This window comes from Clostridium sp. FP1 (genome assembly GCF_011065975.2).
GTDB lineage: Bacteria > Bacillota > Clostridia > Clostridiales > Clostridiaceae > Clostridium_AD > Clostridium_AD tagluense.
Genome location: NZ_JAAMNJ020000001.1, coordinates 4,002,844 through 4,060,514 on the forward strand (window position 1 = coordinate 4,002,844; position 57,671 = coordinate 4,060,514).

A 57,671-nucleotide genomic window follows, 5' to 3' on the forward strand; every position below is an offset into this window, starting at 1 on the left:
CGCATCTCTTAAACCATCGCCAAGCAATGTAAATGATAACATAGTTAAACTAATAAATAGTGATGGAAAGAATAACTGATAAGGATAAAACATTAAGCTCGGTTGTGCTGCAGATGCTAACGCTCCCCAACTTGTATGCGGTGATTGAATTCCTTGACCTAAATAACTTAAGAAGGCTTCTCCAAATATAAAGGCTGGAATATCGAAAGTAATAGCTACAATCATTATTCCTAGCGTATTTGGAAGTAAGTGTTTTGCAATAATTCTTGAAGGATTAGCACCTAACGCCGCAGCCGCTAGTACATATTCCTGTTCTTTTATTTGTAATAACTGTCCACGTACAAGTCTTGCCATTTGAACCCATCCTGTTATAGTCATGGCAATAATAATAGCCCAAATACCTTTATGCAATATTAGTGAAACTAATATAACAATTACTAGATAAGGAATACTTGCAAGTATCTCAACTATTCTCATCATAATGTCATCAATAAATCCACCATAAAATCCAGATATCCCACCATAAATACCACCTACTACAGTATCTATGAACGCTCCTACAAGTCCTATAATTATAGAAACTCTACCTCCAGCCCAGACTCTTGAAAACACATCACGTCCAAGATTGTCTGTTCCAAACCAATGTGTTAAATTAGGCGGAATATTCACTAAATTATCATTTTTAACTTCAAAATTAAATCCATTAATATATTGTCCAAACATAGTCATTAATGATATTAAAATCAGTATTATTAATGAGGCTGTAGCCACCTTATTTTGTTTTAATCTTCTCCATGCATCTTGCCAATAGGTCATACTAGGTCTTAATATTTCCTCAGCATTAGCATTTTCACATCCAATTATTTTAAATTTCTCTTTCGATAACTGTGCCATACTTCTCCCCCTATCTCTTTTCTCCAGTTAATCTTATTCTTGGGTCAATCAATCCATATAATATGTCTACTAAAACATATGCTATTATTACTAAGGTACATAAGAAAACTGTTTGTCCCATAATCATAGTGAAATCTCTATCCGTTATTGAAGTTACAAAATTATAACCAAATCCTGGAATCGAAAATATACTTTCTATAACAAAGGCTCCTACAAATATATTCGCCAGTTGTGGTCCGAGTATTGTGATGGCTGGAAGTATAGCATTTCTAATAACATGTTTCCATACTAAGCTAAGTTTTGTAATACCTTTAGATTTTGCTGTTAATATATAATCTTGTCCTATTATATCAAGAGTATTAGCTCTCATGTATCTGGCATAAGTAGCTATAGAACTAAAACTTAAGGCTATACTTGGTAATATAGTGTATTCAAAACCTCCCCATCCCGTGGTTGGAAGCCACATGTTTTTAACTGTAAAGAAGTATTGAAGTAGGGCTGCCATAACAAAACTCGGTATAGAAATACCTAATATTGCTATAAACATAACCAGGTAATCTGGCCACCTCCCTCTATTAAAGGCTGCTATTATTCCAAGACTTACCCCTATGAAAAATCCCATTGCTATAGCTTGTATACCCAGTCTTGCAGATACCGGCGCATGTAATTTTATAACATCAGTAACTTTTCTTCCCGGGTAAGCAAGCGATTCGCCTAAATCTCCGTGAAACACAATATTTTTCATAAATCTGCCGTATTGCACTACAACTGGTTGATCCAGACCATACTTTGACATGAAATTTGCTCTTATTTGTTCTGGCAATTTTCTTGCCATGCCTGCTAATGGGTCTCCTGGAATAGCGTGTATCAACATAAAGGTGATAGTAGCTACTATCCAAAGAGTCACAAACATATACCCTAATCTCTTAAGTATAAATTTAAACATTTTTTAAAATCCCCCCATCATTAATTTTTAAAAAGTCCATTTTATTTTTGTTCATTACCATGTAATGGTGTAAATCAAAGTAGTTTTTTTCATTTCTATAATATTATTTAAAATAATAAAATAACATGTACACATTTTTTATTATAAAAAATAAAATTATATAATGAATTACATTTAGAAAATTGCAAAAGTATTTACATTGTAAATATTCCAACAATTCCGTGTTTAAACTGTACTTTAATTTTGAACTGCTAACTATTTAGTTATAGTTAGTTTAAATGATCATTTTAAATTTTTCTAAAAACTACTTTCGTTTCAGTTTATGATTCATCATATAGCATTTTAAAATGGAAATCAAGATAATTTCCGTTTTGATAACGGTATTTTTGTGAATTTATAAGGTTTTTACAATTTTAATGATTTCCTATAACACCATTAAACTTAAGTTAAGATTTTCACTTTTATACGACTTTTTCTGTTGTTTTTCTACATTGAAATGATTTACTTCATTAAACTAACTTTTCAATACCTCCTTTTACTTGTCACTAAAATTCCCCCTTAGATTTTTCAATACGTTTATATAGCAATAAGTAAAATACTTATTAAGCCCAAATAAAGATTTTTCAAAATAAAATACTTTTAATTTAAAAGTCCCGTGTTAAGACTGTTTTTTTAAGTCAATTTGAATTATATAAGAATGAGAACTTTCACAAATTTTAATAAATAAAAAATATTCTGTCAATTTTTGTTGTAAATGAAATCATTTTAATATAATTAAGACTTAAGAAAATACTTTACCTATAATTTAATTTATAAAACATTTTGCAATTAGCTGTAGTTTTATAGCTCCAAATACATTTAACAATGTCATTTTGAAACATTTTACAGGTTTATTATTATTTTCTTTTTTTTATATTATCACGGTTTTTGTAAGTTGTCAAACTTATTTGTCGTTATTGATTATGATGATTAGAGTAATATGGCGCTAACTAAAATTTTCATATTATTATTTCATAATTATAATATTATGAATACTTTCTTGCAAGCTTTATATTTAAGATTTTCATTTTTTTTTTGAAAAGTATATATATTTCCACATAGGGGCTATATAATATAGTAAAGAAAGACATTTTAGTGATAATGCATGTGTCATTTTAATTTATAAATTAAAATAAAAAAATGCTTCACTAAACATAATTTAAATTAATAAATATATAGTAATAGAAATAAGATAGTATATGGAGAATAATAATTGTTATTCTCCATATAACTACGAGGAGGTAATTACATGAGTATTTTTAAAGGTTCTGGTGTTGCAATAGTCACCCCATTTAATGAAAGAGGAGTAGACTTTAAAAAATTGGAAGAATTGATAGAATGGCAGATTAACAGCAAGACAGATGCTATTATAGTATGTGGTACTACTGGCGAAGCCTCTACTATGACAGAGCAAGAAAGAAAAGAAACCATAAAATTTGTGGTGGATGTAGTTAATAAGAGAATTCCAGTAATTGCAGGTACAGGAAGTAACAATACTGCTGCTGCCGTAAGCATGAGTAAATGGGCAGAAAAAATAGGAGTAGATGGATTGCTTGTAATTACACCTTACTACAATAAAACTACTCAGAAAGGTTTAGTTGAGCATTTTACTTCAATTGCAAATAGTGTCACTTCACCAATAATAATATATAACGTTCCTTCGAGAACAGCTCTTAATATTACTCCAAGCACACTTCTAAAATTATGCGAAGTGCAAAATATTGTAGCAATTAAAGAAGCAAGCGGAGATATAAGTCAAATAGCACAGATTAAATCTCTATGTGGAGATAGATTAGATATCTATTCAGGTAACGACGACCAAACTATACCTATACTTTCCCTAGGTGCTATTGGTGTTATATCTGTTCTTGCAAATATAATTCCTACAGTGATTCATAACATGTGTGAATTGTATTTAAAGGGTGAGCATGCAAAGGCTCTAAAAATCCAACTGGAATTTCTTGCTCTAAACAGCGCTATGTTTATAGAAACTAATCCTATCCCTGTAAAAACAGCTATGAATCTTATGGGACTTAAAGTAGGTCCATTAAGACTACCACTATGTGAAATGGAAGAAACTACGCTAGGAATTCTAAAAAAAGAATTAAATGCATATAACATACCTTTAAAGGAGGAAATTTAATGATTAGAATGCTTCTAAATGGGTGCAATGGTAAAATGGGAAAAGTTATTTCCGAAATGGCTAAAGCATCAACTAATATTTCAATTGTTGCTGGTATTGACAAAAATTCATCTGGTTTAACCTATCCATGCTATAACCATATAAATGAATGTGAGGATGAAATAGATGTAATTTTAGATTTTTCAAGACCAGATGCTCTAGATGCACTTTGCCAGTATTCCAAAGCGAAAAATATCCCTATTGTCTTTTGCACCACTGGTTATACCCAGGAACAGCTTTCTAAAATTCATTCACTTAGCGAAGACATTGCAGTATTTCACTCTGCAAATATGTCTATAGGTATAAATATTATTAATAATATGCTAAGGAGTATAAGCAACATGCTTTATAAGGATTTTGACATTGAGATAATTGAAAAGCATCACAATCAAAAAGTCGATGCTCCTAGTGGTACTGCTTTGCTTCTTGCAAATACAATTAAGGATTCTATTCAAGAAGAAACAGTCTTCACAAATGGAAGAAATGGCTTAGCTAAAAGAGAACGCAAGGAAATAGGCATTCATGCTATAAGAGGTGGAAATATTATAGGTGATCATGAAATTATATTTGCAGGAGAGGGAGAATGTATTGAGATTAAGCACACTGCAATCTCAAGAGAAGTTTTTGCAATAGGTGCATTAAAGGCCTGTGAATATATGTACGGAAAAGAGAAAGGTCTATACAGTATGGACGATGTAGTTAATATATCTCTTTAGTTTTTAACAAGTATTATAGCCTTGGAACAGAGAATCAATTTGTTCCAAGGCTTTTTCTAAATCATTCAGTTATATTTAACATTTCAAGCCATTTTTCCATTCTATCCAAACCCTCCTTTAACACTTCTAAACTATAAGAATAGGAAATCCTGATGAACCCTTCTCCACCTTTTCCAAAAGCTGATCCAGGCACAATAGCAACTTTACCTTCATATAGTAGTCTATTGCAAAATTCCTCGCTATTCATTGAGAATTTTGCAATAGATGGAAATATGTAAAAGGCCCCCTTAGGAAGCGTTACTTCCATTCCCATTCCAATTAATCTTTTATATACGTATTCTTTTCTCTTCCCAAACTCCACTTTCATATTATTCACGTCATTCATACAAGAAAGCAATCCCGCGTAGGCTCCCCATTGAGCTATAGAGGTTGCACAAGAAACATTATACTGATGTACTTTCAATATATTATCCATAATATACTTACTAGCACAAACATAACCTACTCTAAGCCCTGTCATGGAAAACATTTTAGAAAATCCACTCACCAAAATTACTCTATCTCTTAATTCATCAATTTGAGCTAGTGAATAGTATTTTTCATAGCATAATGAGCTATAAATCTCATCACTTATTATGTAAATATTTTTTTCTTTTAGAATTTTAAAAAGTTTATCTCTTTCCTCTAATGATAATGCTGCTCCAGTAGGGTTAGAGGGATAGGAAACCACTAAAAGCTTAGGATTTTCCTCACTTATAAGTTTACTTAAGGTTTCAAAATTAATAGTAAAATCACTATTAAGATTATAATTAACCACTTCTGCTCCAAAAAGCTTTACACAACTCTCGTAGGCCGGATAAGCTGGCGACGGTATAAGAACTTTATCTCCCGGGTTTAAAAATGCAGCAAATGTGCATAGTAGTGCCTCACTTCCACCAACAGTAACAACTACCTCTTCTGGTAAATAGTTAATATCCATATTACCTAAGAAATTAGAAATTTCATGTCGTAGCTCCGGAATGCCAGCATTAGCTGTGTATTCTGTTTTGTTTTCATTGATAGCGGAAGTCATTGCCTTTTTAATATTTGTAGGTACTGGAAAATCTGGTTGCCCTAGGGTAAGGGAAATCGCTCCTTGAACCTTTGATACCTTATTAAAAAACTTTCTAATCCCAGATATTTCTACGTTATTTACATTATTTGAAAATATATTATTCATAAAATCATCCTTTACATGTGTTTGAGTTATTGTCATTTTACTATATAAAAGAATAAAAATCAGTAGTTTTATAATTTTTTTAAGATAATAATGATATTTACCTTTAAATAAAGTTCATTTTACTATATGATTTATAAGGTATATAGTTTTATTTTAGAATTTTAATTTTATCTATGTTTTTATGAAAAATGGTAAATTCAAGTTTTATGGATATAAAACCCTATGCATAAAAACAACAATTTGGCTTAATACTTATAATACGAAAGGAGAATGAACATGAACTATGATTTAACAGACCCTTATGAAATTGCAAGATACATAAAAGAAGCTAAAAAGGCTACTCCCATTAAACTCTATATTGATGGAGATTTATCACAATGCCAGTTTGGAAATATAGAAAATTTTGGTAGTGGTAATTTTTATATACTTTTTGGTGAAAGTAATGAGGTATCAGATTTCCTAATAATGTATAAAGATAAAATCAAAAAATTTAAACTTGAACAAGACAGACGAAATTCAGCTATTCCTCTAATGGACATAAAAAATATTGACGCAAGAATTGAACCAGGCGCAATTATACGAGATAAGGTTACCATAGGTAAGAATGCCGTTATAATGATGGGCGCTGTAATTAATATAGGTGCTGAGATTGGCGATGAAACTATGATAGATATGAATGCCGTGGTGGGCGCTAGAGGAAAACTAGGCAAACGAGTTCACCTAGGTGCTGGTGCTATAGTAGCTGGGGTTTTAGAACCACCAAGCAAAAGCCCTTGTGAAATTGGCGACAATGTATTAATTGGAGCAAATGCTGTAATACTCGAAGGAGTAAAGATAGGTAAAAACTCTGTAGTAGCTGCAGGATCAGTAGTTGTAAATGATGTTCCTGAAAATGTTGTAGTTGCTGGAACACCCGCAAAAATAATAAAAAATGTGGATGATGGCACTAAAGAAAAAACTAAACTACTTGATGATTTAAGAAAATAAAATGGAAAGAGCATATATTACTACAAGTGCTTCTCACTACGCTAAGTAATTCTAAACTAATTTTATTGAAAGATACTAAAAAGTACAAACTCGCTGACGCTCAAACATGTACTTTTCTTAACGTATCTCCCAATAAAATTAGTTTGAATTACTAAAGCTTGTTCGAATGCATTTTACGTAATATATGCTCTTTTATACAGTTTAAAAGAAGGTACATTCAACTAGTTAAAACTGAATGTTGAATCTAAAACTTTTTTAAATTGATTTTCCATAATTTATAATGTTTTCAAGGACTAAAGTTGAAAACGTATACTATATATACTAGATAACGTCTAAAGCATCAAAATCTTGCTCTTCATCAATCATCATATTTGATTCTACTATGTTCTCACCATCTTTATTAACCTTTTCCATCTTTGATATAGACACTTCATATGCTACTTTTCTTATAACTTCTTCATCCGATAATTTCTTTTGATATTCTCTACTCTGGAGTCTTCCCCAGATTCTTATATTATCCCCTACTTCAAGACTTTTGCAAAATCTAGAATTTCGTCCCCAAGCAATTGTAGGTATATAATCAGATTTGTTATATAATCTGTTAACTGCCAGTAGCATGTCTGCAATCTCTCTTCCAAAAGGTGTTGTCCTATATATGGGACTTTTACAAATATATCCATCTAAAAATATTTGATTTGGATTCTTACTGCGTTCTTCACAAATTTTAATATCTCTAGCAAATACCGTTAAGATTAACCTATTAGATCCATCAACAAATTTATTGTAAGATCTAAGTTGACCTTCAACTATAAATTCATTTCCTATATTGATACTCATCCCTGCGATTAATCTTTCGGAAATTGTTATAGTTAAAATGTCTGTTGTTTCACTCAGTCTCCAAACCTCAAAATCAAACACATAAAACCCTTCACCATACATTTCATGACTAAATTTTAACTCAGATACTACCTTTCCTTCTAAATAAATCTTGTTATTTAACATAACATTATCCATTATAACCCCTCTTTCCCTTAGTTTTTTTAATAAGCTTTCCTTAGAATATAAGTATTCAGTTCTTTAATGTAATATACCTAATATTTATATAATTTTGCTAATATTTCTCAAATAAACAATTTATTATTTATTTTAATATTCCCCATATATATTTTGGCAAAATTATAACTATTTGGTGTTTCCATTATAATACAAATACTTACTAAATTTCAAGGTATTTAATTTTTATTTTTTTATTTGTTTTCCTTGTACATTTATATAATAATTATTTTTATATATTAAGTCTGATATTTTGACAAATGTATACCCCTCCCCTTTTAAATATTCTAGAATTCTAGGCAAATTCTCAGGAGTATATTTCGCATCATTGTGAAATAAAAGAATTGACCCAGGCTTAGTCTTTTTTATTATTCTATTAAATTCGATATCTAGCCCTTGTTCTTTCCAATCAATACTGTCTACATCCCATTGAATGCAATAATGGTTTGTAGCTTCTACAGTTTCAATTACTAAATTATTGTACTCTCCGGATGGACATCTAAAAAGAGTTGTTCCCTGTCCCGTTACAGACATTATTTTAGCATCCGTAGCAGCTATTTCTTCAATCATATTTTCTTTAGAGATTGTAGTCATAATAGGATGCTTATTAGAATGATTTCCTATTTCGTGCCCTTTTTCATACATGGTCTTTAACTTATCTGGATACTGATCTATCCACGCTCCAACTATAAAAAATGTTGCCTTAGCATTGTACTTATCTAATATTCTCAAAATATCATCTGTTCTATCATCGCCCCAGCTTGCATCAAATGAGATTGCAATCTTTTTATCTTTAGTATCTACAGAATATATTGGCAATTTACGTTGCTGGCCGAAAAATACACCTTTAGTTTTCAAGTTATAAACAGATAAAGTTATTAGAGTTCCAAGAAAAAGCACAAAAACTATTATTATCTTCTTTTTTATGTAACCCATATCCATGCTATCCCCCCTTATATCACTGTAGGCAACAGAACTTATAAATTGCTCCTCCCTTCTACCTTTATACTTTAAATTTATATTCCAAAAGTTAAAATATATGTATAATTTAATTTATAAAGTTTATTTCATATTAAATCATTAAAAATTAAAAGCACCGATTCATTTCGATGCTTTTTATGTTATAATGTTTATAGTTAATTTTACATGAAATAAAACAGTTCATAATTATTTTTTACTAAGCAGACTACAAGGAGGAGAGGAAACAATATGTTTGAAGATGCTTTAGACCTCGCTGAAAATAAGCTTCTTTTACTTTATATATTTTATAAAATAAAACTCCCTATTTCTAATATTCAATTAACACAAATTATTCTAGAAAATAATTTTATAAATTATTTTACGTTGCAACAATATATGACAGAACTTATAGCGTCTAACCTTCTTAAGCCTACTGAACAAAAGGGTAAACATAGATTAGTCATTACACAAAAGGGTGACAATGTTCTATCACTATTTAAAGGAAGAATTTCTGAAACCAAAATACAACTTATTGATGACTACTTGAAAATTCATCTTGAAAATATCAAAAAAGAGCTTACAGTTAGTGCTGATTACACAATAGAAAGTAATAACAATTATTTAGTTAACCTAACTGCATCAGAAGATAATTTTACACTTATAGATATAAAGCTTAGTGTGCCTTCTAACAAGCAAGCGAGAGATTTGTGTAGCAAATGGAGAGAAAAACCATCTGAATATTATACAAAGATAATAAACCTGCTCATAAATGATTAGTCACTATAAAAGTGTCATTCCTGTAGGCTCTCCGCCAATAGAAATGGCTTTTTTATTTTCAGTTAATTTATCAATTCTAAAAAGCAAATTATTATAATTATCACCTACGTACAAATACTTTTCATCTTCCAAGATTCCTCTAGGCATACCTCCAATTTTTATTTTTTTTATTTCTTTATAATTATTTATGTCGAGTATACTAACCGTACCATCTCCAAAATTTGATATAAAGCAGTATCTTTCATTACAATACATATCCACAGGTGAATTACCAACAGGTATATTGTATAACACATTGTAGTTTTTTAATGAAATAATACTTATACTTCCTTTGTTATCCATGCCTATATTACTTTCACAAACTAAAATGTAATTTCCATCTGGTGTAATAAGAGCTTTAGTAGGATATGCTCCCACCCTAAGGTTTTTAATACTTCCCTTAGGAGCACAATCTATTACTGTTACACTATCACTATTCATATTTGCTACTACAATTAGATTTTTTCTTTTACAAATATAAATACTATGTGGTAAATTGCCACAGGGAATTGCTTCTACAATGTGCTTCTTCTCTAAATCAAAAACTATTATGTCATCACAATCACCACAAATTACATAAGCTTTATTATCATAAACTGATAAATCATTACAGTGCATGCCTATAAAATAACTTTCAGTTTCATAATTATCCATATCAACTATAGAAATACTATTATCATAACTATTAGCTGTTATGAGTTTATTTTCATAAACATATATACCATGAGGACCAATTTTTTTGAGATTTTTTTTATCCAAATATATTTTTTCTTCTTCTACAAATAAATCCAAGTTAACTTTTGATATGCAATCTGATGAAGTACTACATACATATAACTTTCTCAAATCCCTCACCTCCTCATAACCATAATATGAAAATAGTAATAATGTGCTAACAATGTTTTCATAAAAATTAATAGGGGTGTTTATTCAAGATAGTCTAAAGATTTTTTCTTAGAGGATGCTGTCACTAAAAGTATATATTGCTACAAATGCGTTCGCGTCGCTAAGTAATTCAAAAATTTATTTTATTTACAGCTGCTAAAAAATGCAAACTCGCTTCGCTCAAACATGCATTTTTCTTAACGCAGCTGCAAATAAAATAAATTGTGAATTACTAAGGCTTGCTCAACGCATTTTACGCAATATATACTTTTGTTAGCATCCTCTAAGAAAAAAGAGTTTACCTTAAATCTTACTTTTACTAATTTCTTTCTTGAAATGGAGCTACTCAATAGTATATAATAACCTTTGTGATTATTAAAATCACGAAGGATGGAGGGTTACATTATGTATAGTTATACACCAAAAGGCGTTTGTTCTAAAAGTATAAATTTTGAAATAGTAAATGATAAAATAACAGAGGTTGTTTTTACAGGAGGATGCCCTGGCAATTTAATTGGAATCTCAAGCCTAGTAAAAGGAATGGGTGTTCAGGAGGCTATAAAAAAGCTTAAGGGTATTAGCTGTGGCGATAAAAGCACTTCTTGCCCTGACCAGTTAGCTTTAGCACTTGAAGAATTAGTTGTAAATGCTTAATTAAATAATATAAACACATAAAAGCTATGAAATTAAGGTATTAACCCTATATTCCATAGCTTTTTAGACAGCCACTTTTATCTATTTAATCATCACCTGCAGCGCTGCAGTATTAACGATTATGAATATTGCGTATTATTTTTCTCATATCTCCTACCATATATAAGGAACCACACACTAATAATAAATCCTCTTGCTCGCAATAGCTCAAAGCTTTTTTATATGCCTCCTCATAATTTTCAATTGACTCGCAGCTCCCAATGTATTTTTCTACTTGGACTTTTAATTGCTGTGAAAGTTCAGCCCGCTGGCTATGTGGAGTAACGGTGATAACTCTACTTACCTTTGGAACTATAGTCTTTATCATCTCTTCAACTTGTTTATCTGCAAGTATTCCCAAGATTAATATAATTTTGTTATAGTTAAAATACATGTCGATACTTTCAGTAAGGTTTTTTATACCATCAATATTATGTGCTCCATCTATAACAACTAAAGGCTTTTTATTCATTACCTCAAGGCGGGCTGGCCATTTTACAGTTCCAAGACCCATTAAAATATCATTTTTACTTATTGTGGCACCTTGCACTATAAGCTCCTCTATAACATTAATAGCTACGCAGCAGTTTAATAATTGATGCTTTCCTAGAAGTGAAAGTTCAATAATATAATCATTATTTAAAGTTTGAACTTTCAACTTTTGAGTAATAAGATTATTATTGCTATAACCTGTCCCCTCTAATGAAGTTATTGAAACCTGCTGTAAATTTTCCTTTCCCAAATATGTAGCTGATTCTCGAGGTACTTTTATTAATTTGCAATTTTTTTCTCTACATATTCTTTCTATTACATCGTAGCTTTCTTTTTGTTGTGGAAACATAACTACAGGAATTCCTTCCTTTATAATGCCTGCTTTTTCATAAGCAATTTTATCTATGGTATCACCTAATATTTGAGTATGGTCCAAGCTAATAGATGTAATAACACTTACAACAGGTATAATTACATTTGTTGAGTCAAGCCTTCCTCCCATACCCACTTCCATTACTGCAAAATCTACCTTATTTTTATAAAAATATAAAAATCCTGCACAAGTAATGATTTCAAATTCTGTTGGGTTACTATAACCTAGTTCCACCACTTTTTCCACTGCCTTGGAAACCTCTGTTATAATATTGCTTAAATCTGCTTTAGAAATATTTGTATTGTTTATTTGCATACGCTCTTCAAACTCTTCAATAAATGGCGAAATATATGAACCTACCTTATATCCGGATTTAACCAAAATATTAGTCACCATAGCTGTAGTAGAACCTTTTCCGTTAGTTCCTGCAATATGTATGCATTTTAATTTTTTATGTGGATTTCCTAAAAGTTCTAATATTTTTTCAGTTCTCTCAAGCCCAAGTTTAGTACCAAACTTGGCTGTGTTTTTTATATAATCCATAGCTTCATTATAATTCATATTTATCATTCCTTTCAAACTAGGTGGGGACAGTTAATGACTTTTTGACTTTCTCTTAAATTCTATACCAACATAGGGACAGTTAACAACCTTTTATTTTTATTTTTACTTTTATTTTTAATAAAACCATTGGGGACAGTTAACAACTATTTTATCTATCTTCTTAATTAGTTTTATTAGTTGTTAACTGTCCCCTTCCTTTTTAGTAAAAAAGGTTCCTATGTTTTATTTAAACATAGGAACCTTTTTCTAAAATTTATTTTAAATTTTCTATACTTTTGATTACTGAATTGTACATTTCTTTATATTTTTCACCCTTAGCTTTTTCTTCTTCCACTACCTCTACTGGAGCTTTAGCTGTAAATTTTTCATTGCAAAGCTTTTTCTCTACTCTATCTATTTCTTTTTCTAGTTTTTCTTTTTCCTTGTTTAATCTTTCTAATTCTTTTTCTAAATCTACAAGCTCAAGTAATGGCATATATACTTCTGCACCCTTAGTTACTACTGTAACTACATTTTCTGGCGCTTCCTCTTTAGAATTTAAGAATACTACTTCACTTGCAAAAGCAAGTTTTTGGAAATAAACTAATCCTTGGTGAAACGCTTCTTTTCCTTCTGTAGCATAAATAAATGTTTTAGCTTTTCTTGAAGGTGGTACATCCATATCTGCTCTAGCATTTCTTACGTCTTTTATTGCTTCTATAATATAGTTCATGTTTTGTTCTGCGTTTTCATCTTTAAGGGCCTCTTCATACTCTGGCCATTTAGCAATAGTTATAGATTGGTACTCGTTATCTAAATGAGTATAAATTTCCTCTGTTATAAATGGCATAACAGGATGAAGCAATTTAAGTCCAGTTTTTAATACATTATTTAATACATTTAATGCGATACCTTTTGCCGGGCCATCTTCTGCATATAATACTGGCTTAACAAGCTCAATATACCAATCACAGAATTCTGTCCACATAAAATCATTAACCTTTTGAAGAGCTATTCCTATTTCAAACTTCTCTATATTTTCCGTAACTTCTTTTACTACAGTATTCATTCTTGATAATATCCACTTATCTGCAATAGTATAATTTTTATTATCTTTGTATTGTATCATTAACTCCTCATTGAAATTCATCATAACAAACCTAGAAGCATTCCAAATTTTGTTAGCAAAGTTTCTGGCGGATTCTACTCTTGATTCATAGAATCTCATATCACTTCCTGGTGCATTTCCTGTAGCAAGTGAGAATCTTAAAGCATCTGCACCGTATTTTTCTATTACTTCTAATGGGTCTGTACCATTACCAAGTGACTTAGACATTTTTCTTCCCTTATCATCTCTAACCATTCCATGCATTAATACCGTTTCAAATGGCACTTCCTCTAAATTATAAAGTCCAGAAAATATCATTCTTGCAACCCAGAAGAATATAATATCATATCCTGTTACTAAAACACTTGTTGGATAGAAGTATTTTAAATCCTCTGTATTATTTGGCCAGCCAAGTGTTGAGAAAGGCCACAATGCTGAACTAAACCAAGTATCAAGTACATCTTTATCTTGCTGTAAATTTGTGCTATTACATTTAGTACAGTTTGTAGGTTCCGTTGATGCAACTATAATTTCTCCACAATCTTTACAGTACCATACTGGAATTCTATGTCCCCACCATAACTGTCTTGATATACACCAATCTTGAATGTTTTCCATCCAATTAAAGTAGGTTTTTTCAAATCTCTCTGGAACAAATTTGGTTTTCTTTTCCCGTACAGCATCTATGGCAGGCTTTGCAAGAGATTCCATTTTAACATACCATTGTTTGGATAAAAGTGGCTCTACAGTAGCTCCGCATCTATCGTGAGTACCTACATTATGAGCGTGTTCTTTTATTTTAACTAGTAGTCCTACACTATCTAAATCTTCTACAATAAGCTTTCTTGCCTCATATCTGTCAAGACCTGAATATTTTCCATAACCTTCACATATAGTTGCATTTTCATTCAAAATCACTATTTCAGGTAGATTATGTCTCTTCCCTATTTGGAAGTCATTAGGATCATGTGCTGGAGTGATCTTAACCGCGCCTGTTCCAAACTCTAAATCAACGTAATCATCTGCAACTATTGGTATCTCTCTATTTACTATAGGTAAAATCAATGTTTTTCCTACTAAATGTGCATAACGAGGATCTTTAGGATTTACTGCGACAGCCGTATCTCCAAGCATGGTTTCCGGCCTTGTGGTAGCTATTTCTAAGAATTCATCACTACCTACTACTGGATATTTTATATGCCAAAAGTGGCCTGCTTGTTCTTCAAATATTATTTCCGCATCTGAAATTGCCGTCATACATTTAGGGCACCAGTTTGTTATCCTATTTCCCTGATAAATAAATCCATCCTTATATAATTTAACGAAAACTTCTCTTACTGCGTGATTTAAGTTTTCATCCATAGTGAAGCTTTCCCTTGTAAAGTCAGCAGAACAACCCATCTTCTTTAATTGCCCTCTTATTTTTGCTCTATATTCATCAGTCCATTCCCAAACTTTTTCAAGGAATGCTTCTCTTCCCATTTCTTTTTTAACAAGTCCTTGCTTTAAAAGTTCATTTTCAACCTTTACTTCTGTAGCTATACTTGCATGATCTTGTCCTGGTAGCCACAAAGTGCTATATCCTTGCATCCTCTTTGTTCTTATTAAAATATCTTGAAGTGTATTATCAAGAGCATGACCTAAATGTAGTTGTCCTGTAATATTTGGAGGTGGCATCATAATTGTAAAAGGCTTTTTATTTTTATCAACATCTGGGGTAAAGTATCCTTTTTCTTCCCACCTTGCGTAAAGTCTTTCTTCAAAATCTTTTGGATCATAATTCTTAGCAATATTGTTATTTTCTTCCATGGATATTCCCTCCTTATTTGTAAAATCAGACATAAAACCAATATCCCATTAGGATAATTAACAGTTGAAACTCTTAATTTTCAAAAAAACAAAAAGAGCCTTCGTCTATAAAAGGACGAAGAACTCGCGGTACCACCTTTTTTCCTGCAAATCTACAGGCTCTTGATAATTTAACGATTAAGAAAACCGTCTTTGTCTACTACTCATATTAAATGAATTCAACAAAGAAGCTCCGAAGCTACCTTCAAGGTTTTTCATATAGAAGATCTTACAACCTATGGATCTTCCTCTCTTAATATTAATTTTCCTTTACTCCTCTTCATCTAAGCTTTTTAAGGTTTATGAAATTTTGATTTATGTCATATTATACACCTTAATATTTATATGTCAAGATAATATATTTTAATTTAATGTGATATTTAAACACTTTTTTCATATGAAAGCAAAAGTAAGAGCACTCAACCTTAATGGTTCAATGCTCTTAATATATCTATTTCACAGCTTTTAATTTTACAATATCTGACCAATTACTAGCAGTGATAAGTTCTACATTACTTAAGTCTTTTCTTATACCCTTAACGTCACCTTTAATTTCTGATACTTCGTGCTTTAGATTCTCTTGCTGCGCAGAGATAACATCAGTTTTATGTTCTAACGCTCTTAATATTTGCGTATGCTCTTCCTGTGTTGTTTTTACGGATTTGATATCTTGTTGCATTGATTTTAAAATTTCTAAAATCTCTTTATCCATACATTATCACCACCTAAAGTATATTATATCAAAATATTTACTTAATATCCATAGGAAAATATATACTTTATTTTATAAACACATCTCTTATAACCTTCATATTATATAACCATAACAACTTTATAATATGGAGGTATCTATGAAGCTTAAAAAAATCTCGGTTTTTTCCCTACTCTTATCTCTTGCCTTAATAACCACTCTATTTTCCGGATGTAAAAAGTCCAATAATGAAGCACTCACAAAGGTGAAATTAAATGAAGTAGTTCGCTCTATTTTCTATGCTCCTATGTATGCAGCTATTTCGGAGGGTCTCTTTAAAGAAGAGGGTATTGAAATTGACCTTTCTACGGGCCAAGGAGCAGACAAAACTATGCAACAAGTTTTAAGCAATGCTGTAGATATAGGTTTCTGTGGACCAGAACAAGTTATTTACATCTACAATCAAAAACGGGCGGACTATCCCGTAATTTTTGCACAACTAACACAGAAAGACGGGGCTTTCTTAGTAGCTAGAAATGCTGAAACAGACTTTAACTGGGAATCCTTAAAAGGTAAAACTCTAATAGGTGGAAGACCTGGTGGAGTACCTGAAATGGCTCTAGAATATGTTTTAAAAAATCATGGTATTAAACCCGGCGAAGATATAAAACTTATTACTAACCTGGCTTTCACAGCTACTGCTGGAGCTTTTAAGGGAGGCACAGGCGATTATGTTACTTTATTTGAGCCTACTGCTAGTATGATGAGCAAAGATAATTCCGGACATATTGTAGCCTCCATAGGAGAGTCTGCTGGAACCATGCCTTATACTTGCTTTTTTGCTACAAAATCTTATATAGAGAAAAATCCAGTAATAATAGAAAAAGTCACTAGAGCAATTTATAAAGGTCAAAAATGGGTAAGTAGCCATTCTGACGCAGAAGTATGTAGTTCAATTAAGTCTTTCTTCCCTGGTGCAGATGAGACTGCCCTTGTTGAATCTATTAAAAACTATAGAAAAACAAATGCTTTTTCACCAAACCCAGTATTAAAACCCGATGACTTAACTAGACTTATGGACATAATCCAATCTTACAAAGCAGATTTAATCCCACAAAGACCTGCCTTTGATAAAATTGTCAATAATACCTTTGCTCAAAAAGTAGTAAAAGATCTAAAATAGAAAGAAAGTCTAAACAATGAAGGTTCGGTATTTCGGCTGTTCGGATAGTTGATAATTCGTTAACAGAATCTAAGTTTATTCCATGAAAAAGTTCCTAACGCACTTATTCGACGTCCTGTCTCAGAAGTGCTAGCCCCCTGGGTATTCCTCTGGGGGACATAACAATTATTCATTGTTGTCTCCAACACCAAGAAATCTCCTGAGGGCTACCTAGCTTATGTAAGCATGAAATTTCCACCAAGTGATTTGTAATACGATGCGAATAAACTATAATTTTAAAATTAGGTGTTTTTCTTAATCAAATTTCAAGTTTTAAGTTCGTTTGCAATGTACGTAGTCGAAATTTCATACTTTTTTCAGTCTACTTTCTTATCACTAGCCACTTCTTCATGAGCATCTTCAACCTTTACTTCATTCGCAAGATTTTTTAGAGCAACAGACATCATGAGCTTTATTCTATTAATTTGATTTACTTCACTAGCACCCGGGTCATAATCTATAGCAGTTATATTGGCACCTGGGTACCGTCTTTTTAATTCTTTAATCATTCCTTTACCTGTCACATGATTAGGAAGACAAGCAAAAGGTTGCATGCACACTATATTTTTTGTACCACTTTCAATAAGCTCTACCATTTCACCAGTCAAAAACCAACCTTCACCTGTTTGATTACCCAAGGATAAAATAGGTGTTGCACCCTCTGCCAATTCATATATAGTTTTTGGTGCATGAAATCTTTTACTATGGTCAAGCGCTAATTTCATATGTTTTCTAAAACTTTCTATATATCGGATTGCCATATTATTTAATATTTTATCCTTCTTGCTCTTGCCCAAATATTCGTATTTAAACTTAGCATCAAAAGCACAGTATAGGAAAAAGTCTATTAAATCAGGCATAACTGCCTCTCCGCCTTCATTTTCAATAACATCTATAATGTTATTGTTAGCTGTAGGATGGAACTTAACTAAAATCTCTCCTACTAGCCCTATCTGAGGCTTTTTAATGTTTTTAATTTCTAAATTATCAAAATCAGCCACTATAGAAGAAATATTGTTTTTAAACTCTTGGCTTTTACCCCTTATTACTGCCTCTTTACATGTTTTTACCCATTTTTGGTAAAGTAAATTAGCTGAGCCAAGTATCTGCTCGTATGGTCTAACCTTGTAGAGCACTCTCATTAGCAAATCTCCATACACCAAGGACATTATTGATTTTTTAACCAATGAATGGGAAAATTTAAAACCTGGGTTTGACTCAAGACCAGCAGCATTTAAGGATACTACTGGAATTTTTGGGAATCCTGCTTCCTTTAATGCTTTCCTAATGAATCCAATATAATTTGTAGCTCTGCATCCTCCCCCAGTTTGAGAAATTATAACCGAGGTGTTTTCTATATCATATTTACCTGATTTTAATGCAGCAATTATTTGTCCCACTACAATTATTGTTGGATAGCAAGCATCATTATTTACATACTTTAAGCCTTCTTCTACAGCCTGAGTATCTACAGAAGGTAAAATTTCTAAATTGTATCCTGAGCAGTTAAAAGCTTCCTGTACAAATTGAAAATGTATTGGAGACATTTGTGGAGATAAAAGCGTATGTGTTTTTCTCATTTCTTTAGTGAAAATAACCCTACTGTGAACCTCGCCCACTTTTCTAGGCAAAGCTTCACTTTTATCCCTTTCATTAAGTGCGGCCTTTAAGGACCTTATTCTAATCCTCGCTGCTCCTAAATTATTTCCTTCATCAATTTTTAAAGTTGTATATATCTTCCCACTACTGCCTAAAATCTCTTGAACTTGGTCCGAGGTAACTGCATCAAGTCCACAACCAAAAGAATTTAGCTGAATAAGCTCAATATTTGGCTCGCACGCTACAAAACTAGCTGCAGCATATAATCTAGAATGATATACCCACTGGTCTACTATTCTTAAAGGTCTTTCAACTATACCTAAATGAGCCACAGAATCCTCTGTAAGTACAGGCATATCAAAATCAGTTATTACACTAGGTATACCATGATTGATTTCTGGATCTATATGATAAGGTCTACCAGCTAAAACTATACCTTTCTTTCCAGTCCGCCTAATATATTCTACTACTTCCTCGCCCTTATTTCGAATGTCTAATTTTACCTTTTCAGTTTCAGCCCATGCCTTTTCAGCAGCTTTCACAACTTCATCTTTATGGATGGCAAAACATGCTAACTCATCAGTTAACCTACTAACTAATTTTTTGTTATTGTCTAAAGAAATAAAAGGACTTAAAAACCTAATATTTTTTTCCTTCAATATATCCATATTATTTTTTATTACCTCAGGATATGAAGTTACGATTGGACAGTTATAATGATCGTCTGCTCCCGCCTGTTCCTTTTTTTCATAAGGAATACAAGGATAGAATATAGTGTCTATCCCATTATTTATAAGACTCATTATATGTCCATGAACTATTTTAGCAGGATAACAAGCCGATTCTGATGGTATAGTATCTATTCCCATTTCATATATCTGCTTAGATGATCTTTGGGACAATTCTACCCTAAATCCTAAAGTTGTAAAGAAAATAAACCAGAATGGGTAATTTTCATATATGTTAAGTACCCTTGGAATGCCTATTGTACCTCTAAATGCTCTATCCTTCTTTAGCGGAATATAATTAAATATTCTTTTATATTTATAGTCATAGACATTAGGAATGTCTTCTTTTTTACCACTGTGACCTAGTGCTTTTTCACAGCGATTACCAGATATAAATTCCCGACTCTTATCAAATTTATTAATAGTAAGAACACATTTATTTGCGCACTGATTACATCTTCCCATTGAGGTTTCTACATTAAAGCTATCCAATTGTTCAAGTGTTAATAATGTAGAAATTTTTCCCTCCTCTGTTCTTTCTTTTGCAATAAGTGCAGCCCCAAAGGCACCCATTAGACCTGCAATATCTGGTCTAACTGCTTCTCTTCCTGAAATAAGTTCAAAAGCCCTAAGTACTGCATCATTATAAAATGTTCCGCCTTGAACAATTATCTTTTCGCCCATGTCCTTTGGGTCTCTCATTTTAATAACCTTTAGTAGTGCATTTTTTATGACTGAATAAGAAAGACCTGCTGATATATCACCTACAGAGGCACCTTCCTTTTGAACCTGCTTTACTCTTGAATTCATAAACACGGTGCATCTTGAACCCAAGTCCACCGGGCTTTTAGAACTTAAAGCTACATTTGCAAATTCTTCTATTTCCATGTTTAAAGAATGAGCAAAGGTTTCTATAAAAGATCCACACCCAGAGGAACAAGCTTCATTTAGCATTATACTATCAATAACACCATCTTTTATTTTTAAACACTTCATATCTTGTCCACCAATGTCTAATATAAAATCTGCTCCTGGCAGAAAAAATTCTGCTGCTTTGTAATGAGCTATAGTTTCAATTTCTCCAATGTCTACTTTTAATGCTGCCATTATTAATCCTTCACCATAACCTGTTACTGCTGAGTTTCTAATAATTACATCCTTTGGCAAAATAGTATATATATTTTTTAATATTTTTCTAACTAAAGTTAATGGGTTACCTTCATTACTTCCATAATAAGAGTATAAAAGCGCACCATCTTCATCTATGAGTGTAGCTTTAGTAGTAGTAGACCCTGCATCTATTCCCAAGAAGCAATCTCCTTTATAGTTTTTTAATTCTTTTCTTGCTACCTTATATTGACTCTGCCTTTTATTAAACACTTGTAGCTCTTCCTTATCTAAAAATAGTGGTCTAAGCCTTTGAACTTCTTGCCCCGATGCCTCCTTAAGCTTTGGAAGTTGCATATTTAATTCTTCAAAGGAAATAGGGTACTCATCCTTTGATGCCATAGCAGCACCTAGTGCAATAAATAATTGAGAATCCTTCGGAAAAATAATCTCTTCCTCTGTTAGTTTTAAAGTTTCAACGAACCTTTGTCGTAGTTCAGATAAAAAATATAATGGACCACCTAGAAATGCAACATTACCTTTAATTGGTCTACCACAAGCAAGTCCACTAATTGTTTGATTAACTACTGCCTGAAAAACTGATACTGCAATGTCTTCTTTTGCAGCCCCTTCATTTAATAAGGGTTGAATATCAGTTTTTGCAAAAACTCCACATCTAGCTGCAATGGGATATATAGTTTTGTGGGCCTTTGCAAGTTCATTAAGCCCCGTGGCATCCGTTTGAAGCAGTGATGCCATCTGATCAATAAATGCACCAGTTCCTCCGGCGCATGTACCATTCATTCTTTGATCAATTCCCCCATCGAAATAAATAATCTTTGCATCTTCTCCACCTAGCTCAATAGCCACATTAGTTCTTGGAATAATATTTTCTATGGCATAAGTGCTAGCTACTACTTCTTGGATAAATTTAATATTCAGCCACTTAGATAAAGCTAGTCCACCAGATCCTGTCACCATTATAGTAATATTGCAATCTTTAAAATTATTATAAGCCTCATATAACATGTCAGCTATTGTACTTTTTATATCAGAAAAATGCCTCTGATACTTACTATATATTATTTTTTCCTGCTGATTTAGTACTACTATCTTAACAGTAGTAGATCCTACATCTAATCCAACATTTAATATTTTTTTCATAATTATCTTCTCTTTCCCCGCAAGTTTGGATTTATTCTTATTCTTATTTTTAACCTAGTAATTAATTATATATGTTTATGCAATAGGATTCAATCTTCATATTTTTTTAAATTATTTAATATTTAACTAAATAACCTAATTGTTCCTATACCAATATCCTTAGTCTTCAAAAACTAAATTTATTTTCTGCAATATACCCCTCCATATTATAATTCGTATTCATTACATATTATTCAAATTTTATGTAAATATCAACTACATTTACAGAAAATTAACATGTAATTATATTATATTATAACTTAATAGTAACAGTATTTCAAAGCCACCACAAACTTTATTTATAGTATATCTCCCATTTATAAAAACAGGCACCCTCCCTTCTGAAATGTCGTTAATCATCACCTGCGGAGCTGTCCATCATCTTCGATGCTGCAATGAATGATATATATATTACCAATGAAGTTTTATCTTTATCGTAGTATCTATCCCAATATTTATAAAAATAGGTGCCCTTCATTCTGAAATGTCGTTAACAATACATTATTAAAACTCATATACTAAAGTATAACTTTAAGGGAGATGATAAAGTGATTAAAGTAGAGATTAATAATATATCCATGAATTACCATTCTCAAGTTTCAGAAACTCCCGCTTTAAAGGATATCTCATTTACTGTGCAAGAAGGTCACTTTTTAAGTATTGTAGGTCCTTCTGGCTGTGGTAAATCAACACTATTAAATATAATAGCAGGCCTAATTAACCCCTCTAATGGACAAATCGCAATTAAAAATTGTGATGATTGTTCAAGCTTTTCAAAAATTGGATATATGTTTCAAAAGGATCAATTATTCGATTGGTTAACTATATGGGACAATGTACTTCTAGGTCTTAAAATTAACCATTGTATTACTGATGACAATTTGGAAATGGTGAAAAATCTTTTAACACGCTATAATCTCTGGGAATTTAAAAATCATCATCCTAGAGAATTATCTGGAGGTATGCGTCAAAGAGTTGCTCTAATTCGTACCTTAGCACTAAAACCTGAAGTACTTCTTTTAGATGAACCTTTCTCCGCACTAGACTATCAAACTAGATTAAACATTAGTGATGAAGTTTATGAAATTATAAAAAAAGAAAAAAAGACTACTATAATGGTAACTCATGATATATCAGAAGCCATCTCTATGTCAGATGAGATTATTATTCTTTCAAATCGTCCTGCTGTAATTATTAAAAACATAAACCTTAAGTTTGAAGAAAATTTTTCTCTTCCTTTAAAACGTAGAGAAGCTCCAAATTTTAGAGTTTATTTCAATGAAATTTGGAAGGAGATGAATCGTAATGCTGGTTCAAAGCGATGAACACAAAAATTATATTAAAAGTGTAAAAAGAGAGAAATATTTTGTTATTCTTACAAGATTAGTAATACTAATTGCTTTTTTTAGTTTATGGGAGATAGCTGGCAGATTAAAATGGATCGATTCTTTCTTAACAAGCACACCTTCAAAAATGTATGATTCATTTATACAACTATATAATGAGGGTACATTGCTATATAATATCTTTATAACCTGTTTTGAAACAGTAATAGGTTTTGTACTTGGCACAATTTTAGGTGCTTTAATTGCAATTCTCTTATGGTGGTCAGATTTTGTTTCAAGAGTTTTGGATCCCTACTTAATAGTATTAAATGCACTACCTAAAGTAGCTCTTGCACCTATTATTATATTTTGGGTAGGCAATGGAATAAAGGCAATAATAGTAATTGCTCTTTTAATATCAATAGTTGTCACTATAATAAGCATACTGAGCGGCTTTAAAGAAGTAGATGAAGATAAAATTAAGCTTTTAAAAACCTTTGGAGCTTCTAAATTCCAAATCTTAATTAATCTAATTATTCCTGCATCCATCGGAGCTCTTATTTCCGCATTGAAAATTAATGTAGGGCTCTCATGGGTAGGTGTAATAATGGGTGAATTCTTGGTGGCTAAAAACGGTTTGGGCTTTCTTATAATTTTTGGTGGACAAATTTCGGAGCTAGACATGGTAATGATGAGTATAGTCATACTTTCCCTCTTAGCGTACCTCATGTATGAAATGGTTGCACTTATCGAAAGAAAAGTAGTAGGCAAAAATAAATAAAATTTAATTTTAAGTGAATATATTTATAATCCTTGGGTAGTATTTATATGGAATATTCTTTGCAAAATAGTAATATCATTATTTAAGAACATTAAAATAAATAACACCCTGTATGCTAGTCTATTTTACATCTTTGACTTGTCATTTATTCTTATGTGCATTATGGTAAGAAATTTATAACTCGTTAGAGAACTACAACTCGTTGGAAAACTATAACTTGTTAGAGAACTATAAGGAGGAAAATAATGGACTACTTTCAAAAGGCTAACGACATATACAATACTAAGGATTATAACAGAGCAATCGCTCTATATAAAAAAGCTGCAGAAATGAAAGACAATGAAGCGGGATCTCTTTATAATAGCGCAGTATGTTTTATTCACCTAAAGGAATATGAAAAAGCAATACCCTTATTTCATAGTGCTATAGATCTACGCCCAGAAAGCAAATATTTCTTCAACTTAGCTTATTGCTATGCCATGTGTCTCAACAAGCCAAAGGCATTATATTACTTCAATACCGCTTGGACACTAAACAATGAAGACGAAGATTGCGAAAAAGCCATTAACTTATTATTAAAAAGTTATAGAATAGCTCCCTAAAACACAGGGAGCTATTCTATAATAAATCATTTTTACCATTCTCCAGCTATACTCTCTTCTTTATGGTCGATAACAAATCTTTTACTATCAAAATAGTCCCCACCAATTAAAAATGTAGGATCTACATTAATCCATTTGTTTTCATCTTCTATATATACTTGATTCCAAGCATGACTAACCCAATTATTACCATTGAATCCCTGACCGGTTATAATTCTTACCTTTATATTATTAGCCCTGCACATAGCTACAAATAGACATGCATAGTCAAAGCATATCCCACTTTTGGAGTCAAATGTTGGAACAGCTCCAGATTTCACTTCTAAATCATTATTTAATACTCTATTTGCCTTCGCATCATCATAAACTACTTCACTACCTACCCAGTTGTATATAAGCTTTGCTTTTTCCCTTGTTGCATTTTTATTTTGCACCAGCTTAATTGCAAACTTATCAATTTCACCATTAGATTGCACCCCTTGGTCCAAGGTAACACCATTATAATAAATTATAACCTTTTGCTTATTTTGTACATTAGTATCCTTTGCACTTGCTTCTTTTACTACAATTTTAAAAGAGTTATTAACAATATTAGGAAGTTGTTTTGCAAGCTTTGAATTAGTCAATGGAATAACTACCTCTTTGGATATATAATTATACAATTGTGATCCTTCTAAATATTTATTGTATGCATCAGTTATCTTAAGAAGTGATAGAAAATTCAGCATCAAAGTAATAACAATTACATAGCATATTGATTTGGGTACTTGAAATATCGCCCCTACCACTCTTTTAAAAATATCGCTTTTATTTTTCAACTTATTTTCTATGCTATCAAACAAAGGGTAAATAGTAATGTGACTAATAATATTAATAACAAAATTTATGACTGTATAAATTATTAACACCACAAGTGGCATCAATAATACATAAATCACTAGTGGTTTATTATTAATAAAATCTATGGCTTTTAAAGGTATATTTTTGTATATTTTTTCATAAATACCCTCATTATGCTGAATAAAGATTTTTTTGGTGTAATAAACGCCTAAAAATAGTGCACTTAAAAAAGAAATACTTTGAAAAGCTCCCTGAATAGATCCTTTTAAATTTTCAGAAGAAAATTTAAATATAAACCCTTTAATCACTGGATATATAAAAAGCAATAGTAAAATTAAAGTCACAGGCTCCCTAAACAACTCTACCACCCTCTTTCGTTATTATGCAATTGTAAGCGAAGTTGCAATCCGCCACTCTCCTATAAATCCTCCACACCATTAACTAAATCTCCTAACACTTTTTTGATTTCATCCCACTTATATCCCCGCCTTAAAAGATAGTCTCCCAGCTTTTTATATATCTTTATTTTCGATGGCTCTGACTTAATTAATATGTTGTATCTTTTACTAGCAAGTTCCTGTAATTTTTTATAATCTTCTTCATAATTATCTTCAGAGTGTTCTTTTTCACTAGGCTGCTCATTATTATCATTCTCAGTTATTTTATCTAAAACCTCATTTACTATTCCAAAATCGTATCCATTTCGAACTAAATAATCCCATGTTTTTTTATAAAGTTTTAATGCATTTTTTTCACTCTTAGCTAATGTAGCCATTCTTCTTTCACCGAGTATCAAAGCCATTTGTAACTGCTCCTCCGAAGTTATTTTGTTAAGGGCTTCTTTAATTAATTCTTTTGGAAGAGATTTTTTTAGTAATGTAAACTTAATTTTATTTTTCCCAGTGGATTTAATTTTTTCTTTTATAAATAAGTCAACAAATCGCTTATCATCCACAAAATCATACTGCTTTAAAAACTCAATTACTCTATCTATGGTTTTAATATCAAATTCTTTTATTGTCAATTTATCTACTACTTGCTTAGCTGACTTAAAACTTCTTTCTAAAAAATGAAGAGCGCAATTTTTTCCCTTTATATAATTATCCTCATCAATTATATCTTGCAGCCCCTCTTTTTCAATGGTTGCTCCTTTTGTGATATTATGAATATACACAAGTGTTGCATCACAGGCAAAGGCGAATTCATCATTCATATAAATGTTAACTCTATCTTTATTTTTTTTTTGAATTTCAATTTTTGTTATAATACAACTCAAAACTACCCTCTCTTTTCCGGTAAAAAGACGTGAATTGCTGGCTTTTGCAATACTTTTCTAGAAATATTATATAAGTCTTCGCTTTTAATATTCCCCATATTTTTCATGTCCTCAGTAAACTGATATATATCTTCATTTTCCATGGCCTGATGAATCACATAATTGCCAAGATCCGTAGAATCCTCTAAGGTCGATGCTATAGCCGTTTTTAATATTTTCTTCATTAACGCTATGGTATTATCATCAAAAACTATTTTTTCACTTTTAATATCACATATGGCAGAATCAATTACGTCTATCGCTTCATCTACATCTTCTTCTGAAACCGATGTATAAATATATAGTGTTTTAACGTTATTTGAAGTATCTAAATTAGTGTACACATCATAAGACAAACCTCTTTTTTCTCGGAGTTCTCTAAATAATATAGAATTAGAACTTTCCCCGAATTTATAGTTTAGTATTCTAAGTGCTAATTCCTCATCGTTAGATAGTCCATTGAAAGTATATAAATATAGTATAGTACTTTGCTCAATTTCTTTTTTATATGAAATTTCTTTTACAAATTGGTGATGCTCATGCATTATTTTTCGCTTCTCAAATTTCTTTTTAGTCCAACTACCAAAATACTTCTTCACCATATTTATTATGTCCTCATGTTCAAATGGTGATACAATAGATATAAACGTATTATTTGGCACGTAATACCTATTATAAAAATCAACAAGTTGTTTTCTTGCAACTTTTTTTATTATGTTTTCACTACCAATAGTATCCTCCCTAAGTGGACTATAAATAAATGCAATCTCATTAACTTTCTTAAAGCTTAAGTCTTCAATGTCATCATTAATTGTTCTAATTTCAGCCAGTATTACGCCCCTTTCCTTCTCAATTTCATCTTTTGGAAAGGTTGAATTTAAGAGCATATCACCAATCAATGCTAATGCATTCTCTAATTCTTCATTTAAAATTGTAGCGCTATATACTGTAGAATTAAAATCCGTATAAGCATTATATTCCCCACCTAAATTTTCCAAATCACTATTTAATTTTTCGTTAGTTTTACTAACCGTGCCTTTAAAAAGCATGTGCTCTATAAAATGGGCTATTCCTTTTTCATTTTTTTCTTCATAAAATGAACCTATATTTACTCCAGCATGAATTGCTGAAATCTGACTATCCTTTTTAATAGTAATAAGATTAATACCATTACTTAATTCTGTTAAATCTGTATTAAAAATTTCTTTACTCATAATATTCTCCTTTAAGCAAAAACTGCGTTATTAAACTTTTATTTTGAGTGATTTACTGAAATCAAAAAATAAAATTATACATAGATAAACTATATCATACTTTTAACTATTTTAGACTATTTTCTTATCAATATTCTTTTATCGTTTAATTGTAGCAAAAATAAATTCTTTCATTTCTTTTTTACTTTAGTTTGGAACTTTGCATAAATACCAAAAATAAAATTAGCGACAATATAGTTTATAACAATTTAAAACTAGAGTAAATTCCCTATGCAATAAGATAAATATATTTGACTAATCCTAAATTATATAGTAGAATTAAAGTTCGGGTCGAATACGTATAGACAGTTCGTAACCATCCTGTCTCAAAACAAAACTACGGAGGCATAAAAATGAATATTAAATTAAATGAAGGAACCATCTCTGTAAAAATAAGAAGAATTGTTTTTGCAGCAATGGTAGCTGCTATTTATGCAGCTTTGACTCTAAGCTTGTCGTTTTTCAGCTTTGGAGTTATTCAATATCGTATTGCTGAAGGACTTACTATCCTACCTTACTTTGCATCTTTTTCTATTCCAGGGCTGGTAATTGGTTGTATAGTCTCTAACATCATAAGTCCACTAGGTATTATGGATATGATTTTCGGTTCCCTCGCAACATTTATAGCCGCGATTTCAACTTACTATATTGGTAAAAGCAAACTGAAATTCAAAAGAATACTTGCTCCATTACCAGCCGTAGTAGTTAATGCCATTATTATAGGCATAATGTTAAAGCTTTTATATTTTAAAGACATGCCCCTTCTACTTTGCATGCTACAAGTTGCATGGGGAGAATTAGTCTGCTGTTATGGAATTGGATTACCTCTTATTTATGTTATTGAAAAGAACTCAATTTTGAGAAATTTTTTTAAATAATTGAAAAAAGCATTTAATTTTGCTTTTTTAGTTTAATATTTATTATTCTGTATATACTTAATAATATGAGATGTATTTGATACTTTATGAGAAGAAAGAGGAATTTTAATGAACAAAATTGAAAAACTTAAATTTGAAGAACTAGGCCTAAACGGATCTGTACTACAGGCTATACAAGATTTAAAATTTGAATATCCATCTGATATCCAAGCAAAGGCTATTCCAGTTGTATTGGAAGGCTTTGATATTATAGGTCAGGCTCAAACCGGAACTGGTAAAACATTAGCCTTTGGTGCACCTATTTTAAGCTTAATGGAAAAATCAAATGGAAAAGTTCAAGCAATAATAATGTCTCCAACAAGAGAACTTGCTGTTCAAGTTGCTGAAGAACTTTCACGTATTGCAAAACATGAAAGAGTTAAAATATTGCCAATCTATGGTGGTCAATCTATTGATAGACAAATATCTGCCCTAAAAAGAGGAGTAGATATTGTTGTTGGAACTCCAGGAAGATTACTAGACCATATTAGAAAAGGCACTTTAAAACTTGCCAATGCTAAGTTTCTTGTTTTAGATGAAGCTGACGAAATGTTAAACATGGGCTTTATTGAAGATATCGAAAGTATTATAAGTAATTTAAGTGAAGATAGACAGACTTTACTTTTCTCAGCTACCATGCCAAGAGCTATTAAAATATTGTCTAAAAAATATATGCATCCTGAAACAAAGATTATTGCAATAGAAAAGAAGTCTTTAACAGTTTCTAAGATTAAACAACATTACTACGAAGTAAATCCAAAAAATAAATTTGAATCATTATGTAGAATTCTTGATGTAGATGCTCCTAAGACTTGTATACTATTCTGTAAAACTAAAAAAGGTGTAGATGAGTTAGTTGATGCACTACAACCAAGAGGTTATACTGTTGAAGGTATGCACGGAGACATGAAACAAAGTCAAAGAATGAACACTCTAAAAAAATTCAAAGATGGTAACTTAAATTACTTAATTGCAACAGATGTAGCTGCAAGAGGAATAGATGTTGAAAATGTTACTCATGTAATAAATTACGATTTACCACAAGATAGTGAATCATATATCCATAGAATTGGAAGAACTGGTAGAGCTGGTAAAGAGGGTACTGCTTATAGTCTTATTACAAGACGAGAAGCATCTGCTATAAGACAGATTGAACGTGATACTAAAAGTATAATCAGTAAAAAAACTGTCCCTACTATAACAGATATTTTTGCAGCAAAATCAGAAACTATTTTAGATTCTATAAAATTAGTTTTAGAAGAAAATTTATATGAGAACTTCCTTCCACTTGGAAAAAATCTTATAAAAGAATTTGGTGCTGAAGACGTAGCTGCTTCTCTAATAAAAATTATATTTGATAAAGAAGTTAACTACAATTATGCAGACGATTCTGTAACAACAACATTAACAGACAATGTTAGACTATTCCTTTCTATCGGAAGAATGGATGAAGTTATGACTAAAGATATTATATCTTTCTTATGCGAGACAGCTAATATTAACAAAAATGAACTTGGCCGTATTGATATTTTAGATAAATTCTCATTTTTAGATGTACCTTCAAACCTAGTTGATGCTATACTAAACAATAGTTCTGGTAAGAAATTAAATAGTAGAAAAGTAAATATTGAGGTTGCTAAATCTAGAAGATAGATTTCTTAACCCAAAAGAGAGACCTTATTTATAAGGTCTCTCTTTTATTTTCAAAATTAAAAAACATATTTTTTGCCTTTAATTATTTTATCACCCCCTTTAACATACAATATAAATGGGGTGATAATTATGAATAAATTTAAAAAATTACTTTATACATTAATTTTTATCTTATTAATTGAGATATTTCTAATATATATAATATCTAAATAACTATTTTTATTCTACTATATTTGCCTTGTATATTTCTTCAAAAGTACATAACCTTTGTACAATTTTATTGCTCTTAATATGTCTTGGTGCTAAAATCGTGTAAATTGTTGTGCTATAATCTGGATTTTCATCTTCATCCTCAATAGAAAAGTCTATAGTCTTAACTTTTATTCCCATACCCTCAAAGTACTGCTCTAATTTTTCTACCATATTTTTCTTATTACTATATTGAATTTCAATTTTGAGAATATTTATATTCTTAAAAAGCTTAGCTTCAAAAGTCTTAAAAAATACCAATACTATAAAAACACATATAGTTGCTAGTATAGTTAAAGTGTAATAACCTAGTCCAACTGCAAGCCCAATACATGCCACTGTCCATATACTAGCTGCCGTAGTAAGCCCTTTTACAGATCCCTTCTCATGTATAATAGTCCCTGCCCCTAAAAATCCAACTCCAGTTATAACTTGTGCCCCCAGTCTCCCAATATCCGCTTTTAAAGCATTTTGGAGTTCTGGATGCTGAATTATCATATTGGTTGCATCTTGAATTGAATATAATTGTATCATTGAGGTAACGGCAGCACCTAAGCATACTAGAATATGTGTTCTAAAACCAGCTGGTCTATTTTTAAATTCTCTCTCATATCCAATTAAGCCACCAACTATAACTGCAAGGACAAGCCTTATTGCTACTTCATATGCTAACATGTAAGTACCTCCAAAAATTCGTCATATCCTATTATAATTAATTAAAATCTGATATATGCATAATTTACATATACCAGATTTCCTCTTTGCTTGTAGAAACCCCAATAGCCCCTGCTTTAATACTAGCAATTACATCTTCCTTATCTGAAATTAGCCCACCAGTAATTATAGGAATATTTACTTCTGTACTAATTACCTTTGTTACTCTTGGCATAATTCCAGGTAATATTTCTACAGCATCAGGTCTTATGGTTTTAATAGAACTAATGCCACTTTCCAGTGACAATGCATCCAACATGAAAAGTCTTTGTATTGAAAATAAACCCATTTCCTTCGCAGCTCTAATAATGCTACTTTTAGTAGTTATAATTCCGTCTGGAACAATATTTTCATTTATATATTTTAAAGCACAAACATTCCTTGAGAAACCTTCAATTAAATCCAAATGTACATATACATGTTTACCCTGGGTTTTTATACGATTAACAATTTCTTTTAAATTAAAAATACTTCCTGTAAGCAAGAAAATAATTTCGCAGGGAGATTCTATGGCCTTATCTAACTTTTCCAAATTATTTACCGCTGCAATTACTGGATTTTCTCGAATTTTATTATAAAATTCATTTTCCATATTTCTCACTCCTATTATCATAATTTAATTTAGGTACTTTAGCTCAATGCCAATTGACTTTAACCACGTCCTAGCAAATTCATTTATACAATTATCTTCATATTTATACCATTCTTCTGTTTTGTTTGGTTTATCCATTAAAACGTGTTTAAATTTTTTAATAGGTTCTTTGCCATTTAATGCCTTGTGTAATTCTTGCTTTAAATCTGAATCATGAGCTACACTATTAACATATTTATTCATTGTGCTTATATAAAAATCTTCATCTAGAAGAGGAGTATTTAAGTATCTATTAACCGTATCTTCGCTAATAAGTATGGCTACACTAACAAATTCTTTTAACCAATTATCAAAGATATCCTCTTTTAAAGTTCCCTTTTCCAAGGCTAAACTAACCTCTGTGGGAATATATATAACCTCACCAGTATATGTGTCTAAAAAACTTTTTCCTAAATTGTCATCTTCATGTGAAATCGTTTCTATAAGCGCTTCTATATCAATATCTATTATATTCAAAATTTTACCTCCTAATATTTAAAATACATTGGAATAAATCAATATACCAATGTATTTTCATATGCATATATCTATGATTCATAAACTAAAACCCAATAAACCTTAACAGTTTATCGGGTTTTGACCAATAGCCCCTTAAGGTTTATTGGTAAATTATTTACTCATCAAAAGTTGATTCGTATTCTTCTAGTACTCTTTCAAACTCTTCCTCATCTTCTACTGCATTATATTCCTCTTTATCATTTACTGTTGTGATTTTATAGACAAAAGCATCCTCTTCATCTCCTATAGGAGCTAATAGCGCATATCTATTTTCATCTAATTCAATGATTTCTACTAATTCAAAATCGACCTTTTCTCCATCTTCATCCATCATTGATATAATTTTATTTTCTTCCATAAACATTCTCCTTTCAAACTTAATACTCATATTATACCGTTAATCTAGCTAATATGTCTATATGAAAATTAGATTTTAACAACATTTTAAACTTAATCATACTTAAAGTGTGCTAGTCTATTTTATTTCAGATATCCTAATATATATTCATTCACTATATCCATAAATTCCACTTATAGAAACTTCCCCTGAAACAATATATTCTGTAATTCCTTGTTGATTTTCAATAACTAATTCTCCACTATCACTTATATCTATTACCTTAGCTTTTACTTGTTTTCCTCCATTTATCAATTGGATTTCTTTCCCTATAAGCAAAGAATTTTCTCTACAAATTTCCATAGTTTCGGATACATTTCCATTTTCCACAAAATCATTATATAGTACTTCAAAAATGTTTAATACATTTGCAAGCAAAAGCTTCCTATCTATATATTTGCCAGTCTCTATTGTAAGTGAAGTAGCCACACTTTTTAAATCCATTGGTATATCTTTTTCTTCCAAGTTTACATTTATACCTATGCCCATAACTAGGTAGTTAATATGATCTATTTCTCCAGTCATTTCTGTTAATATACCACATACTTTTCTACTATTAATTACTATATCATTAGGCCATTTAATACTAGTTTTAATGCCCATTTTCATTATAGCCTGTTGAACAGCAGCTGCTCCAATTAAAGTTATTTGAGATATATTTTCTGTGACTATGTTTGGTCTAAGTATTATTGACATCCATATACCCTTATATTTAGGAGATATCCAATTTCGTCCTAGCCGTCCACGGCCCGTGGTTTGCTCCTCACTTATTATAACTGTGCCATGTTCTTCTCCGGCATCTGCTAATTTTTTAGCAATAGAATTGGTTGAGCCTATAGAATCATAGTGAATTACATTTTTACCTATGTACTCTGTACTTAGAAAGTCTTTAATTTCCTCCAAGGTAAGTATATCTGGTGAGGATATTATCCTATACCCTTTTCTTGAAATTGCTTCAATTTCGTAGCCATCTTCTTTAATTGTATTTATATATTTCCATATAGCAGCACGACTAACTCCTAGCTCTTCACTGATTTTTTGTCCTGATATAAAATCATTTCCACTTTCTTTAAGTAGTTTAATAATTTTCTCCTTCGTAATGTCCACCCCCTTTTTATTTTACCAAAACATGAGTAAGATATTTAAATCATTTTATAGTCTTCTGCATTCTTCTTGCTTATATCTGTATTCACCTTTTAGAGCAAGGTCAATGTCTTGTAATAGCTGATTTTTATCTCCTGGCAATATTCCCGAAAGTGCCATGTAATTTGAAGCATGATTGCTTCTAAAAATACAACCATCAACTTCTACATTTTGCAAAAATTCTCTTGTCTCATACATTATTTCTTCTGGCGTTAATATATGAAAAGCACCTTTTTGCACATCTTCATATATGGGAGTTCCACTTTCTAACATTAAAGTTAAAAACCCTAGATAATCTGGGTTTATAGCACTTATAAGTTTTGCAGACTCTATTGCATGCTCTCTTATTTTTGCCCTGCCTCCTATTCCTGAAATCAGTGTAGCAGATAACTTTATTCCACTTTCTTTAACCTTGCGTCCTGCCATAATCATCTCGCCTGCAGTTACTCCCTTATTTATACTTTTTAATATTTCATTACTTCCAGATTCAACACCTAGGTACACAATGCCAAGGCCAAACTCTTTAAGCTCTCTAAGTTCATCTAGCGATTTTGATAAAATATCATTAGATGTGCCATAAATGCCCACTCTTTCACACTCAGGAAATAATTCTCTTATTTTTGATAATATAGATTTTAATTTATTAGTTTCAAGGACTAGCGCATCTCCATCTGCTAGAAATATCTTTTTAATTGGTCCATAGTTTAATTTAGCCTGCTCCAAATCCTCTATAATCTCTTTTAAATCACGTATTCTAAACTTCTTTTCTTTGTACATCCCACAAAAGCTACACCCATTATGTGAACATCCAATAGTAACTTGTACTATAAGACTATATGCCTCACTGGGTGGTCTATATACTACACCTTCATATCTCACCTAATCATCTCCAATTGTCTAATTCTCCTCATAGCCACCGGACTATGGGTTTCTTTTATACTCTATGAATATTTTTGTTGATTGTTTTATTAGTATACCATATGTTTTTATAGAAAATTAGCCTTTATAGATGCGTTTTTTAGTAGTTTTTCAAATTTAGGATTTAGTAATGAAAGTATATATTGTGTAAACTGCATTTGAATAAGCCTTAGTAATTCAGAATTGCTTGACGACATGAATGCAGTTGTAACAATATATACTTTTATTTATTAAACTACTTGGAAGATGATAAATACTCCTCACACTTGCGGATAAAAGCTTTTATATTCTCCTTCTCCTCTTTGATTTTACTCTTACTTAGTTCACCCCTACCAAGTCTATCACACTCTGATAACAGTGCAATTTCTTTAATGGATATTTCTTGTGCCATGCCTTTCACATCCCCAAAAGGTAAATTTTTCATTACAAAAAGAGTTTGCATATGCCACCTAACTAAAGCTGTAACTCGCTTAATAAATTCTTCATCCTTTGTAAATATTCCAAGAAATTCCCTACAAAGCTTTGCTCCAACCGTGTCATGGTCATAAGATGTTATTTTGCCTTTTCTAATTTTTGTAGTAGGTGCTTTCCCCAAATCATGTAATAATGCACCCCACATAAATGCTCTTGAATTCTCGCTTAATCCTTTTACCTTTGCTGCATTATCTACCACGAGCATTGTATGTATCCATACATTTCCTTCTGGATGATGCTCTGGAGATTGCTCAGTTTCTACTAATGAACTTAATAATGTATAGGGATATTCAGTAAATATGCTCTCATTACTTATTATTTTATTGAAATATATAGAAGGCTTCTCGTCTTCCATTAAATGCTTTTCAAATTCTTCAAACATTTTCTTCATATGCTAATTCCCTTCTTTTTATTATTCTTATTTGTATAATCTTCTATTATTATATTATAACAAAAATAACAGATGTTTATTATCATATTTTAGATAATAAACACCTGCCTCTTTTCTTTTGATATATTTCTATTAGTTATTCTGACTTAACCCCATAATATTCGCTTTTTTTAGTTTCAAAAACGCTTTCATTAATTGCACTTTCTTCAACAGATTGAATTATTTGATTTTTAGAATGTGCATTTTGCGACTTTGTGTCTTTTTTAATATAATCACGCAGATTTTCCTTTTTAGCTTCTTCACGGTCCTTCATATAAAAACCTCCTACAAATTATTACTAAGCTTCGTGCTCATTATACTTGTCTAATACTTTTTTAAACTCAGCTCCAAGGCCTATGGACATATATTCTGTTTCACCATTCACTACAACTGACCTGTAAGCATAAGCTTCATCAGAATCCTTAGGACCAACTATCACATATTCATTTCCATCCATTTTAATAGCATCAATTAATTCTAAATCTACTTTCTTGCCATATTCATTTAGTACAGTAATTGTTTCATTAGTTTTCATGTAAATACCTCCTTTCACTTATGCACATTCAAATAAGGAACAAATTCTCCCTACGGTCGAGTATAAATGTTATCCACAGCCACTTCCGCAAACTGTTTCCTATAAAATAAAAAAATTATAAGGTATGTTTATTTATTTTCATGTACCTTATTAGGTTGTGCCTAAGTGAGGGTTTTATACTAAATTTTTATAATAACTCCGCACTAAATTTTCCTTGGTTCAACTATACAAGTTATACAAAGACATCGCCAAAAGGTGTTTACTAAGTTATAAAACAATACAAATCACTTTTTCATTATTTTAACTTCACCTACAAATCCATCTAACAAAGCTTCATCTCCATCTTTAAGAATACTCATTGCATTTTTAACATTATATATAACTGGTATATTCATTTCTCTTGCAAGAATTCCCAAATGATCAAAAGGTGAACCAGACTCTACAATGACACCCTTTACATGATTAACTATAGGCTCAAACTCTCCACAGCGTGTAGATGGCACTACTAATATACAATCCTCCTCTAGATAAACAGGCATTCCCATTTTGACTTTTGCCTTAACCTTTTTTCTTAATCCAGAAGCCCCTTTAAAATTACAGTGTGTTCTTTAAAATCACTTTTGCCTTCTTCATTACTCTCATCTATGCCTTCCATTTTTTGAGCAACCTCTTTTCCAATAGTAGGTGGTGCAAATAACTTTTTCTGATAATTAAAAAGCTGCTTTCTTTCATTTATAATATTATTGAAATTACCGCTGTTTAATAACCCCTCTTTAATTCCATTAAGAGCAAGAAAATATATATCATCTTTATTTTGTATTTGCTTATTTCTAATTAATATTTTTTCAGTCTCTAATAATGCTAGCCGTAAATATGATTTTGCCATGCGTTCAAAATAATAATGATGGTCATCTCTTGCTAAGTATGCTTTTTGGGCTAAGGTAAGTTTATTTAAAAAATCTTCTCTTTTTTCTGTATCTAACATACTTAATATAACAACCTTAATTCTGTTTTTATTTTTTAAAGATTTCTCTATAGAATTTTTAAATTTTTCAATATTAAGATTTAGAAATCCTCTTATATGTCCTATTATTTTAGAAGGTGATTCCATTAATAGTGGATTAAAATAAGCACTGTTAACATCACTATCTAAATAACAAATTCCAAACAGAGCTATATAATCTTCTATTAACTTTTGTAAATTTCCACTTTCGGAAACCTTCTTAAGTCTAGCATATAGAAGCTCATCATAGGGGCAAACTTTAAACATTCCATTTAAAATTGGATTTGAATTTATCTCACTTGCCATACCAATATAAAATTCTCTTTCTTTATTTAATATACTAACATTAAAGACTAAATCATAAAAATCATCTGTACTAAAATCACTAATTATATTTTTACAGTATTCCATAAAAGTATTTACATAATCACATCCATGAGTAACTGGCCAATGATTGGAAGCTATGAATTTCATGTATTCTACTGATTTTTCTAAAAACACTAATGCTTCACCTTGCGATAACTGCCTTGATATATATGTATCTAATTCCTCTTTAAGAAGCAATAATTCTGGCAATACAACATCTTGAAATATGTTCTTATACTCATTATTTAGCTCCTCTACAATATTTAGAAAGTTTCTCTCTTGCTGCTCTTGATTTACCATTTCTTTATCCCTATAAAAAAAGTAGCCATTTTGGACACAATATTCAGTATAAAAATTTTGAAATCCTACAGCATAAAACCCCTCATTTAAAGCCTCTCCTTGTATAAAGCTCAATTCATTAATCAAAGGTTCATAAGGCTTGTCACATTCCCTATTCCAAGTATAACTTCCCTCGTCTTCCTTTTGCCACAGTAATTCAAAATCTTTAATTTTAAAGGTTGTGATAGGTCTTGCTTGAAGTATATAAATCTTATTATCCCTAATAGTCCATTCTATATCTTGGTATTTCCCAAATATTCTTTCTATCTTTAAAGTGATTTCATATAATCTATCTATCCTATCCTTAGATGGTTTAAGAAAATTCTCTGGAATTCTTTGCTCTAGTATCTCACCAGTTTTTTTATTGATTTCATAAAAAGCTGAACTTACTTTACCACTAACATACTCATCACATATTCCATTTACAACATTAATGTGCATTATGTCTTTATCCATATCAATAGTATCCACTGAAAAGTTAACTCCAGAATAATCTCCTACAACAAATTGCTGGATAATTACACACATTTTTAAATCATTAAAGTTTAAATCATTATTTACGAAATATGCTATAACCCTATCATTAAATAATGAAGCAAAACACTTTTTTATAGAAACTTTAACTTCTTCAAAAGAATTTAAATTTATAAATGAAGAAAACATACCCGCCATACTATATGCATCATTATCTTCACATAAGGAAGAGGATCTTACTACATATTTCCCTCCAACTTCTTTACTTTGTATATTACTGAAAAATCTAAGGAGCTCTTCCTCCATCTCAAAAGAAAATTCCCCATTTAATATAAAATTACATATCTCCTCATTATAAGCTAAATAATCTTGAGTATTATAAGGAAATTTATTATACTCAAGAAACTTCATAAAGAACTCCGAAGACAATGCAAACCCATTTGGAACTTGTACTCCGCTTTTCATTAACTCCCCTAATGCACTTGCTTTGGTGCCATATCGATTTTTGTTGGTTATACATAAATCCAATAACATTGATAACATAATCAAATCCCCCCATTTCATTTTACAATCTTGTCAATTTGTAAGTTCTTAACATTTATTATACAAATTCACTTTAAACTTTACAAATATAAAAAAGGCTTTGAAATATGGTGTGTATGTATTAACTATTGAAAATGTTATTTTGCATACTTTTTCAAGGTATATATTGACAGTACAGTGTTTTTACCATATAATATGTTGACTGATTAACAGAGTAATAACTTATAGTAATGCAAATCCCCTTAGTTCTAGATATTTTTTTTGCATCACCTAAAGAAAATCCCCCCAAACTAAGTCTGAGGGAGAATAAAACACTCTTCAATTTTCACTCCATATATTCATCATAAATCATAGCTAAAAGTTTGTCTTTGCTATTTAATTCCGGATTTTCTAATGCTTTATCCAAAAGAAATTTAAGCATAGCACCTATTTCTTTACCTGGTTTAAGAGAAAACTCACTAATTAAATCTTCCCCCTTTACTGCAAGATCTTTTATAGATATTGGAACTTTAGATTCTAAAATAACCAATGTTTTTTCTTCCATTTTATGAATTTCTTCTAAACGAATTTCAGGTAAATATGAACCTAGCGCATCTGCTCTTTGCAATGCGAATAGATCACCTACTAAATCCACACCAACTCTATTTATAAGGCGTTTTACAGCAGCATCTGTTGGTTTTTCAAGTACATTCATATGTTCCTTTACTAAAATCCTGATTTTACTTATACTTTGATTATCAAATTTAAGTCGCTTAAGTATTTGTTCCGATAGTATAGCACCTTTTTTATCATGACCGTAAAAATGGCCTATACCATCCTCATCCATAGTAAAACAAAGTGGTTTAGCTATGTCGTGCAGTAATCCTGCTATTCTTAAATTTAATGACCCCGGGCAGTTTTCTACAACTGATAGAATGTGCTGGAATACATCCTTGTCATGGTGATGATTTTTCTGATTAAAGCCTACGGTTTTTTGAAGTTCTGGTATTATAAACCCTAATAGCTTAGTCTCCTCAAGTAAGCTTAGTGCTTTTGTTGGACTATTAGATACCAGCATTTTGCATAGTTCATCTCTAATTCTTTCACTACTTATATTTAATATAAGATTAGAATTAGTACTTATAGCCTTAAGCGTTTTTTCTTCTATTTGAAAGCCTAACCTAGCTGCAAAGCGAATTGCTCTAAGCATTCTTAGTGCATCTTCTTGAAACCTTTTATTAGGTTCTCCTACAGCTCTAATTGTTTTATTATTTAAATCTTCTATACCACCAAAATAATCTATAACACCTTGCTGCTCATTAAAAGCCATGGCATTTATTGTGAAATCACGTCTAGCCAAGTCTTGTTTTAAATTTGAAACAAAGATAACTCCCTCTGGTCTTCTATTGTCCAGATATTCACCATCTATTCTGTATGTTGTAACCTCAAATCCTTCACCACTTACCATAACAGTAACAGTGCCGTGTTTTATACCTGTAGGCACTGTTTTATCAAATAGTTTAATGACATCCTCAGGCAGGGCATTAGTAGCTATATCATAGTCTTTAGGCAGCAATGTTCCATTTATAAAATCCCGTATGCTTCCACCCACTATATAAGCTTCATATCCATTACTTTTTAAAGTATCTAAAATCATTTTTACATCATCTGGTATAAACATAATACCTCCATTTAGTATTAGGGTAAATTCTAAATATACATTGCTATAGGTATAATTTCAATTACAGGTTCATTAATCTCTATTTGATTTTTATCATAATCCCTAATTAAATTTGTATTTTTTAGAAATCTATTTTTAAATTCTTGAAAATATTCCTCATCTAAATAATCAAAATATGTGCCACTGAGCAAACTATTGCTGTTATTTTCATTTTCCTTTGAGATCCTTACCACTTTACCAAGCACAGTGATCTTAGCACCTTGAATATAATCTAAATTGTCTGCCATATATTTTATTTCTAAAGGCACTATAAACTTTGTATTGCTAGTGCCTATGCTACTACTAATAAATTTTAAACATTTTTCTTTTTTACAGTTTTCCATATCCGCTTTCAGAATTTTTAAAACTTGGGTCTTAACTTTATTTTCCTTACCTTCATCACCCTGCTCTATATTTTCAGGTGAAAAAGCCAATTGCATTTCCATCACTCTAATTATATCTTCTATATACTCTATAACTGGATTTTTATATAATTGGCCCGTAAATTGAACAAAATCAAATTCCACTATATTCTTTACATCATTCTCATTATTTATAATTTTTAACATACTTTGATCATTTAATATGCTTTTTAATCTTGATAGTATTGTTATTACAATTGAGACTCTTTCTTCAATCCTCTGGGATGAGAATTCATTAACAAGTTGAAGATTTAAGTCGCCTTGCATTATCTTACCACAAGTAAGTTCATATAAAGGTGTAATTGTACTAATAGTTAATTGCTTTCTAGTGGTTTCACTTTTAATTTCTGCAAACTCTTGTATTACAATGGTATATAAATTATTTATCATATCTCCATTAAGGTATAGTGGTATCAATGCTCTATTGTCCATGCCTCTTACGCCCTCCGCAAAATAGTACTTCTTACCTATCTTATATTACTTTTTTTATAATTTAGAACAGTAGCTTGCAATAAATTTAGTTATTTTTTTAGAAATACTGATTTCATAACTATATTTTCACCATACTTATGCCTCAAACTATCCATAGTTTTATCTATGGATCTTTGTTTTTCATCACGAGCATTATCCGTATCGAAAATTGATGTTTGCTTAAAATTATCCTTACATAAATTATTAAGAGAAACTCCTAGTAACCTTATTGGTTCGCCCTTCCATAATTCATCAAAAAGCTTTTTAACAGTTTCTAGTATTTCCTGAGTTGAATCAGTAGCATTGTTTAAAGTCTTACTGCGAGAATAATCATTAAATTCCTGATTTCTTATAGTTACACAAATACAATAAGAGCACTTTTTTATATTTCTTAATCTAGTTGCTGTGTGCTCTACCAATGTTAATAATACTTTATAGGCTTCATCTTTACTATTAATATCCTCCGATAATGTAGTGGAATTGCTTATTCCTTTTAATTCGTATTTATTCCACTTTACCTGCGAATTATCTATACCATTTGCATATTTCCACATGGTACACCCACTACTTTTAAAGTGATATTTTAAAATGGAAGCATCATACTGCGCTAAATCCCCTATAGTAAATATATTTAAATTATTAAGCCTAGGAACGGTCCTCTTTCCAACCATGAATAGTTCTCCTACTTGCAGCTTCCACAATTTTTTTTCTATCTCATTTTTAAAAAGTGTATGTATTTTATCAGGCTTTTCAAAATCAGAGGCCATCTTAGCTAGAAGCTTAACATCTGATATTCCAATATTCACTGTAAATCCTAATTCTCTCTTTATCCTATCCTTAATTTCAGAGGCCAGAGCAAGTGCAGCTTCTTTTGAAGTATTATAACTTGTTACATCTAAAAAGCACTCATCTATAGAGAACTTCTCCACATAAGGTGTATAATCACTAAAAATTTCTCTCATACTCCTACTACATCTTTCATATAAACTAAAGTCAGGTGATATAACTATAAGGTCTCTGCATTTCTTTCTTGCATTAAATAAACTTTCTCCTGTTATTATTCCGCTTTTTTTAGCTAACATCGATTTTGCGAGTACTACTCCTCTTCTCGACTGCTCATCCCCGCCTATTACTGAGGCAATCTCTCTTAAATCAACCTCTTCGCCTTGCATAAGTTTATCTGCAGCGCTCCAAGAAAGAAAAGCTGAATTAACATCTATATGGAAAATAAGTTTTTCATTAAATTTAACCATCTAATCTCATCCTTTATATAAAGCATGTTTTATACATACATATATTATATAGAATTTCAGCACAAAAAAGCAACCTATCCTTAATTAAAGAATAGATTGCTTTTTACTATATATTTATACATTAGTATAAGTCTTATGCTTTAGTACTAACTTTTAGAAATTCTTTTATCTCATCTGAATCCCCAAATGATAATACTGGCCTTGAGAGCTTTACGCAGTCTTCGTAATTAGAATTTGTAACAGTTTTCCGTGCTCTTAATATTGAAGAGGCACTCATGCTTAATTCATCTAGTCCAAATCCAAGTAATACAGGAATAAGTTTTGTGTCTCCGGCCATTTCTCCACACATACCTACCATTATTCCTGCTTTATGTCCATTATCTATTACAGTTTTAATAAGTCTTAAAACCCCTGGATGATAAAAATCATATAAATATGATATTTTCTCATTCATTCTATCTACTGCTGTAGTGTACTGAATTAAATCATTAGTACCTATACTAAAGAAGTCTACCTCTTTAGCTAATATATCTGATATTAATGCCGCTGAAGGAATTTCTATCATAATACCCACTTGAAGATTATCATCAAATACTAGTCCCTCTGATTTAAGCTCATTTTTACACTGCTCTAATATTTTTTTAGCCATTCGGAGTTCCTGAAGACAAGATATCATAGGAAACATTATCTTAAGAGTGCCATGAGTAGACGCTCTGAGTAAAGCTCTTAATTGAGTTATAAATATATCTGTTCTATCAAGACAAAGTCTTATAGCTCTATATCCTAAAAATGGATTCATCTCTTCCTTCATAGGTAGATAATCTAATTTCTTATCTCCACCAATATCCAAAGTTCTTATAATAACAGGTTTTCCACTCATCTTTTCAAGAACTGACTTGTATGTCTCAAATTGTTCTTCCTCAGTTGGAAGAGCAATTTTTGACATATATAAAAACTCTGTTCTAAATAATCCTATAGCTTCTGCACCATTTTTAAGCACAGATTCTAAGTCTTCTACAGAGCCTATATTGGCAGCTAGCTCTACTGCTTTGCCATCTAATGTAGTAGATTTCATAGTTGCATACTTAAGTAGCTGATTTTTAGATTCAGTAAATTCAATTTTTTTAGCTTTGTAATCATTTAGAGTTTTCTTGTCAGGATTAATAATAATTAATCCTTCTTCTCCATCTACAATAATTAAATCGCCATCTTTAATTTTACTTATGCTAGCACCAACACCTACGACTGCAGGTAGCTCTAAAGAGCGTGCGATAATGCAAGTGTGAGCAGTTTTTCCTCCTATTTCAGTAATTAATGCCAAGACTTTAGTTTTATCAATCTGTGCTGTATCTGAAGGAGTAAGATCCTTTGCTATTATTATACATTCTTCTTGAATTTCTGCAATTGAGGCTATTTTTATGCCCATTAGTATATTTAGCACTCTTTTACTAACATCTCTAATATCGGCTGCTCGTTCTGTCATATACTTATTTTCCATAAGTTCGAAAATAGCGGCTGTTTCATCCCCTACAGTTTTTAGTGAATATTCCGCATTGAATTTATCACTGGCAATTTTCTTTTGAATAGAACCTATGAATTCTGGATCTTTAAGCATAAACAAATGCGCTTCAAATATTTCTGCTTTTTCACTGCCTAGCTTTTCTTTCACATCTTTGTTTATTTTTTCTAGTTGCATCATTGCTTCTTCCACTGCATTATTAAACCTAGCTAGCTCTCGCTCTGAGTCCGCAACTTTACTTTCTTTTATTTCTACAACTTCTTCGCTAATAACTAATGCTCTACCTATAGCTATTCCAAAGGATGCACCTATTGCTTTTAACATACATAAATTCCTCCTAGTAGTTCTCTTAGGAAGGTAACAATTATCAATTGCTTTCCTGCTATTATACAAGCCCTTCTTCTATAAGTTTTATCATAGCTACTGCTGCTGCTTCTTCATCATCGCCAGTAGCTTTTATTGTTATTTCATCATTTTTAACAGCTGCCATACACATTATAGCTACTATACTTTTGGCATTATATTCATTACCATCTTTTACTATAAGCACTTCTGATTTAAACTTAGAAGCCTCTTTAACTACTAATAATGCTGGTCTTGCATGTATTCCTGTTTCACTTTTAACTATTGCTTTTTTTTCCATCATAATATACGCACCCCTATTTCTTTAATTTTATTATTATTACTTCATTATTTTTATCTACAGTCCCTAGTTTAAATTCTACTGATTCCATTATTTCATTATCTGTAACCACTAACACAGATAAATTGGATTTAGCCTTAGCTTTTATTAAGTCGTTATTAAAAGATAATAATTTATCTCCAGCCTTAACTTGTTGTCCTTTTGAGACAAAAGCTTCGAATCCTTCACCCTTCATTTCTACTGTATCAATACCTATGTGAAGTAATATTTCTATACCATCTTTACTCTTTAAAACCATAGCATGTTTTGTAGGGAACACTTGAAGAATTTCGCCATCAACTGGAGCATATAAAATTCCTTCTGTAGATTCAAATCCTATTCCATTACCTAACATTTTTGTAGAAAAAACCTCATCTGGTATTTCTGATATGTCAAAACATCTTCCCACAACTGGAGATTTTATAATTATACTATTTTCTTCTTTGTTTTTTTTGAAAAAACCAAACATTTTTATCATCCTCGCCTTCTCTAAGGTAGATAACAATTGTTATCCTCCTAAAATTACTTTATTATGATATTTTACTTTGAATTTTAACTTATATATAAATATTAGTTTGTGCATTGTTTAGCATTTTAAATACATTTATTAAGAATCTACTCTAGTAGCTTAATCTACCTTTGTAGCTTAAGCTTTACTATTGAAGTATTCTTTTAAAAAAAAAAGACACAACCTAATAATATGCATAAAAGCATTTTATATGGTTAATGCCTGATCTAATCAGTGACACACCTAATAATATAAACATTGTTTTTTAATTTGATTGCTTTAACCTATAGATATGTAATGACATATATCCAATTTCATCTTCACAAACTTCTTTAAAAAGCTTTTCTGATATAAACTTACATACCTTCTTAGAAATTTCAAACTCTTCACTCATTGAAGTTTTAATGGATTCTAACATTACATTTTTTAAAACCTTATCATTTTCTATTCTATCTAGTGCATATCTTAAATGAGACACTAGCCGCGCATACTCCATGGATTTTTGATTAGTATTTATCCCAAGTATCTCTTGAATATATTCCATTACTTCTTTAATGATTCTAGCATATTTAAGACTTTGAGACACTTCCACATTAGCTCTAGCAGAATGTATATGAAGGGTAATAAAACCGATTTCACTTTCTGGGAGCTCTACATTTAATTTTTCTTTAATAAGTTTTGAACCTTTTTCTGCTATGCTATATTCATCAGGATAAAGCGTCTGTATTTCGTTTAAAAAAGGATTAACTATATCGATTTCAAGTTCCATTCTTTTCATTGCAAAACTAATATGGTCAGCCAAGCCAACATGTATACGTGAAGTTAATTTTTCTTTTAAAATATCTTCTGCAAGAGAAATTATTTCTTCTGTTAATGCTAGAATTTGACCTTCTACATTCTTAACAATTTCAACATAGTTATCTTTTTCACTATCGTCAATTTTAATAAACTTCTGCTCTATGGTACTCTCTTTAGTTATACGCTCACCAGGTTTTTTACCAAAACCTATGCCTTTACCAAAAAGAACATAGACATTACTATCTTTTTCAGAAACAACAACATTGCTACTAAGAGATTTTAATACTTTATAATCAATATCCATATTAACATTACCTCTTCTATAGTTTAAAATACATTTTGAAATTATTCAAGCGTTTTTTAAAATATATTCTTAAAATTTAAAATATTAGCCCTTATTCTGTCGTTTTTTGTTAACTATACTCTTTAAATCACAATTTTCTTCTTTAAATTACCATATTATCATTTTAACATTGTATATATAATATAACATAATTATTATTCATAAGTAATTTTTATACATATGAGCTGTTTCACACTTAAACATATTAAATCACTAATGTTTACTATAATTTAAATAAAATCCTGACTTTTGTCAGGATTTTATGCTGTGGTCTTTCATCACCATAAGATAATAATCACATTGAAATTCATTATTAAAAGTTCTCTCTAGTTCTTTTAATTTTTCTGTTTCTCCTTGTGATAAATTAGCATATGCTATATCCTTAGAATCTTTTAAGTACTCTTTATCCATTAAAATCACCTCATAATTATTTTACCCTTAAAAGTTATTCTTATGTAAAATTATTAAGCCATAAAGCTAATTATGAGGGAGCACCCTAAATTAATTAGAGCGCCCCTTAAAATTTTTAAGCCATAAACATTTTTATATCTTCTTCTACAGTTCCTATTCCAGCTATTCCAAAGTTCTCAACTAACACATTAACAACATTTGGGGACAGAAATGCCGGTAATGTTGGTCCTAAGTGGATATTTTTAACGCCTAAGTGTAATAATGCTAATAGAACTATTACGGCCTTTTGCTCATACCATGCGATATTGTATGTTATTGGTAATTCATTTATATCATCTAGACCAAATACTTCTTGAAGTTTCATTGCTATAACAACTAATGAATATGAATCATTACATTGCCCTGCATCTAGAACTCTAGGAATGCCGCCAATATCTCCAAGTTCTAATTTATTGTATCTATATTTTGCACATCCGGCAGTTAAAATAACTGTATCATTTGGTAGTTCCTTTGCAAATTCAGTATAATATTCGCGACCTTTCATTCTTCCATCGCAACCAGCCATTACAAAGAATCTTTTGATTGCTCCTGTTTTAACAGCGTCTACAACTTTATCAGCTAGTGCGAGTACTTGATTATGAGCAAAACCTCCCACTATTTCGCCTCTTTCAATTTCAATTGGTGCACTACATTTTTTAGCATGTTCAATTATAGCTGAAAAATCTTTTGCATTTCCGTCTTCTCTATCTGGTATATGCTTCATACCATCAAATCCAGCTGCTCCTGTAGTATAAACTCTATCCTTATAAGAATTTTTTGGAGGAGTAATACAGTTTGTTGTCATGAGTATTGGACCATTAAAACTTTCAAACTCTGAGTCTTGTTTCCACCATGCATTTCCGTAATTACCTACAAGATTACTATACTTTTTGAAAGCTGGATAATAGTTTGCTGGTAACATTTCGCTATGAGTATATACATCTACTCCGCTTCCCTCTGTTTGCTTTAATAGTTCTTCCATATCTTTTAGATCATGTCCACTAATTAATATAGCAGGGTTATTTCGAACTCCGATGTTCACCTTTGAAATTTCAGGATTTCCATAAGTAGTAGTATTAGCTTCATCTAGTAGTGCCATAGCATCTACTCCATATTTACCACACTCTAGTACCAATGCCACCAATTCATCAACAGATAGACTATCATTAGTGGTTTGTGCCAACCCCTTTTGCATATATGCATATATATCGTTATTCTCATACCCTAAGTTATATCCGTGTTCAGTATAAGCTGCTATTCCTTTAATACCATAAATTACAAGTTCCCTTAGTGATCTTACATCTTCATTTTCTGTTTTAAGTACTCCAACATTCATGGATTTACTCTCAAACTCTGAAGTATTACCTGTCCATGTTGCATATTCAGGCATTTTACCCTCTATTATTCCACCAGCATTTAATAGTTCACTCTTCATTACTTCACGTAATTCTAATGCTTTTGTGATTGTCTCTATAAATCTAGTTTTATCAAAATTTGCATTTGTTATAGTCATAAATAATCCATTTGCTACAAATTTATTTATTTCCTGATTTTCCACGCCTAGTTTCCTTGCTCTTGTAGCGTAAATTGATATTCCTTTTAAAACATAAATTAATAAATCCTGCATATTAGCTAGCTCATCCGTTTTACCACAGACTCCTCGCGATGTACACCCTGTTCCTTTTGAAGCCTCTTGACATTGATAACAAAACATACCCATTGTAAATTCCTCCTAATATTTTTTCGGAATGACAATAATTTTGTATAATTGTCTTCCATATATTTTAAATTTATTGATTTGAATAATTAATAGATCTATAAACAATTTGATACTTATTTTTGAACTACCTTTAGTATACTTTTATAAAGATGTAAAGTCGGTAACAAATGTTACACAAATATAATTTTTATAATTTATTTATACATGACCCTGTACATAATAATAAATTCAATATGAATTACTTATAACTATACAAGTCCTAACCCTTCTATTGAATATTATGTATTAATATGGTATTATTATATAAGAATAATAGGAATAGGAGTAAATATCATGAAAAATTTAAACATTAATAAACTAATAAAAGCCAGCTTCTTTCTTGCCCTAGCTATAGTTTTTCAGGTAATAGGAAAAACTGCACCTCAAATAAGCCAATTTTTTGTTGGACCAGCTATTAATGCAATACTTGTACTCACAGCTGCAATTTGCGGAGGTGTTTTTGGAGTATTAGTAGGCTGCTTAACTCCACTACTAGCTTTCTTAACTGGACAACTTCCTAACGCTTTTGGACCATTTATCCCCTTTATAATTATTGGAAACATATTGTTTGTTCTTAGCTTTGTAATTGTAAGTAAACGAGGTAAATATGGCAAATACTTAGGAATTATAATTGGTGCTTTTATAAAATATATATTTTTATGGATTTCTGCATCAAAGCTTATCACATTATTCCAGCTAAATATACCTGCAAAAATAGCCAGTAAACTGGTAATTGGAATGGGTGTACCGCAGCTTATAACTGCACTTATTGGAGGTTTTTTTGCATTAATACTAATTGAAATTTTAAGAAATCGAAAAGTCTATATATAGACTTTTCGCTTAAGCTATATTTAATTACTTCATTGAATACATCACATCAAATAGTTTTTAACTGTCCCTTGAAAAATCCTTAGTTTTGCTAGTAATTTATATTTTGAATTTTTCAATTTCACTATTAAGTTTAAGTACTTCTTCATTGAGTTTTTCAGCTGCAATTGATACCTCTTGTATTGCTAAGCCTTGCTGCTCCATTGAAGCTGTTACCTCTTGTGACGCTGCAACTGTTTGCTCTGATACAGCAGATATATTGTTTATTGTATCAACAATTGAATCTTTATCACTGTTTACTTCATCAACAAACTTACTAAAATCTTTTATATTTTGAGTAATTTAATAGATGCATTTAGCGCTAATAAATTGGTTTGCTGAGCTATTGCTGATATAGTTCCTAGGATACTTGTTATATTTTTAGCTTTGTTATCTAATGCTAGTATAGCAGTTTCAATATTTCCTATAGATTTCTCATTTAAAGCATTTTTCCCCTTTAATTCGCCTACTGCTTCAACACCTTTTAAATTTACTTTATGTACTTCTTATGTAGTTGATATCATTTTGCTTGTGTTAAGCTGAAGCGCATTAATTTTATCAGATAACATTACAGTAAGTTCTACTGCCTTTTGCGCTTCTAATGCCTGCTCAGAAGATCAATTTACTTCATCGGAGACAACTTGTACGCTTTTTATTAAATTGCCTACATCTTCTATCATGTCATTAAACCCGGATGCGAGCTGTCCCATTTCATATTTAGATTTAATTTTGATTCTAACAGAAAAATCCCCATTCTTAATTTTTTCCATATAGTTCAATAAACTTTTAAGGGGATTAATTACTCAAAAGTTTGTTAATATTTCCTGTCGTATTTTGTATTTTTTTACCTTTAATGGCCTTTTATCTTGTTTATTGGTTTTTTTGTAATGTTTTATTCTTATAATTCTTAACCATTATATTTTAAAGTTAACCAGAATTTAACCTTTTGTAATGTTTCTTAAAATATTGTTCAAAATTGTAAAACAATTAACATAAACTATAAAAAACTTAACGTTAACTTAACATTACTGTGATAAAATTTCATAGGAAACATGAGAAATATTCTTTTTAAAAGGAGAGCTAATATGGATTATAAAATGATTTTTCAACTTTTAGGTGGTTTAGGACTATTTGTATACGGGATGAAGCTTATGGGGGATGGTCTTCAGAAGGCTGCTGGAGAAAAATTAAAAAGAATGCTGGAAATTCTAACTAGCAATAGATTTTTCGCTGTACTTGTGGGTGCAGGGGTTACTGCAATTATTCAAAGTAGTAGCGCAACTACAGTAATGACTGTAGGTTTTGTAAATGCAGGGCTTATGAATTTATTCCAAGCTGCTGGGGTTATTATGGGAGCAAACATTGGTACTACAATGACAGCTCAACTTATAGCCTTTAAACTTACAGATATAGCACCATTCATTCTTGCCATAGGTGCCGTTTTAGTTATGTTTTGCAAGAAGAAAAAAACTAGAGATATTGGCGAAATCGTTTTAGGTTTTGGTATATTATTTGTAGGTATGACAATGATGGAAAGTTCTATGAGGCCTTTAAGCGAACTAGATAGCTTTAAAAACCTTATTCTAGTACTCGGGAAACATCCACTCATGGGAGTTCTTGTTGGTCTTGGTATGACAGCAACAGTTCAAAGTAGTAGTGCTACTATTGGAATACTAATGGCCCTTGCTGCAAATAGCAGTATCACACTTGGCGTTGCACTTCCTATACTTTTTGGAGATAATATCGGAACTTGCGCTACTGCCCTCCTTGCAAGTATAGGAACAACTAAGAATGCTAAGAGAGCTGCACTTATACATTTGATTTTTAACGTTACAGGCACAATAATGTTTATGCTAGCTTTCAGACCAGTATTAAAAATTGTTCCAATGTTTGGTGGAGATATTCAAAGGCAAATTGCCAACGCACACACATTGTTTAATTTATCAAATGTATTTATTCAAGTTTGGTTTATAGGTGTCTTAGTTAAAATTGTTAATAAATTAGTACCTGGAGAGGATGAAAAATCAACTGCTCTAGTACTGGAATACTTAGATGCACGCCTACTCGAAACTCCTGCTATAGCAGTTGGACAAGTTATTAAGGAAGTTAGTAGAATGGGGAAACTTGCCTCTGAAAATCTTTCTAACTCAATGGGAGCCTTTTTAAATTCTGATGAAAATTTGATAAACTCAGTTAGTGAGCATGAGGCTACCATAAATTATCTTGAAAGAGAAATAACTGGTTATATGGTATCCCTTTCAAATACCCCCCTATCAGAACATCAATCTGAAATCATTACTTCATTATATCATGTAGTAAATGATATAGAGAGAATTGGAGATCATGCTGATAACTTAGGTGAGCTTGCTAGATTGAAAATGGATAGTAAACTCACTTTTTCAGAAAAAGCAATATCTGATGTTACATATATGTTCGAAACTGTAAAATACTGTGTGGATAATGCAATAGCAGCTTTAGAACATTCTGATTTGGAATCTGCTCACAAAGCCATGGATGTAGAAGAAAATATAGACGACATGGAAAAACAATTTAAAAGTGATCATATAACTAGATTAAATAATCTTGAATGCACGCCAGCTGGTGGCTCTGTTTATCTAGAGCTATTAACTAATCTTGAAAGAGTTGGAGACCATTCAAATAATATTGCACAAATGGTGGTTAATTCTAAATAAATTTATAACAGAAAAAAAGAGTGGGGAATTAGTTTTGCACTAATCCTTACTCTTTTTCAATTTACATATATTATTTAATTCTTCTTCTATTATATTTTGTACATATTCCCCTAAATTCTGCTGTTCCTCCTTACTTAATGAATTAAGATAAATAGGTTTATGTATAACCATATTAATTTTGTTTCCCATTACTTTTCTGCCTACTTCCAAAACATTATAAGTTCCATCTATGGTTATTGGTACTATGCAAACTCTAGACTTTATTGCCAGTTTCATACTCCCTTTTTTAAATGAATTCATTTTAGATTTTAGACTTCTTGTGCCTTCCGGAAAAATCATCATAGAATATCCCTGGTTTATCTTTTCCACACCTTCTTGAATAGTTTTAATTGATTCTCTAGGACTTTGTCTATTTATATAAATTGATCCTATTGCTTTTAACCAACTACTAACCAATGGTATTTTTTTTATCTCTTTCTTAGCAACAAACCCAAAAGGCTTATTAATATGAGCAAGCAATGCAAACCCATCAAAAATAGCTTGATGATTTGCTATAAAAACACAATTCTCCACTGGTATATTTTCAGTACCACTAACTTCCATACTAGTCTTAGTTACCCTCAAAACAAATTTTGCAATATTTTGCAATGCTTTATATGCAAGTATTTCAGCATCATTAGGTGATTTTTTTTGTATGTATTTTATCTTAATTAAGCTAAGAGATGAAATACACAAATATATCGAAAAATATAAATACCATAATAATTTTATCATAAATTCCCCCCTAGTAATTTCTTCAATTATCATCACATTCTATGGACACTACACTACTAAAACCAAACTACTTATACTTACTAGTTTATTTTCCAAAACCACTTATACACAAATATACCTTTTGTATTCTATCAAATATAACAAAAAATTGATACAACTTTGTAATAATTTATGCTTAGCAGTGTATTTTTTTTACATTTAGGTTACATTTTTGTTACATTTTTCTTTATAGATTGACAAAAACTAGATAAAGTATATTATTATATTATGGTATAAAGTTTTCTATCTTTAAAGGAGGCAACAATTATGATACTTACAAAATGGTATGAAAAAAAGAAAAAAGAAAAACAAAGAAAATTAAAAATTCAAACTGCAAAGAAAATACTTATTGGAACTGCAGCTGGTAGTGTAAGTGGTTTATTAGGTGGTCTACTTTTTTCCCCTAAATCCGGTAAAGAAAATAGAGAAGATATTGCTAACTCATCAAAAGAGATTACAAACAATATTAAAGAAAAAACTATAGAACTTAAAGGAACTATTAATGATAATGTAACAGATGCTAAAGTCAAAATCAAACAAAAAAGTACAGAACTTAAGGACGCTATAAACAATAAAGTTTGTGATGCTAAAGATAATGTAACAGACGCTAAAGTTAAAGTTTCTCAATATCTAAATGAAAAAAAGACAGCAAACGCAGTTTTTGAAACAGTGGATAACCTAGCTTCCCCTGATAATGAAGACTTAAATTCCATTTTAGGACAAACTGATGTAGTTGAAAACGATACTAAAAAATAACTAAAATTTTAAAGAATAGTGGTGCTATTAATGTATGTAGACTTTTTTAAATTAGGACAAGGCATGTTAATTTTTCTTGGTATAGTCATTTTAATTATACTTATAATAGGACTTCTAAAACTTATTAAAACTATATCAAGCGTAAATTCAATCATCAAAAGCAATGAAGGTAGTATTGGTGAAATATTAGAATTTCTACCAAAAACCTTTAGAAATTTATATGAAGTAACTGACAATATAAAAGATGTTACTGAAGTAGTAGTGCAGACAACTGCCACTGCTCTTGGAGCAACCGAATCTATTGAAAAATATTTAGTATACATAGTAGATATTTTAACTATTGTAAAAAAAATATTTTCAAATAAAAAGTAGGAGTTTTACTCCTACTTTTTTTTAATGCCTTATTTCTCTTTATTTTTTAATGCCTTAAGTCGCTCTTTAATTTTCTTCTCATATCCATTATCAAGAGCCTCATAATATACTGTACCAATTAGTTCATCAGGCAAATATTGCTGCTTCACATAGTTTCCTTCATAATCGTGAGGATATAAATATCCTACCCCATGCCCTAATTTCTTTGCGCCACTATAACTTTGATCCCTTAAGTAAGGTGGTACACCGCCTATATTTTTTTCTTCTACATCTTTAAGTGCTTTATTAATTGCCATATAAGATGCATTGCTTTTAGGAGCACTGGCTATATATATTGCAGCTTGTGATAAAATAATTCTTGCTTCTGGCATCCCTACAAACTGAACCGCCTGTGCTGCATTGTTCGCTACAAGTAGCGCAATAGGATCTGCATTTCCAACATCTTCCGCTGCCGCTATTACAATTCTCCTAGCGATAAATTTAGGATCTTCTCCAGCATATATCATTCTAGAAAGATAATGAATCGCAGCATCAGGATCAGAGCCTCTCATGCTTTTAATAAAGGCAGAAACCACATCGTAATGTTCATCTCTATTTTTATCATATTTTATATGTTTTTTTTGGAGACATTCCTGAGCGACTTCTATGGTTATGTTTATTCTGCCTTGCTCATCTCTATCGGTAGTGAGTATTGATAATTCCAAGGCATTAAGTGCGCGCCTAGCATCTCCATTTGCCATATTTGCAAGATAATCCACAGCAACACTATCCATACAAATATTAGCATTTCCAAATCCTACTTCTTTGTCTTTTAGTGCACGCATAATAATCTTTTGAATATGTTTTTCTTCCAGGGGTTCTAGTTTAAATAACATAGACCTAGAAATTAATGCATTATTAACTTCAAAATATGGATTTTCTGTGGTTGCCCCAATTAATACTATTGTACCCTTCTCCACATAGGGTAATAATGCATCCTGTTGAGCTTTATTAAATCTATGAATTTCATCTATAAATAAGATAGTTTTAATATCGTACATTCCTAAATCATTCTTTGCCGTAGCCACCACTTCTCTTAATTCTTTTAGCCCATCTGTAACTGCATTAAGTCTAACAAAATTAGATTTTGTTGTATTTGCAATAACTTTAGCCAAGCTAGTTTTGCCTGTACCTGGTGGACCATAAAGTATTAATGAGGTTATTTTATCAGCAATAATCGCCCGGTGCAAAAGTTTTCCCTTGCCCAAGATATGCTCTTGCCCTACATAATCTTCTAATTTTCCTGGCTTTAATCTTTCCGAAAGTGGTGCATCTTTTAATAATTTTTTTTCCGCTTGTAATTCAAATATATCCATATAATCACCTATTAGACACATTCAAAGAAATAACAAGTCAATAGGTTAGACTATTTGACTTGTTATTTCTTTGAATGTGTCTAAATCCTTTATTTTGTTTTTCTAACTTATTATAATTCATAAAACTACTATCTTATTGATTTCTGCTTTAGTTTTTCTGTCATCTCATGTAGTTTAACTATTCCAGCTTCTCTTAACCTCTTATTTTCATCTTCAATGCTCCTTGTTTCTTCAATACCTTGCATAATTGTATTCCAAGTTTTCTCTAAAGTTTCAATTTTTACGCTGGTGCCTCCAGAGAGTTTTGCTATATCCACACTTTGACTTCTTATATTTTCTGCATTTTTCATTAATAACTCATTAGTAGTTCTATCCAGCTCTGCTAGTGAATCCGCTACTAGTTTTTGTTTTTTTAATGCAATGGCTTGAATTATTCCATTTTTAAATACAGGTATAGTTATGATAAACGCTGAATGCACCTTAGATATCAATTTATAATTTCCCCTTTGAATCATTTTAATCTGAGGTGCAGTTTGTAATGATACCATTTTAGCCATTTCCAAATCATAAATTCTCTGTTTTAACATTTCAAGGGTAGCTTTAAAATTTTCGTAATTAATTATATTTATTTGTTCTCCATTATTTGCTAGAGATTCAAGTTTAGGAAGATCTCCACTTTCACTTTTTTCAACAATCATATTTCCTGCTGCAATATATTTTTCTAACTCACCATAATACTCAAAATTTTGATTATATAAGTTTTCAAGCATTAAATTAGAGTTATTTATTTCCACCTTATATCCACTAAGCTGGGTATAAATTTTATCTATTTCTCCTCCAATAGTTTTATACTTACCCATCATTTTATCTATGGCCTTAGCTGGTTTACTAAATAACTTTCCAAGGAAACTAGTTTTGCTTTCTTCAAAATCTTGTTTATCAAACTTTTTCATTATACTTGTAAGTTCCTTTATCATAACACCTGAATCTTCAACACTACTGGTTTTAATAGAGTTTAATATTTGATCTGCAAATTTTGATATTTGCTGCGCTGGTTCATTTCCAAATTCTAATATGGCATTTGCATCTTTAATATTTAAATTTGATGCAATTTGCATCACTTGTGGTGAGACTTTAAGCTGATTATTTATGCTAATAGCCTTTTTCTGTATATCCGCATTTTCAA

The 57,671-nt window shown here is 30.9% G+C and carries 53 protein-coding genes, 1 pseudogene and 1 other annotated feature (2 of these 55 only partly in view); of the genes and pseudogenes, 15 read left to right on the plus strand and 39 right to left on the minus strand.

Features of this window, described 5'->3' with window-relative positions; translation table 11 throughout:
- Positions 1 to 894 carry the 5' portion of an ABC transporter permease gene (locus tag G9F70_RS19280; protein WP_164944601.1) on the minus strand. It extends 24 nt beyond the left edge of the window, so the window shows 894 of its 918 coding nt (coding positions 1-894); it begins with the start codon at positions 892 to 894; its stop codon lies beyond the left edge, outside the window.
- A gap of 10 nt (positions 895 to 904) precedes the next feature.
- Positions 905 to 1,840 carry an ABC transporter permease gene (locus tag G9F70_RS19285; protein ID WP_164944602.1) on the minus strand — a complete coding sequence of 312 codons (936 nt, stop codon included), beginning with the start codon at positions 1,838 to 1,840 and terminating at the stop codon, positions 905 to 907.
- A gap of 1,288 nt (positions 1,841 to 3,128) precedes the next feature.
- On the opposite strand from G9F70_RS19285, the gene dapA reads away from it, so the two are divergent.
- Positions 3,129 to 4,022, plus strand: coding sequence for a 4-hydroxy-tetrahydrodipicolinate synthase (gene dapA, locus G9F70_RS19290; protein ID WP_164944603.1), 894 nt, complete (start codon positions 3,129 to 3,131; stop codon positions 4,020 to 4,022).
- Entirely contained in the window at positions 4,022 to 4,777 is a 756-nt protein-coding gene (gene dapB, locus G9F70_RS19295; protein WP_164944604.1) for a 4-hydroxy-tetrahydrodipicolinate reductase, read from the plus strand. The genes dapA and dapB overlap by 1 nt, the downstream gene beginning before the upstream one ends.
- Before the next feature lie 61 nt (positions 4,778 to 4,838).
- Here dapB and G9F70_RS19300 read toward each other — a convergent pair whose 3' ends face one another.
- Positions 4,839 to 5,996, minus strand: coding sequence for a pyridoxal phosphate-dependent aminotransferase (locus G9F70_RS19300; RefSeq protein ID WP_164944605.1), 1,158 nt, complete (start codon positions 5,994 to 5,996; stop codon positions 4,839 to 4,841).
- Between the two features lie 276 nt (positions 5,997 to 6,272).
- Between G9F70_RS19300 and dapD the strand changes: the two genes are divergently transcribed.
- A complete protein-coding gene (dapD, locus tag G9F70_RS19305; RefSeq protein ID WP_164944606.1) occupies positions 6,273 to 6,983 on the plus strand; it encodes a 2,3,4,5-tetrahydropyridine-2,6-dicarboxylate N-acetyltransferase in 711 nt (236 codons plus the stop codon).
- 321 nt (positions 6,984 to 7,304) lie between these two features.
- On the opposite strand, the gene G9F70_RS19310 is transcribed toward dapD, so the two are convergent.
- Positions 7,305 to 7,997 (minus strand): single-stranded DNA-binding protein, encoded by a 693-nt coding sequence (locus G9F70_RS19310; protein WP_164944607.1) that lies wholly within the window; start codon positions 7,995 to 7,997, stop codon positions 7,305 to 7,307.
- A 225-nt stretch (positions 7,998 to 8,222) separates the two neighbouring features.
- Positions 8,223 to 8,978 (minus strand): polysaccharide deacetylase family sporulation protein PdaB, encoded by a 756-nt coding sequence (gene pdaB, locus G9F70_RS19315; RefSeq protein WP_164944608.1) that lies wholly within the window; start codon positions 8,976 to 8,978, stop codon positions 8,223 to 8,225.
- A 267-nt stretch (positions 8,979 to 9,245) separates the two neighbouring features.
- Here pdaB and G9F70_RS19320 point away from each other — a divergent pair, with 267 nt between their 5' ends.
- On the plus strand, positions 9,246 to 9,773 hold the full coding sequence (locus G9F70_RS19320; RefSeq protein WP_125006050.1) for a DUF4364 family protein: 528 nt from the start codon (positions 9,246 to 9,248) through the stop codon (positions 9,771 to 9,773).
- A 3-nt stretch (positions 9,774 to 9,776) separates the two neighbouring features.
- Here G9F70_RS19320 and G9F70_RS19325 read toward each other — a convergent pair whose 3' ends face one another.
- A complete protein-coding gene (locus tag G9F70_RS19325) occupies positions 9,777 to 10,658 on the minus strand; it encodes a YncE family protein (RefSeq protein ID WP_125006048.1) in 882 nt (293 codons plus the stop codon).
- Between the two features lie 444 nt (positions 10,659 to 11,102).
- On the opposite strand from G9F70_RS19325, the gene G9F70_RS19330 reads away from it, so the two are divergent.
- Positions 11,103 to 11,351: a TIGR03905 family TSCPD domain-containing protein gene (locus G9F70_RS19330; RefSeq protein ID WP_164944609.1), complete on the plus strand. Its 249-nt coding sequence runs from the start codon at positions 11,103 to 11,105 to the stop codon at positions 11,349 to 11,351.
- Between the two features lie 112 nt (positions 11,352 to 11,463).
- Here G9F70_RS19330 and G9F70_RS19335 read toward each other — a convergent pair whose 3' ends face one another.
- The 3 genes from G9F70_RS19335 to G9F70_RS19345 all read right to left on the minus strand — a co-directional run bounded on the left by G9F70_RS19335 (position 11,464) and on the right by G9F70_RS19345 (position 16,466).
- Complete coding sequence (locus tag G9F70_RS19335; protein WP_164944610.1) at positions 11,464 to 12,816, minus strand: bifunctional folylpolyglutamate synthase/dihydrofolate synthase; 1,353 nt, start codon at positions 12,814 to 12,816, stop codon at positions 11,464 to 11,466.
- A 256-nt stretch (positions 12,817 to 13,072) separates the two neighbouring features.
- Entirely contained in the window at positions 13,073 to 15,715 is a 2,643-nt protein-coding gene (locus G9F70_RS19340) for a valine--tRNA ligase (RefSeq protein ID WP_164944611.1), read from the minus strand.
- 108 nt (positions 15,716 to 15,823) lie between these two features.
- Positions 15,824 to 16,050 (minus strand) — a binding site (T-box leader).
- Positions 16,051 to 16,205: 155 nt separating this feature from the next.
- Positions 16,206 to 16,466 carry a hypothetical protein gene (locus G9F70_RS19345; RefSeq protein WP_164944612.1) on the minus strand — a complete coding sequence of 87 codons (261 nt, stop codon included), beginning with the start codon at positions 16,464 to 16,466 and terminating at the stop codon, positions 16,206 to 16,208.
- Positions 16,467 to 16,605: 139 nt separating this feature from the next.
- Between G9F70_RS19345 and G9F70_RS19350 the strand changes: the two genes are divergently transcribed.
- Positions 16,606 to 17,628: an ABC transporter substrate-binding protein gene (locus tag G9F70_RS19350; RefSeq protein ID WP_164944613.1), complete on the plus strand. Its 1,023-nt coding sequence runs from the start codon at positions 16,606 to 16,608 to the stop codon at positions 17,626 to 17,628.
- A 356-nt stretch (positions 17,629 to 17,984) separates the two neighbouring features.
- On the opposite strand, the gene G9F70_RS19355 is transcribed toward G9F70_RS19350, so the two are convergent.
- Both G9F70_RS19355 and G9F70_RS27100 read right to left on the minus strand, forming a co-directional pair.
- Complete coding sequence (locus tag G9F70_RS19355) at positions 17,985 to 22,265, minus strand: 2-hydroxyacyl-CoA dehydratase (protein WP_164944614.1); 4,281 nt, start codon at positions 22,263 to 22,265, stop codon at positions 17,985 to 17,987.
- A gap of 391 nt (positions 22,266 to 22,656) precedes the next feature.
- Positions 22,657 to 22,782 (minus strand): hypothetical protein, encoded by a 126-nt coding sequence (locus tag G9F70_RS27100; protein ID WP_263484339.1) that lies wholly within the window; start codon positions 22,780 to 22,782, stop codon positions 22,657 to 22,659.
- A 70-nt stretch (positions 22,783 to 22,852) separates the two neighbouring features.
- Here G9F70_RS27100 and G9F70_RS19360 point away from each other — a divergent pair, with 70 nt between their 5' ends.
- The 3 genes from G9F70_RS19360 (at position 22,853) to G9F70_RS19370 (ending at position 25,012) form a co-directional block, all read left to right on the plus strand.
- Positions 22,853 to 23,629, plus strand: coding sequence for an ABC transporter ATP-binding protein (locus G9F70_RS19360; RefSeq protein WP_164944615.1), 777 nt, complete (start codon positions 22,853 to 22,855; stop codon positions 23,627 to 23,629).
- Positions 23,610 to 24,410: an ABC transporter permease gene (locus G9F70_RS19365; RefSeq protein ID WP_164944616.1), complete on the plus strand. Its 801-nt coding sequence runs from the start codon at positions 23,610 to 23,612 to the stop codon at positions 24,408 to 24,410. The genes G9F70_RS19360 and G9F70_RS19365 overlap by 20 nt, the downstream gene beginning before the upstream one ends.
- Before the next feature lie 245 nt (positions 24,411 to 24,655).
- Entirely contained in the window at positions 24,656 to 25,012 is a 357-nt protein-coding gene (locus tag G9F70_RS19370; protein ID WP_125002592.1) for a tetratricopeptide repeat protein, read from the plus strand.
- 32 nt (positions 25,013 to 25,044) lie between these two features.
- Here G9F70_RS19370 and G9F70_RS19375 read toward each other — a convergent pair whose 3' ends face one another.
- Genes G9F70_RS19375 through G9F70_RS19385 form a run of 3 tightly spaced genes read right to left on the minus strand, consistent with a single transcriptional unit; the run spans position 25,045 to position 28,381 of the window.
- Positions 25,045 to 26,211 (minus strand): transglutaminase domain-containing protein, encoded by a 1,167-nt coding sequence (locus G9F70_RS19375; protein ID WP_164944617.1) that lies wholly within the window; start codon positions 26,209 to 26,211, stop codon positions 25,045 to 25,047.
- Between the two features lie 59 nt (positions 26,212 to 26,270).
- Positions 26,271 to 27,128, minus strand: coding sequence for a recombination regulator RecX (gene recX, locus G9F70_RS19380; protein WP_164944618.1), 858 nt, complete (start codon positions 27,126 to 27,128; stop codon positions 26,271 to 26,273).
- Positions 27,129 to 27,130: 2 nt separating this feature from the next.
- The gene (locus G9F70_RS19385) at positions 27,131 to 28,381 is read right to left on the minus strand and encodes a M16 family metallopeptidase (RefSeq protein ID WP_164944619.1); all 1,251 of its coding nucleotides are present in this window, start codon (positions 28,379 to 28,381) and stop codon (positions 27,131 to 27,133) included.
- A 392-nt stretch (positions 28,382 to 28,773) separates the two neighbouring features.
- Here G9F70_RS19385 and G9F70_RS19390 point away from each other — a divergent pair, with 392 nt between their 5' ends.
- Both G9F70_RS19390 and G9F70_RS19395 read left to right on the plus strand, forming a co-directional pair.
- Entirely contained in the window at positions 28,774 to 29,298 is a 525-nt protein-coding gene (locus G9F70_RS19390) for a QueT transporter family protein (protein WP_125002600.1), read from the plus strand.
- Positions 29,299 to 29,415: 117 nt separating this feature from the next.
- Complete coding sequence (locus G9F70_RS19395; RefSeq protein WP_164944723.1) at positions 29,416 to 30,990, plus strand: DEAD/DEAH box helicase; 1,575 nt, start codon at positions 29,416 to 29,418, stop codon at positions 30,988 to 30,990.
- 219 nt (positions 30,991 to 31,209) lie between these two features.
- On the opposite strand, the gene G9F70_RS19400 is transcribed toward G9F70_RS19395, so the two are convergent.
- From G9F70_RS19400 to hcp, 20 genes are all read right to left on the minus strand, one after another.
- Positions 31,210 to 31,914 carry an MgtC/SapB family protein gene (locus G9F70_RS19400; protein WP_164944620.1) on the minus strand — a complete coding sequence of 235 codons (705 nt, stop codon included), beginning with the start codon at positions 31,912 to 31,914 and terminating at the stop codon, positions 31,210 to 31,212.
- A 64-nt stretch (positions 31,915 to 31,978) separates the two neighbouring features.
- Complete coding sequence (locus tag G9F70_RS19405; protein ID WP_164944621.1) at positions 31,979 to 32,545, minus strand: glycerol-3-phosphate responsive antiterminator; 567 nt, start codon at positions 32,543 to 32,545, stop codon at positions 31,979 to 31,981.
- A 24-nt stretch (positions 32,546 to 32,569) separates the two neighbouring features.
- Entirely contained in the window at positions 32,570 to 33,061 is a 492-nt protein-coding gene (locus G9F70_RS19410) for a UPF0158 family protein (RefSeq protein ID WP_164944622.1), read from the minus strand.
- A gap of 157 nt (positions 33,062 to 33,218) precedes the next feature.
- The gene (locus tag G9F70_RS19415) at positions 33,219 to 33,461 is read right to left on the minus strand and encodes a DUF1292 domain-containing protein (RefSeq protein ID WP_164944623.1); all 243 of its coding nucleotides are present in this window, start codon (positions 33,459 to 33,461) and stop codon (positions 33,219 to 33,221) included.
- 147 nt (positions 33,462 to 33,608) lie between these two features.
- Positions 33,609 to 34,607, minus strand: a complete 999-nt coding sequence (locus tag G9F70_RS19420) for a biotin--[acetyl-CoA-carboxylase] ligase (RefSeq protein ID WP_411956007.1) — start codon at positions 34,605 to 34,607, stop codon at positions 33,609 to 33,611.
- A gap of 45 nt (positions 34,608 to 34,652) precedes the next feature.
- On the minus strand, positions 34,653 to 35,522 hold the full coding sequence (locus tag G9F70_RS19425; RefSeq protein ID WP_164944624.1) for a radical SAM protein: 870 nt from the start codon (positions 35,520 to 35,522) through the stop codon (positions 34,653 to 34,655).
- 274 nt (positions 35,523 to 35,796) lie between these two features.
- Entirely contained in the window at positions 35,797 to 36,426 is a 630-nt protein-coding gene (locus tag G9F70_RS19430) for an HD domain-containing protein (RefSeq protein WP_164944625.1), read from the minus strand.
- Positions 36,427 to 36,562: 136 nt separating this feature from the next.
- Positions 36,563 to 36,739 carry a hypothetical protein gene (locus tag G9F70_RS19435; protein ID WP_164944626.1) on the minus strand — a complete coding sequence of 59 codons (177 nt, stop codon included), beginning with the start codon at positions 36,737 to 36,739 and terminating at the stop codon, positions 36,563 to 36,565.
- 24 nt (positions 36,740 to 36,763) lie between these two features.
- Positions 36,764 to 37,000, minus strand: a complete 237-nt coding sequence (locus tag G9F70_RS19440; RefSeq protein WP_164944627.1) for a DUF1292 domain-containing protein — start codon at positions 36,998 to 37,000, stop codon at positions 36,764 to 36,766.
- Positions 37,001 to 37,284: 284 nt separating this feature from the next.
- A complete protein-coding gene (locus tag G9F70_RS19445; protein WP_164944628.1) occupies positions 37,285 to 37,539 on the minus strand; it encodes a PEP-utilizing enzyme in 255 nt (84 codons plus the stop codon).
- A 32-nt stretch (positions 37,540 to 37,571) separates the two neighbouring features.
- Positions 37,572 to 39,725: a PEP/pyruvate-binding domain-containing protein gene (locus G9F70_RS19450; protein ID WP_164944629.1), complete on the minus strand. Its 2,154-nt coding sequence runs from the start codon at positions 39,723 to 39,725 to the stop codon at positions 37,572 to 37,574.
- Positions 39,726 to 40,050: 325 nt separating this feature from the next.
- The gene (locus tag G9F70_RS19455) at positions 40,051 to 41,403 is read right to left on the minus strand and encodes a CCA tRNA nucleotidyltransferase (protein WP_411956026.1); all 1,353 of its coding nucleotides are present in this window, start codon (positions 41,401 to 41,403) and stop codon (positions 40,051 to 40,053) included.
- A gap of 11 nt (positions 41,404 to 41,414) precedes the next feature.
- Positions 41,415 to 42,278, minus strand: a complete 864-nt coding sequence (locus G9F70_RS19460; RefSeq protein WP_164944631.1) for a hypothetical protein — start codon at positions 42,276 to 42,278, stop codon at positions 41,415 to 41,417.
- A gap of 89 nt (positions 42,279 to 42,367) precedes the next feature.
- Positions 42,368 to 43,570, minus strand: a complete 1,203-nt coding sequence (locus G9F70_RS19465) for a DNA polymerase IV (protein ID WP_164944632.1) — start codon at positions 43,568 to 43,570, stop codon at positions 42,368 to 42,370.
- A 133-nt stretch (positions 43,571 to 43,703) separates the two neighbouring features.
- Positions 43,704 to 45,413 (minus strand): phosphoenolpyruvate--protein phosphotransferase, encoded by a 1,710-nt coding sequence (ptsP, locus tag G9F70_RS19470; RefSeq protein WP_164944633.1) that lies wholly within the window; start codon positions 45,411 to 45,413, stop codon positions 43,704 to 43,706.
- A gap of 61 nt (positions 45,414 to 45,474) precedes the next feature.
- Complete coding sequence (locus G9F70_RS19475) at positions 45,475 to 45,735, minus strand: HPr family phosphocarrier protein (protein WP_164944634.1); 261 nt, start codon at positions 45,733 to 45,735, stop codon at positions 45,475 to 45,477.
- A 13-nt stretch (positions 45,736 to 45,748) separates the two neighbouring features.
- Entirely contained in the window at positions 45,749 to 46,276 is a 528-nt protein-coding gene (locus G9F70_RS19480; RefSeq protein ID WP_224617689.1) for a PTS glucose transporter subunit IIA, read from the minus strand.
- Between the two features lie 268 nt (positions 46,277 to 46,544).
- Positions 46,545 to 47,381, minus strand: a complete 837-nt coding sequence (locus G9F70_RS19485; RefSeq protein WP_164944635.1) for a PRD domain-containing protein — start codon at positions 47,379 to 47,381, stop codon at positions 46,545 to 46,547.
- Between the two features lie 291 nt (positions 47,382 to 47,672).
- Positions 47,673 to 47,831 carry a polynucleotide phosphorylase gene (locus G9F70_RS19490; RefSeq protein WP_164944636.1) on the minus strand — a complete coding sequence of 53 codons (159 nt, stop codon included), beginning with the start codon at positions 47,829 to 47,831 and terminating at the stop codon, positions 47,673 to 47,675.
- Between the two features lie 115 nt (positions 47,832 to 47,946).
- Complete coding sequence (gene hcp / locus G9F70_RS19495) at positions 47,947 to 49,590, minus strand: hydroxylamine reductase (RefSeq protein WP_164944637.1); 1,644 nt, start codon at positions 49,588 to 49,590, stop codon at positions 47,947 to 47,949.
- Between the two features lie 333 nt (positions 49,591 to 49,923).
- On the opposite strand from hcp, the gene G9F70_RS19500 reads away from it, so the two are divergent.
- The gene (locus G9F70_RS19500; RefSeq protein ID WP_164944638.1) at positions 49,924 to 50,460 is read left to right on the plus strand and encodes an ECF transporter S component; all 537 of its coding nucleotides are present in this window, start codon (positions 49,924 to 49,926) and stop codon (positions 50,458 to 50,460) included.
- A gap of 323 nt (positions 50,461 to 50,783) precedes the next feature.
- On the opposite strand, the pseudogene G9F70_RS27535 reads toward G9F70_RS19500, so the two are convergent.
- Positions 50,784 to 50,933 (minus strand): annotated as a pseudogene (locus G9F70_RS27535) (methyl-accepting chemotaxis protein); the annotation flags it as partial.
- Positions 50,934 to 51,113: 180 nt separating this feature from the next.
- Complete coding sequence (locus G9F70_RS19510) at positions 51,114 to 51,296, minus strand: HAMP domain-containing protein (RefSeq protein ID WP_224617874.1); 183 nt, start codon at positions 51,294 to 51,296, stop codon at positions 51,114 to 51,116.
- 285 nt (positions 51,297 to 51,581) lie between these two features.
- Here G9F70_RS19510 and G9F70_RS19515 point away from each other — a divergent pair, with 285 nt between their 5' ends.
- Entirely contained in the window at positions 51,582 to 53,189 is a 1,608-nt protein-coding gene (locus tag G9F70_RS19515) for a Na/Pi cotransporter family protein (protein ID WP_164944640.1), read from the plus strand.
- A 39-nt stretch (positions 53,190 to 53,228) separates the two neighbouring features.
- On the opposite strand, the gene G9F70_RS19520 is transcribed toward G9F70_RS19515, so the two are convergent.
- Positions 53,229 to 53,963 (minus strand): lysophospholipid acyltransferase family protein, encoded by a 735-nt coding sequence (locus tag G9F70_RS19520; RefSeq protein WP_164944641.1) that lies wholly within the window; start codon positions 53,961 to 53,963, stop codon positions 53,229 to 53,231.
- Positions 53,964 to 54,269: 306 nt separating this feature from the next.
- Between G9F70_RS19520 and G9F70_RS19525 the strand changes: the two genes are divergently transcribed.
- On the plus strand, positions 54,270 to 54,758 hold the full coding sequence (locus tag G9F70_RS19525) for a YtxH domain-containing protein (RefSeq protein ID WP_164944642.1): 489 nt from the start codon (positions 54,270 to 54,272) through the stop codon (positions 54,756 to 54,758).
- Positions 54,759 to 54,788: 30 nt separating this feature from the next.
- Positions 54,789 to 55,130, plus strand: a complete 342-nt coding sequence (locus G9F70_RS19530; protein ID WP_164944643.1) for a hypothetical protein — start codon at positions 54,789 to 54,791, stop codon at positions 55,128 to 55,130.
- A 29-nt stretch (positions 55,131 to 55,159) separates the two neighbouring features.
- Here the strand turns inward: G9F70_RS19530 and G9F70_RS19535 are convergent, their stop codons facing one another.
- Positions 55,160 to 56,485, minus strand: coding sequence for a replication-associated recombination protein A (locus tag G9F70_RS19535; RefSeq protein WP_164944644.1), 1,326 nt, complete (start codon positions 56,483 to 56,485; stop codon positions 55,160 to 55,162).
- Positions 56,486 to 56,613: 128 nt separating this feature from the next.
- Positions 56,614 to 57,671 carry the 3' portion of a toxic anion resistance protein gene (locus G9F70_RS19540; protein WP_164944645.1) on the minus strand. The gene runs 43 nt beyond the window's last position, so 1,058 of the gene's 1,101 nt are visible here — the last part of the coding sequence; its start codon lies beyond the right edge, outside the window; it ends in the stop codon at positions 56,614 to 56,616.

Bases quoted from the DNA above. Each gene is read 5' to 3' on its own strand.
- G9F70_RS19285 (WP_164944602.1), bottom strand. From the start codon at position 1,840: ATGTTTAAATTTATACTTAAGAGATTAGGGTATATGTTTGTGACTCTT.
- dapA (WP_164944603.1), top strand. From the start codon at position 3,129: ATGAGTATTTTTAAAGGTTCTGGTGTTGCAATAGTCACCCCATTTAAT.
- dapB (WP_164944604.1), top strand. From the start codon at position 4,022: ATGATTAGAATGCTTCTAAATGGGTGCAATGGTAAAATGGGAAAAGTT.
- G9F70_RS19300 (WP_164944605.1), bottom strand. From the start codon at position 5,996: ATGAATAATATATTTTCAAATAATGTAAATAACGTAGAAATATCTGGG.
- dapD (WP_164944606.1), top strand. From the start codon at position 6,273: ATGAACTATGATTTAACAGACCCTTATGAAATTGCAAGATACATAAAA.
- G9F70_RS19310 (WP_164944607.1), bottom strand. From the start codon at position 7,997: ATGGATAATGTTATGTTAAATAACAAGATTTATTTAGAAGGAAAGGTA.
- pdaB (WP_164944608.1), bottom strand. From the start codon at position 8,978: ATGGATATGGGTTACATAAAAAAGAAGATAATAATAGTTTTTGTGCTT.
- G9F70_RS19320 (WP_125006050.1), top strand. From the start codon at position 9,246: ATGTTTGAAGATGCTTTAGACCTCGCTGAAAATAAGCTTCTTTTACTT.
- G9F70_RS19330 (WP_164944609.1), top strand. From the start codon at position 11,103: ATGTATAGTTATACACCAAAAGGCGTTTGTTCTAAAAGTATAAATTTT.
- G9F70_RS19335 (WP_164944610.1), bottom strand. From the start codon at position 12,816: ATGAATTATAATGAAGCTATGGATTATATAAAAAACACAGCCAAGTTT.
- G9F70_RS19340 (WP_164944611.1), bottom strand. From the start codon at position 15,715: ATGGAAGAAAATAACAATATTGCTAAGAATTATGATCCAAAAGATTTT.
- G9F70_RS19345 (WP_164944612.1), bottom strand. From the start codon at position 16,466: ATGGATAAAGAGATTTTAGAAATTTTAAAATCAATGCAACAAGATATC.
- G9F70_RS19350 (WP_164944613.1), top strand. From the start codon at position 16,606: ATGAAGCTTAAAAAAATCTCGGTTTTTTCCCTACTCTTATCTCTTGCC.
- G9F70_RS19355 (WP_164944614.1), bottom strand. From the start codon at position 22,265: ATGAAAAAAATATTAAATGTTGGATTAGATGTAGGATCTACTACTGTT.
- G9F70_RS27100 (WP_263484339.1), bottom strand. From the start codon at position 22,782: ATGAAGGGCACCTATTTTTATAAATATTGGGATAGATACTACGATAAA.
- G9F70_RS19365 (WP_164944616.1), top strand. From the start codon at position 23,610: ATGCTGGTTCAAAGCGATGAACACAAAAATTATATTAAAAGTGTAAAA.
- G9F70_RS19370 (WP_125002592.1), top strand. From the start codon at position 24,656: ATGGACTACTTTCAAAAGGCTAACGACATATACAATACTAAGGATTAT.
- G9F70_RS19385 (WP_164944619.1), bottom strand. From the start codon at position 28,381: ATGAGTAAAGAAATTTTTAATACAGATTTAACAGAATTAAGTAATGGT.
- G9F70_RS19390 (WP_125002600.1), top strand. From the start codon at position 28,774: ATGAATATTAAATTAAATGAAGGAACCATCTCTGTAAAAATAAGAAGA.
- G9F70_RS19400 (WP_164944620.1), bottom strand. From the start codon at position 31,914: ATGTTAGCATATGAAGTAGCAATAAGGCTTGTCCTTGCAGTTATAGTT.
- G9F70_RS19405 (WP_164944621.1), bottom strand. From the start codon at position 32,545: ATGGAAAATGAATTTTATAATAAAATTCGAGAAAATCCAGTAATTGCA.
- G9F70_RS19415 (WP_164944623.1), bottom strand. From the start codon at position 33,461: ATGGAAGAAAATAAAATTATATCAATGATGGATGAAGATGGAGAAAAG.
- G9F70_RS19430 (WP_164944625.1), bottom strand. From the start codon at position 36,426: ATGAAGAAAATGTTTGAAGAATTTGAAAAGCATTTAATGGAAGACGAG.
- G9F70_RS19435 (WP_164944626.1), bottom strand. From the start codon at position 36,739: ATGAAGGACCGTGAAGAAGCTAAAAAGGAAAATCTGCGTGATTATATT.
- G9F70_RS19440 (WP_164944627.1), bottom strand. From the start codon at position 37,000: ATGAAAACTAATGAAACAATTACTGTACTAAATGAATATGGCAAGAAA.
- G9F70_RS19445 (WP_164944628.1), bottom strand. From the start codon at position 37,539: ATGCCTGTTTATCTAGAGGAGGATTGTATATTAGTAGTGCCATCTACA.
- G9F70_RS19450 (WP_164944629.1), bottom strand. From the start codon at position 39,725: ATGTTATCAATGTTATTGGATTTATGTATAACCAACAAAAATCGATAT.
- G9F70_RS19460 (WP_164944631.1), bottom strand. From the start codon at position 42,278: ATGGACAATAGAGCATTGATACCACTATACCTTAATGGAGATATGATA.
- G9F70_RS19465 (WP_164944632.1), bottom strand. From the start codon at position 43,570: ATGGTTAAATTTAATGAAAAACTTATTTTCCATATAGATGTTAATTCA.
- ptsP (WP_164944633.1), bottom strand. From the start codon at position 45,413: ATGTTAAAAGCAATAGGTGCATCCTTTGGAATAGCTATAGGTAGAGCA.
- G9F70_RS19475 (WP_164944634.1), bottom strand. From the start codon at position 45,735: ATGATGGAAAAAAAAGCAATAGTTAAAAGTGAAACAGGAATACATGCA.
- G9F70_RS19485 (WP_164944635.1), bottom strand. From the start codon at position 47,381: ATGGATATTGATTATAAAGTATTAAAATCTCTTAGTAGCAATGTTGTT.
- G9F70_RS19490 (WP_164944636.1), bottom strand. From the start codon at position 47,831: ATGGATAAAGAGTACTTAAAAGATTCTAAGGATATAGCATATGCTAAT.
- hcp (WP_164944637.1), bottom strand. From the start codon at position 49,590: ATGGGTATGTTTTGTTATCAATGTCAAGAGGCTTCAAAAGGAACAGGG.
- G9F70_RS19500 (WP_164944638.1), top strand. From the start codon at position 49,924: ATGAAAAATTTAAACATTAATAAACTAATAAAAGCCAGCTTCTTTCTT.
- G9F70_RS19515 (WP_164944640.1), top strand. From the start codon at position 51,582: ATGGATTATAAAATGATTTTTCAACTTTTAGGTGGTTTAGGACTATTT.
- G9F70_RS19520 (WP_164944641.1), bottom strand. From the start codon at position 53,963: ATGATAAAATTATTATGGTATTTATATTTTTCGATATATTTGTGTATT.
- G9F70_RS19525 (WP_164944642.1), top strand. From the start codon at position 54,270: ATGATACTTACAAAATGGTATGAAAAAAAGAAAAAAGAAAAACAAAGA.
- G9F70_RS19530 (WP_164944643.1), top strand. From the start codon at position 54,789: ATGTATGTAGACTTTTTTAAATTAGGACAAGGCATGTTAATTTTTCTT.
- G9F70_RS19535 (WP_164944644.1), bottom strand. From the start codon at position 56,485: ATGGATATATTTGAATTACAAGCGGAAAAAAAATTATTAAAAGATGCA.